Annotated in this window: 39 protein-coding genes (2 of these 39 only partly in view); 25 read left to right on the forward strand and 14 right to left on the reverse strand. The window is 73.5% G+C overall.

Annotated features, from left to right (window positions below; translation table 11 throughout):
• From V2J63_RS04125 to V2J63_RS04175, 11 genes are all read left to right on the forward strand, one after another.
• Positions 1 to 3655: the 3' portion of an Ig-like domain-containing protein gene (locus V2J63_RS04125; RefSeq protein ID WP_331229733.1), read on the forward strand. 2435 nt of this gene lie to the left of the window's left edge; only the last 3655 of its 6090 coding nucleotides appear in the window; its start codon lies beyond the left edge, outside the window; it ends in the stop codon at positions 3653 to 3655.
• 70 nt (positions 3656 to 3725) lie between these two features.
• Complete coding sequence (locus V2J63_RS04130; protein ID WP_331229734.1) at positions 3726 to 4721, forward strand: AAA family ATPase; 996 nt, start codon at positions 3726 to 3728, stop codon at positions 4719 to 4721.
• A gap of 3 nt (positions 4722 to 4724) precedes the next feature.
• Positions 4725 to 5996: a DUF58 domain-containing protein gene (locus V2J63_RS04135; protein ID WP_331229735.1), complete on the forward strand. Its 1272-nt coding sequence runs from the start codon at positions 4725 to 4727 to the stop codon at positions 5994 to 5996.
• Complete coding sequence (locus V2J63_RS04140) at positions 5993 to 8248, forward strand: transglutaminase-like domain-containing protein (RefSeq protein WP_331229736.1); 2256 nt, start codon at positions 5993 to 5995, stop codon at positions 8246 to 8248. Before V2J63_RS04135 ends, V2J63_RS04140 begins: the two co-directional genes overlap by 4 nt.
• 4 nt (positions 8249 to 8252) lie before the next feature.
• Complete coding sequence (locus tag V2J63_RS04145; RefSeq protein ID WP_331229737.1) at positions 8253 to 12680, forward strand: type VII secretion EssC family protein; 4428 nt, start codon at positions 8253 to 8255, stop codon at positions 12678 to 12680.
• A 200-nt stretch (positions 12681 to 12880) separates the two neighbouring features.
• Positions 12881 to 13168, forward strand: a complete 288-nt coding sequence (locus tag V2J63_RS04150; protein WP_331229738.1) for a WXG100 family type VII secretion target — start codon at positions 12881 to 12883, stop codon at positions 13166 to 13168.
• An 86-nt stretch (positions 13169 to 13254) separates the two neighbouring features.
• The gene (locus tag V2J63_RS04155; protein WP_331229739.1) at positions 13255 to 14802 is read left to right on the forward strand and encodes an FHA domain-containing protein; all 1548 of its coding nucleotides are present in this window, start codon (positions 13255 to 13257) and stop codon (positions 14800 to 14802) included.
• Entirely contained in the window at positions 14799 to 16247 is a 1449-nt protein-coding gene (locus tag V2J63_RS04160) for an FHA domain-containing protein (RefSeq protein WP_331229740.1), read from the forward strand. Before V2J63_RS04155 ends, V2J63_RS04160 begins: the two co-directional genes overlap by 4 nt.
• 306 nt (positions 16248 to 16553) lie before the next feature.
• Positions 16554 to 18311, forward strand: a complete 1758-nt coding sequence (gene leuA, locus V2J63_RS04165) for a 2-isopropylmalate synthase (protein ID WP_331229741.1) — start codon at positions 16554 to 16556, stop codon at positions 18309 to 18311.
• A gap of 125 nt (positions 18312 to 18436) precedes the next feature.
• Complete coding sequence (recO, locus tag V2J63_RS04170; protein WP_331229742.1) at positions 18437 to 19168, forward strand: DNA repair protein RecO; 732 nt, start codon at positions 18437 to 18439, stop codon at positions 19166 to 19168.
• Positions 19165 to 19950 (forward strand): isoprenyl transferase, encoded by a 786-nt coding sequence (locus V2J63_RS04175; RefSeq protein WP_331229744.1) that lies wholly within the window; start codon positions 19165 to 19167, stop codon positions 19948 to 19950. Before recO ends, V2J63_RS04175 begins: the two co-directional genes overlap by 4 nt.
• Positions 19951 to 20081: 131 nt before the next feature.
• Here V2J63_RS04175 and V2J63_RS04180 read toward each other — a convergent pair whose 3' ends face one another.
• The 5 genes from V2J63_RS04180 to V2J63_RS04200 are packed head-to-tail and all read right to left on the reverse strand — an operon-like array spanning position 20082 to position 23909.
• A complete protein-coding gene (locus V2J63_RS04180) occupies positions 20082 to 20594 on the reverse strand; it encodes a DedA family protein (RefSeq protein ID WP_331229745.1) in 513 nt (170 codons plus the stop codon).
• A 57-nt stretch (positions 20595 to 20651) separates the two neighbouring features.
• Entirely contained in the window at positions 20652 to 21056 is a 405-nt protein-coding gene (locus V2J63_RS04185; protein WP_331230134.1) for a Fur family transcriptional regulator, read from the reverse strand.
• A gap of 2 nt (positions 21057 to 21058) precedes the next feature.
• Positions 21059 to 21973, reverse strand: coding sequence for a metal ABC transporter permease (locus V2J63_RS04190; protein WP_331229746.1), 915 nt, complete (start codon positions 21971 to 21973; stop codon positions 21059 to 21061).
• Positions 21973 to 22845, reverse strand: a complete 873-nt coding sequence (locus V2J63_RS04195; protein WP_331229747.1) for a metal ABC transporter ATP-binding protein — start codon at positions 22843 to 22845, stop codon at positions 21973 to 21975. Before V2J63_RS04195 ends, V2J63_RS04190 begins: the two co-directional genes overlap by 1 nt.
• Positions 22842 to 23909: a metal ABC transporter substrate-binding protein gene (locus V2J63_RS04200; protein ID WP_331229748.1), complete on the reverse strand. Its 1068-nt coding sequence runs from the start codon at positions 23907 to 23909 to the stop codon at positions 22842 to 22844. Before V2J63_RS04200 ends, V2J63_RS04195 begins: the two co-directional genes overlap by 4 nt.
• Positions 23910 to 24304: 395 nt before the next feature.
• Between V2J63_RS04200 and V2J63_RS04205 the strand changes: the two genes are divergently transcribed.
• From V2J63_RS04205 to dusB, 4 genes are all read left to right on the forward strand, one after another.
• Entirely contained in the window at positions 24305 to 25699 is a 1395-nt protein-coding gene (locus tag V2J63_RS04205) for a glycine--tRNA ligase (RefSeq protein ID WP_331229749.1), read from the forward strand.
• Between the two features lie 20 nt (positions 25700 to 25719).
• Complete coding sequence (locus V2J63_RS04210; protein ID WP_331229750.1) at positions 25720 to 26913, forward strand: YibE/F family protein; 1194 nt, start codon at positions 25720 to 25722, stop codon at positions 26911 to 26913.
• Positions 26914 to 27029: 116 nt separating this feature from the next.
• Complete coding sequence (locus V2J63_RS04215) at positions 27030 to 28460, forward strand: Nramp family divalent metal transporter (RefSeq protein WP_331229751.1); 1431 nt, start codon at positions 27030 to 27032, stop codon at positions 28458 to 28460.
• Between the two features lie 120 nt (positions 28461 to 28580).
• Entirely contained in the window at positions 28581 to 29789 is a 1209-nt protein-coding gene (gene dusB, locus V2J63_RS04220; RefSeq protein ID WP_434056285.1) for a tRNA dihydrouridine synthase DusB, read from the forward strand.
• A gap of 69 nt (positions 29790 to 29858) precedes the next feature.
• Here dusB and V2J63_RS04225 read toward each other — a convergent pair whose 3' ends face one another.
• From V2J63_RS04225 to V2J63_RS04240, 4 genes are all read right to left on the reverse strand, one after another.
• Positions 29859 to 32942, reverse strand: a complete 3084-nt coding sequence (locus V2J63_RS04225) for an alpha-amylase family glycosyl hydrolase (protein ID WP_331229753.1) — start codon at positions 32940 to 32942, stop codon at positions 29859 to 29861.
• Positions 32943 to 33133: 191 nt separating this feature from the next.
• Positions 33134 to 33961, reverse strand: a complete 828-nt coding sequence (locus tag V2J63_RS04230; protein WP_331229755.1) for an ABC transporter permease — start codon at positions 33959 to 33961, stop codon at positions 33134 to 33136.
• On the reverse strand, positions 33958 to 34959 hold the full coding sequence (locus tag V2J63_RS04235) for an ATP-binding cassette domain-containing protein (RefSeq protein WP_331229756.1): 1002 nt from the start codon (positions 34957 to 34959) through the stop codon (positions 33958 to 33960). The genes V2J63_RS04230 and V2J63_RS04235 overlap by 4 nt, the downstream gene beginning before the upstream one ends.
• A 166-nt stretch (positions 34960 to 35125) precedes the next feature.
• Positions 35126 to 36880, reverse strand: coding sequence for a glycoside hydrolase family 13 protein (locus V2J63_RS04240; RefSeq protein WP_331229757.1), 1755 nt, complete (start codon positions 36878 to 36880; stop codon positions 35126 to 35128).
• Positions 36881 to 37165: 285 nt separating this feature from the next.
• On the opposite strand from V2J63_RS04240, the gene V2J63_RS04245 reads away from it, so the two are divergent.
• Positions 37166 to 38740, forward strand: a complete 1575-nt coding sequence (locus V2J63_RS04245) for an asparaginase (RefSeq protein WP_331229758.1) — start codon at positions 37166 to 37168, stop codon at positions 38738 to 38740.
• A gap of 213 nt (positions 38741 to 38953) precedes the next feature.
• Here the strand turns inward: V2J63_RS04245 and V2J63_RS04250 are convergent, their stop codons facing one another.
• Positions 38954 to 40069, reverse strand: a complete 1116-nt coding sequence (locus V2J63_RS04250) for a LacI family DNA-binding transcriptional regulator (protein WP_331229759.1) — start codon at positions 40067 to 40069, stop codon at positions 38954 to 38956.
• Between the two features lie 210 nt (positions 40070 to 40279).
• Between V2J63_RS04250 and V2J63_RS04255 the strand changes: the two genes are divergently transcribed.
• The 3 genes from V2J63_RS04255 (at position 40280) to V2J63_RS04265 (ending at position 44145) form a co-directional block, all read left to right on the forward strand.
• On the forward strand, positions 40280 to 41551 hold the full coding sequence (locus V2J63_RS04255; protein WP_331229761.1) for a sugar ABC transporter substrate-binding protein: 1272 nt from the start codon (positions 40280 to 40282) through the stop codon (positions 41549 to 41551).
• A gap of 193 nt (positions 41552 to 41744) precedes the next feature.
• Positions 41745 to 43265, forward strand: a complete 1521-nt coding sequence (locus tag V2J63_RS04260; protein ID WP_331230135.1) for an ABC transporter permease subunit — start codon at positions 41745 to 41747, stop codon at positions 43263 to 43265.
• A gap of 1 nt (position 43266) precedes the next feature.
• Positions 43267 to 44145, forward strand: a complete 879-nt coding sequence (locus V2J63_RS04265; RefSeq protein WP_331229762.1) for a sugar ABC transporter permease — start codon at positions 43267 to 43269, stop codon at positions 44143 to 44145.
• Between the two features lie 86 nt (positions 44146 to 44231).
• Here the strand turns inward: V2J63_RS04265 and V2J63_RS04270 are convergent, their stop codons facing one another.
• A complete protein-coding gene (locus V2J63_RS04270; RefSeq protein ID WP_331229763.1) occupies positions 44232 to 45398 on the reverse strand; it encodes an alpha-amylase family protein in 1167 nt (388 codons plus the stop codon).
• 60 nt (positions 45399 to 45458) lie between these two features.
• Between V2J63_RS04270 and V2J63_RS04275 the strand changes: the two genes are divergently transcribed.
• From V2J63_RS04275 to dnaG, 4 genes are all read left to right on the forward strand, one after another.
• Complete coding sequence (locus V2J63_RS04275; RefSeq protein WP_331229764.1) at positions 45459 to 46736, forward strand: deoxyguanosinetriphosphate triphosphohydrolase; 1278 nt, start codon at positions 45459 to 45461, stop codon at positions 46734 to 46736.
• Between the two features lie 129 nt (positions 46737 to 46865).
• Complete coding sequence (locus V2J63_RS04280; RefSeq protein ID WP_331229765.1) at positions 46866 to 49283, forward strand: glycoside hydrolase family 31 protein; 2418 nt, start codon at positions 46866 to 46868, stop codon at positions 49281 to 49283.
• A 41-nt stretch (positions 49284 to 49324) separates the two neighbouring features.
• Positions 49325 to 50065 (forward strand): PIG-L deacetylase family protein, encoded by a 741-nt coding sequence (locus tag V2J63_RS04285; protein ID WP_331229766.1) that lies wholly within the window; start codon positions 49325 to 49327, stop codon positions 50063 to 50065.
• 175 nt (positions 50066 to 50240) lie between these two features.
• Positions 50241 to 52424, forward strand: a complete 2184-nt coding sequence (dnaG, locus tag V2J63_RS04290) for a DNA primase (protein ID WP_331229767.1) — start codon at positions 50241 to 50243, stop codon at positions 52422 to 52424.
• Between the two features lie 290 nt (positions 52425 to 52714).
• On the opposite strand, the gene V2J63_RS04295 is transcribed toward dnaG, so the two are convergent.
• Positions 52715 to 53485 (reverse strand): endonuclease/exonuclease/phosphatase family protein, encoded by a 771-nt coding sequence (locus tag V2J63_RS04295; protein ID WP_331229768.1) that lies wholly within the window; start codon positions 53483 to 53485, stop codon positions 52715 to 52717.
• 58 nt (positions 53486 to 53543) lie between these two features.
• Here V2J63_RS04295 and V2J63_RS04300 point away from each other — a divergent pair, with 58 nt between their 5' ends.
• Positions 53544 to 54098, forward strand: coding sequence for a hypothetical protein (locus V2J63_RS04300; RefSeq protein ID WP_331229769.1), 555 nt, complete (start codon positions 53544 to 53546; stop codon positions 54096 to 54098).
• A gap of 120 nt (positions 54099 to 54218) precedes the next feature.
• Here V2J63_RS04300 and V2J63_RS04305 read toward each other — a convergent pair whose 3' ends face one another.
• Positions 54219 to 55592, reverse strand: a complete 1374-nt coding sequence (locus tag V2J63_RS04305; RefSeq protein ID WP_331229770.1) for a hypothetical protein — start codon at positions 55590 to 55592, stop codon at positions 54219 to 54221.
• Between the two features lie 172 nt (positions 55593 to 55764).
• Positions 55765 to 56349 carry a sugar O-acetyltransferase gene (locus tag V2J63_RS04310; protein ID WP_331229771.1) on the reverse strand — a complete coding sequence of 195 codons (585 nt, stop codon included), beginning with the start codon at positions 56347 to 56349 and terminating at the stop codon, positions 55765 to 55767.
• Positions 56350 to 56629: 280 nt separating this feature from the next.
• On the opposite strand from V2J63_RS04310, the gene V2J63_RS04315 reads away from it, so the two are divergent.
• Positions 56630 to 57671: the 5' portion of an amidase family protein gene (locus V2J63_RS04315; protein ID WP_331229772.1), read on the forward strand. 803 nt of this gene lie beyond the right edge of the window; only the first 1042 of its 1845 coding nucleotides appear in the window; it begins with the start codon at positions 56630 to 56632; its stop codon lies off the right edge, out of view.

The following is a 57671-nucleotide window of genomic DNA, read 5'->3' on the forward strand; positions in this document are numbered from 1 at the left end:
CAACGACTCCCACCCGGGCGGCGCCGAGTTCGAGCTCGTCAGCCAGCTCGTCGAGGAGCCCCAGGCCGGGCACCTCTTCGCCAGCGGCGACACGCTGCGCTTCCGCGCGCCGGAGCAGCCCCAGACGGTCAACGCCGTCTACGAGATCGTCGACACGACCGGGCAGCGGGCCTCGGCCCAGGTGACGATCTACGTCCAGGCCGACGACGGCGAGCGCAACGCGCCGCCCCTGCCGCTGCCCGTGGAGTCGCGCGCCTTCGCCGGCGAGCGCGTGCGGATCCAGATCCCGATGTTCGGCATCGACCCCGACGGCGACTCGGTCCAGCTCCTCGGCGCCGAGATCGCGCCGACGAAGGGCCGCATCGTCGAGGTCGGGCCCACGTACGTCGACTACGAGGCGTACAGCCGGGCGAGCGGGACCGACGAGTTCACCTACGCCGTCCGCGACCGACTCGGCGCGTACGCGAGCGCGACGATCCGGGTCGGCATCGTCGCCCCGCCCGAGCTCAACCGCGCCCCCCAGGCCGTCGACGACGTCGTCCAGGCCCGGCCCGAGCGCGTCGTCGAGGTCGACGTCCTCGCCAACGACACCGACCCGGACGGCGACCCGCTCTACCTCGACTCCGTCGAGGAGGTCGAGGGGCTGACGACCGAGACGATCGACGGCGGGCGCCTCGAGGTCACGACGGCGGCCGCCGGCGAGTACGCCGTCGGCTACGCCGTGAGCGACCAGCGCGGGGGCGACTCGACGGGCATCCTCACGGTCGCCGTCTCGCCCGACGCCCCGCTCCGTGCGCCCCTCGCCGTCGACGACATGGTCCAGGCCGTCTCGATCGTCGACCGGGAGCGGGTGAACATCCCGGTCCTCGACAACGACTCCGACCCGGACGGGTCCCGCGAGGCGCTCGTCGTCGAGCTCGTCGGCGCGCCCGAGAACGCGCGGATGAACGGCACGGAGGTCCAGGTCGACGTCCAGCCGTTCCGCCAGGTCCTCACGTACTCCGTCACCGACCCCGACGGGCTCACGTCCTTCGCGTTCGTCGACGTCCCGGGCCTCGAGGACTCCGGACCGGTCCTGCGCACCGACGTCGACCCGATCGTCGTGGCCACCGGCGAGACCCGCGAGATCGAGCTGAGCGACTACGTCGTGGCGATCACCGGCAAGCCGGTGCGGCTCACCGACGCGAGCATGGTCCGCGCGACGAACTCGGACGGCGCCTCCCCGGTCGTCGGCCCGACGACGCTGACGTTCACGTCTGCCCCGGCGTACGCCGGGCCCGCCTCGATCACGTTCGAGGTGACCGACGGCGAGAGCGCGGAGGACCCGGCGGGCCTCACCTCGGTCCTCACGCTCGACATCACGGTCGAGTCGACCGAGAACACGCCGCCGACCTTCGACGGCGCCGCCCTCGAGGTCGTCCCGGGCGAGGACGCGGAGCAGGTCAACCTGCGCCAGCTCTCCCAGGATCAGGACACCGGTGACTTCAACCTCCTCACGTACGACCTCGTCAACGTGCCGCCGGGCGTCGAGGCGACCCTCGACGGGCCGACCCTGACCGTCTCCGCGCCGGCGGACACCCCGCGCGGGACGGTCGCCCGGGTCGAGCTCACCGTCTCCGACTCCAAGGCGGAGCCCGTCCCCGGGCTCGTCGAGGTGACGGTCGTCGGGAGCAACCGGCGCCTGCCCGTCGTCAACGACGTCGACCTCGGCGAGCTCGAGCAGGGCGAGTCGCGGGGCGTCAACGTGCTCGAGGGCGCCTTCAACCCGTTCCCGGGCGAGCCGCTGCGCGTCATCGACGCCATCGTGGAGACCGGCCAGGCCCAGGCGAGCACGGACGGCTCGACGGTGACCCTGGCCGCCGGCGCGGAGCAGGTCGGCCGCGTCTCCGTCCGCTACACCGTCGGCGACGTCACGGACGACCCGCTGCGCTACGTCGAGGGCCGCGTCACCGCGTCCGTCATCGGTGCGCCGGAGCGCCCGACGCCCCCGCGCGTCGAGGACGTCCGCGACCAGACCGTCGTCCTCACGTGGTCCGCCCCGGCGGACAACGGCGCCCCCATCACCGGGTACCGCGTCGAGGCCGCCGGCGTGAGCCAGGAGTGCGCGACGACGACGTGCACGCTCAGCGGGCTGACGAACACGGTCGAGTACACGTTCACGGTCATCGCGGTCAACAAGGTGGGCGACTCCGAGCCGAGCGGCCCCTCCGCCGTCGCGCGCCCCGACGTCAAGCCCGAGCGCCCGGCGCCGCCCGTCCTCACGTTCGGCGACGGCGAGCTCAAGGTCGACTGGACGACGCCCGCGACGCGTGGCTCCGCCGTCACCTCCTACGACCTCCAGATCGCGCCGTCCGCGAGCGGCGGGCAGATCACGGCGACCGGCAACACGCACACATGGACGGGCCTGACGAACGGGCAGTCCTACACCGTGCGCGTGCGGGCGCACAACGACGCCCCGGACCCGAGCGAGTGGAGCGAGTGGTCCGCGCCCGAGGTCCCGGCCGGCGTGCCGGACCGCCCGGTGGCCCCGACCGCCCAGCGCGTCGACTCGCCCGTCAACGCCCAGATCACGGCCTCGTGGAGCCCGCCGTCGAGCAACGGCGACCCCGTCGCCGCGTACGACGTGACGATCTTCCGCAACGGGACGGTCTTCAAGGCCTTCCAGGTGCCGGGCGGGCAGACCTCCATCACCGAGGACGCCCCCGCCGGCAGCGACTACACCGTCGCCGTCTCCGCGACGAACAAGGCGGGCACGTCCGAGACGAGCCCGACCTCGTCCCCGGTGCGCACCTTCCTCAAGCCCGACCGCGTGCCGAGCGTCACGGCCACGGCCACGGGCACGAACGGGCAGGTGACGCTGGCGTTCAGCGCGCCGGCCGACAACGGCGACCCGATCCGCCGGTACGAGGTCCGCACGAGCGGGGGTGGGTGGAGCGCCGTCCCGGCCAACCGTGTCATCAACGGCCTGAGCAACGGCACGTCGTACACGTTCGAGGTGCGGGCCTGCAACACCTACTGCGGCGACCCCAGCCCCGCGTCCGCGGCAGCCGTGCCGTACGGCCCGTTCGCGAACGCGACCATGACGGCCGCCGTCACCGGCGGCGAGGGCCGCAACGTCACGTTCGACTGGACCACCCCGCCGGGCAACGGCCGCGACATCACGAGCATCCAGCTGCGCATCAACCAGGGGTCGGGCTGGGGCGCGTGGGAGAACGTCGCCGCCTCGGGCACCCGCACCCTCGGCCCGGAGTGGTCGCGGACGTACTCCGCCGAGGTCCGGGCCCAGCGCGCCGACGGCGAGGTGCGGACGGCGAGCGCCTCGGCGACGACGAGGAACCAGCCGCCGCCGCCCCCGCCCCCGGAGCCCAGCGTCACGATGATCAAGGGGGACCCGATCCGCAACCCCCAGTGCACCCACAGCTCGTGCGCCATGCTCGCGATGAGGTACGAGAACTTCCCCGGCGGGCGCTACACCGTGACGTTCTCGGCGTCCAACGAGCCCGGCAACGGCTTCTGGCGGGACTACACCGTGTCCCTGTCCGGCTCCGGCCGGTACCAGAGCACGACCTTCCGCGGGCAGCCGGGGGAGAGGGTCACGGTCTGCGTCACAGGCCCAGGCGTCAACAACAAGTGCGACTCGATCGCGTCATGGTGACCGCACTCCCTCCCCTCCCCGACCCGGCACACCCCCGCACGACGACGCCACACCCGCGAAAGAGAGCCGCATGAGCACGACGAGTGAGATCACGACGATGACGCCCGAGCAGGCGACCTGGTTCGCGGGCACGTTCGAGACCATCGTCTCCACGGTCGGCGAGGCGGTCATGGGCAAGGCCAACGTCATCCGGCTCGTCGTCACGACGCTGCTCTCGGGCGGGCACGTCCTCCTCGAGGACTACCCCGGCACCGGCAAGACCCAGCTCGCGCGCTCGCTCGCCGCCGCGGTCCAGGCGGAGAGCTCGCGCATCCAGTTCACGCCGGACCTCCTGCCCTCCGACGTCACGGGCGTGTCGATCCTCGACCCGAAGACGCAGACCTTCGAGTTCCACAAGGGCCCGATCTTCGCCTCGGTCGTCCTCGCGGACGAGATCAACCGCGCGTCCCCCAAGACGCAGTCGGCGCTCCTCGAGGTCATGGAGGAGGGGCGCGTCACGGTCGACGGCAAGCCGCACGGCGTGGGCCGCCCGTTCATCGTCCTCGCCACCCAGAACCCCATCGAGCAGGCCGGCACGTACCGCCTGCCCGAGGCGCAGCTCGACCGCTTCCTCATGCGCACCTCGATCGGCTACCCCGACCACGCGGCGACGGTCTCCATCCTCGCCACCGCCGCCGTGCGCGACCGCGCCGCGGCCATCACGCCGGTCATCACCGGCGCCGCCGTCGTCGACATGATCGAGCTCGCGGGGACCGTCCACGTCGACCCGGCGATCCTCGAGTACGTCTCGCGCATCGCCGTGGAGACCCGGCGCGCGGAGAACGTCGTCCTCGGCGTGAGCGTGCGTGGCGCGCTCGCCCTCGTCCGCGCCGCGAAGACGTGGGCCGCCGCCCACGGGCGCAACTACGTCCTCCCGGACGACATCAAGGACCTCGCCGAGCCCGTCCTCGCGCACCGCCTCGTCCTCGACGCCGAGGCCGAGTTCGAGGGGGCCACGGCCGGTGGCGCGCTCGCCGCCGTCCTCGCCGAGATCGCGCCGCCGAGCCAGCGCGGCGGCGACCGCTAGGCGATGAGCGCCCCCACCTCCACCGCACGGGTCCGCAGCGTCCTGGCCGAGCGCCTCGGTGACACGAGCGCGCTGCGCACCCTCGTCGAGCGCACCCGCGGGTCACGGGCCGGGATCACGCGCACCCTCAGCGGCGTGAGCGTGGCGGGCTGGGTGGTCCTCGCCGTCGGCGCCGCCGCTCTCGTCGCCGGGCGCCGCCTCGGCTGGCTCGAGCTCGTCGCCGGCGGCGCCGCGCTCGTGACGACGTTCGTCGCGGCCGCCGTCTTCACCCTCGGCCGTCACCCGTACGACGTCGCGCTCGCCCTCAGCGACAAGCGGGTCCTCGTCGGCGACCGCGCCATGGCCGGGGTGACCGTGCGCAACACCGCGGGGCGCCCCGTCCTGCCCGCGCGCGTCGAGCTGGGCGTCGGCGCGACCGACGTCGCCTTCGCGCTGCCCGCACTGCGCGCCGGGGAGGAGCACGAGGAGATCTTCGCGATCCCCACCCACCGGCGCTCCGTCATCGACGTCGGTCCCGTCCGCACGGTCCGCGGCGACCCGCTCGGCCTCATGCGTCGCGCCGTCCCGTGGGGCCAGGCCGTCGAGCTCTACGTCCACCCGCGCACCGTCCGGCTCTCGAGCTCGGCCGCCGGGTTCATGCACGACCTCGAGGGGCAGGCCACCCGCGAGATCACGAACGCGGACCTCTCCTTCCACGCCCTGCGTGAGTACGTCCCCGGCGACGACCGCCGTTACGTCCACTGGCGCAGCTCCGCGCGCACCGGCAAGCTCATGGTCCGCCAGTTCGAGGAGAGCCGGCGCTCCCACCTCGTCGTCGCGCTCTCGCGCAACGCCCGCGACTACGCCGCCGACGACGAGCTCGAGGTCGCCATCTCGACGCTCGGGTCGCTCGGCCTCCAGGCGATGCGCGAGGACAAGGACCTCACCGCCCTCACGACGCACGAGACGCTGCGCGCCGTGTCCAAGGGCCAGTTCCTCGACGTCCTCACCCGCATGGAGGTCGGCGAGGGCCCCGGCGGCGTCGTCAGCATGGCGCACCAGATCAGCCGCGACGTCGAGCGCGCCTCCATGGTCGTCCTCGTGTGCGGCTCCGGCGTCAGCGCGGCGGACATCCGCGCCGCCGGCGCCGTCCTGCCCATCGACGCGCGGGCGTTCGCCGTCCAGGTCGAGCTCGGCGCGGAGACGGCGGTCCACACCGTCGGTGTCGTCACCGTCCTCACGGTCGGCTCGCTGTCCGAGCTCGCGCGCGGCTTCCGGAAGGCGGAGCGCCGATGAGCGGCCTCGTCGCGTACGCGCGCCGGCGGTGGGTCGACGCCGCGGTACCGGTCGCCCTCGTCCTCCTCGCCCTCGTCCCCCTCGGACCGGTCTTCGCCTCCGGGCACCTCGTCGCGGCCGTCGTCGGCGGCGCGCTCCTGGCCGCCGCCGTCGCCCTGGTCGGGGCGTGGCGGCGCTGGTCGACGCTCACCGTCCTCGGGGCGGGGTTCGTCGCGCTCGTCGCCGGGTCCGCGCTCGGTGCCCCGACGACGGCGCTCGCCGGGCTCGTGCCGACGCCCGCCACCCTCGGCGCCGTCGGCAGCGGCTTCGTCACCGGGTGGAAGCAGGTCGTCACGCTCGCGCCCCCGCTCGGGGCGAGCGGGAACGTCCTCGCCGCGCCGTACCTCCTCGCCTTCGTCGCCACGCTCGTCGCGGTGACCGTCTCCCTGCGCGCGAAGCGCCCGGCGTGGGCGCTCGTCGCGCCCGGCCTCGCCCTCGTCGGCGCCATCCTCCTCGGCACCGCCCGCGAGACGCTCGCCCTGCCCGTCGCGCTCGTCGGCGCCCTCGGGGCCCTCGTGTGGGCGGCGTGGCGCACCGGGCGCCTCCAGCGCGGGCGCGCCGTCGGCGTCCTCACCCTCGTCGCCGTCGCGGCCGCCGGCGGGACCGGCGTCGGGCTCCTCGCCCCCGGGGACACCCCGCGCGTCGTCCTGCGCGAGATCCTCGAGCCGCCGCTCGACCCGCACGACTACCCGAGCCCGCTCGCCGGGTTCCGCTCCTACCTCAAGGACCACCGGGAGGACACGATCCTCACGGTGCGCGGGCTGCCGTCGGGCGCGCCCGTCCGGCTCGCGACGATGGACGCCTACGACGGCACGACGTGGAGCGTCGCCGGCGGCGGCACCGACGGGTCCGGGTCCTTCCAGCGCATCGGTGAGCGCGTCGAGGTGGACGTCCCCGACAGCGCCACCCGCATCGAGGTCGAGCTCGGCGAGTACGACGGCGTGTGGCTGCCCGACGTCGGGCGCACGTACGACGTCGAGTTCACGGGGGAGGGCGCGCAGGAGCACGCGCGCACGTTCTACTTCAACCGCGTGAGCGGGACGGGCATCGTCACCGACGGCCTGCGCGAGGGCGACACCTACACGCTCACCGCGACGACGACGCCCGAACCCCCGGTGAGCGCGCTCGAGGGCGCGCCGCTGGCGGGCGTCGAGCTGCCCGACGTGCGCAACGTCCCCGACGTCCTCACCTCCGCCGCCTCCCAGATGGTGGCCGAGGCCGAGACCCCGCTCGCCCGCACGCAGGCGCTCGTCACCGCGCTGCGGGAGGGCTTCTTCTCCCACGGCCTCGAGGGCGACGCGCCCTCCCGCGCCGGCCACGGGGCGGCCCGCCTCGCGGAGCTCCTCACGGCCGAGCTCATGATCGGTGACGAGGAGCAGTACGCCGCGGCGATGGGCCTCCTCGGCCGCGCCGTCGGGCTCCCCACGCGGGTCGTCATGGGCTTCGTGCCCGAGGACGGCGCAGCGGGCGAGGAGACGGCCATCACGGGCGAGGACGTCACCGCCTGGGTCGAGGTCGCGTTCGAGGACCACGGCTGGGTGCCGTTCTACCCCGTCCCGGACGAGGACCGCATCCCGCAGTACGAGGACCCGACGCCGCAGGACCGGCCCCAGCCGCAGGTCCTCCAGCCGCCCCCGCCGCCGCAGGAGCCGCCCGACGCGCCGCCGATGGAGCGCGACGACGTCGAGGCCGACGAGGAGGAGATCCCCGAGGAGGAGGGCCCCAGCCGCACCGCGATCATCATCGCCGCCATCGGGATCCCGCTCCTGCTCGTCCTCGTCCCGATCACCATCATCCTCGCGCTCAAGCTCCGGCGCCGCCGGCGCCGGCGCCGCCACGGGGCCCCGACCGTGCGCCTCGCGGGCGGCTGGAGCGAGGTGCTCGACCACGCCCGCGACCTCGGCGTACCCGTGCGCACCGACGCGACCCGCCGCCAGGCGGCCGCCGACCTCGAGCGCGGCCTCGCCGAGCCGGCCCCCACGGGCCGCCGGCGGAAGACGCCGAAGCCGGTGGACGCCTCCGCCGTCGAGGCGCGCCGGCTCGCGCACGGGGCGGACGCCGGGGTCTTCGGCCCCGGCCTGCCGGACGAGGACGCCGTCCGGGCGTACTGGGACCAGGTGGAGTCCACAGTGGCGCGACTGCGCTCGGCCGTGGGACGGCGCCGCTGGATACGCTCGCGGCTCTCGCTGCGATCGCTGCGAAAGGATCGATGACCTCATGCGGATCAAGCTGACGCTCCTGCGGACGACGGCGGAGCCGGCCGACCTCGCGGTCACGGTTGACGGCACGGCGACGGTCCACGACCTCGCCCGGTCGCTCGCCGAGAGCGACCCGGCGGGGGCGATGTACGGCGCCCGCGAGACGACGAACCTCACGCTGCGGGTCCACGGCACGCCCGGCAGCGACGACTCGACGACCCGGCTGCTCTCCCCGGAGGTCGCCGCGACCGAGACGGTGCGCTCCGGGACGGTCGTCTCCCTCGCGCAGGCGACGAGCCACTACGACGCCGCAGCCTCGGCCGCGCCCATCGCCCGGCTGCGGGTCCTCGAGGGCCCGGACTCGGGGCTCGAGGTGCCCCTGCCCGAGGGCACGTCGATCATCGGCCGGGGCAAGGGCTGCGACGTCCGGCTCAGCGACCCGACGGTGTCCAAGGAGCACGCCCGGCTCGCCGTCACGGACATCATCGAGATCGTCGACCTTCGCTCGGCGAACGGTCTCCTCCTGGGGGAGGGGCTCGTCCAGCGCGCCGCGCTCCTGCCGGAGGACACGGTCATCCTCGGTGACACGACGATCCAGGTCTCGCGGATCGCCGCGAGCCGGCACGCCTCGCTCGACGCCGCCCAGGTGGCGTTCAACCGCTCGCCGCGCCTCGCCCCGCGCTACGAGGGCGAGGAGGTCGAGGCGCCCAAGCCGCCCGAGCCGCCGAAGCCGGGCCGCTTCCCCATGGTCATGCTCATCGTGCCGCTCGTCATGGCGCCGATGTTCCTCCTCGGCGGGCGCAATGCCCTCAGCCTCATCTTCCTGGCGATGATGCCGCTCATGGTCGTCGGCAACTTCCTCGACCAGCGGGTGACGGGCAAGCGCACCTACCGGGCCGCCATCGCCCAGTTCACCGAGACGATCACCGCCATGCGCGCCGAGCGCGAGGCGGAGCGGGCGCGCGAGCGTGCCGTGCGGCGGGGCGAGTCGCCCTCGGTCCCGGAGATCGAGTCCGCGACCCTCGCGCTCGAGCCGCTCCTGTGGACGCGGCGCCCCGAGCACGAGACGTTCCTCGACCTGCGCCTCGGGCTGGGCACCGTGCCCTCGCGCAACACGATCAAGCTACCCGCCCGGAACAACGCCGTGCCGGACTACTGGGACCAGGTCGTCGCCCTCAGGCGCGACTTCGCCGAGATCGACGAGACCCCCGTCACCGTCCAGCTCCGCGAGAGCGGTGCCCTCGGGCTCGCCGGCCCGCGCGCCGTCCTCGACGACGCGGTGCGCGCCGTCGTCGCCCAGGTCGTGGCGCTGCACTCCCCGGCGGAGCTCGTCCTCACCCTCGCCACGTCGGCCGCCAGCGCGAGCCGGTGGGACTGGGCGAAGTGGCTCCCGCACGTCGGGTCGATCCACTCCCCGCTCGACGGCTCCCACATCGGGTCCAACCAGGCGGGGGTCATCCAGCTCGTGTCCCGCCTCGAGGGCCTCGTCGAGGAGCGCCGCGCCGCGCCCAAGACCCAGGGCCGCTCGACTGTCCTGCCCTTCGTCGTCCTCGTCGTCGAGGACGACGCGCCGATCGAGCGTGGGCGGCTCGTCCGCCTCGCCGAGGAGGGTCCCGACGTCGGGGTCCACGTCATCTGGTGCGCCGCCTCCGCCGAGCGGCTCCCGGCCGTGTGCCGCACGTTCGTCACGGTGAGCACGTCGACCGACGCCGGCGCCGCCGGGTACGTGACGACGGGTGCGTCGGTCCAGCCGATGCGCTGCGAGGTGCTCCCCGCGGCGGCGGCCATCAGCGTCGCCAAGCACCTCTCCGCCGTCGTCGACGCCGGCGCACCCGTCGACGACGCCTCCGACCTGCCGAACCGGGTCTCCTACCTCAGCCTCGTCGGGACCGAGGTGGCCCAGGGCGCGCAGGGGATCCTCGAGCGGTGGCGCGAGAACGGTTCGCTCACCCCGCGCGACGGGCGCCCGCCCCAGCGGCGCCGGCACGACGCCAACCTGCGCGCGCTCATCGGCCAGGGCGCGACGGAGCCGTTCACCCTCGACCTGCGCACCCAGGGCCCGCACGCCCTCGTCGGTGGCACGACCGGCGCCGGCAAGAGCGAGTTCCTCCAGTCGTGGGTGCTCGGCATGGCGACGGCGCACAGCCCGGACCGCGTGACGTTCCTCTTCGTCGACTACAAGGGCGGCTCGGCCTTCGCGGACTGCGTCAACCTCCCGCACACCGTCGGGCTCGTCACCGACCTGTCCCCGCACCTCGTGCGCCGGGCGCTGACGTCGCTGCGGGCCGAGCTCCACCATCGCGAGCACCTCCTCAACCGCAAGGGCGCCAAGGACCTCATCACGCTCGAGCGCACCGGGGACCCGGAGTGCCCGCCGAGCCTCATCATCGTCGTCGACGAGTTCGCGGCGCTGGCCACCGAGGTGCCGGAGTTCGTCGACGGGGTCGTCGACGTCGCCCAGCGCGGCCGGTCCCTCGGGCTCCACCTCGTCCTCGCGACGCAGCGCCCCGCGGGCGTCATCAAGGACAACCTCCGCGCCAACACGAACCTGCGCGTCGCGCTGCGCATGAACGACGAGTCCGACTCCAAGGACGTCCTCGGCCTCCCGCTCGCCGCCGGCTTCGACCCGGCGATCCCCGGCCGCGGCGCGGCCCGCACGGGCCCCGGGCGCATCACGATGTTCCAGGCCGGCTACGCCGGCGGGCGCACGAGCGACGCCGCGCCGGCCGCGCAGGTCGACGTCGAGACGCTGGCCATGGGCACCGGCACCCGGTGGGAGAAGCCCGAGGACCCGGAGCAGGCCGCGGTCGAGCTCGAGGGCGACGAGGGCCCCACGGACATCACCCGCATCGTGGAGTCCGTGAGCGACGCCGCCCACGCCGCCGGGGTGCCCGCGCCGCGCAAGCCGTGGCTGCCGACCCTCGCCCCGGTGCAGGACCTCTCGGCGCTGTCGCCGCGCACGGACTCCGCGCTCGTGCTCGGCGTCGTCGACGACCCGGCGCGCCAGCGCCAGGTGACGACGTACTACCGGCCCGACGTCGAGGGCAACATCGCCTTCTACGGCGCCGGTGGCTCGGGCAAGTCGACGGCGCTGCGCACCCTCGCGCTCGCCGCGGGCATCACCCCGAGCGGCGGGCCCGTCCACGTCTACGGGCTCGACTTCTCCTCCGGTGGGCTCTCCCCGCTCGACGGGCTGCCGCACGTGGGCGCCATCATCGACGGCGACGACGCCGAGCGGATCCAGCGGCTCCTGCGTCAGCTCCGCGACGTCGTCGAGGAGCGGTCGGTCCGCTACGCCCAGGCGCACGCAAGCACGATCGAGGAGTACCGGACGATCAGCGGGCGCGGCGACGAGCCGCGCATCCTCCTCCTCATCGACGGCTTCGGTGCCTTCCGGGCCGAGTGGGAGGCCACGACCGCGCGGATGCCCTGGTACCAGCTCTTCCTCCAGCTCCTCGTCGACGGCCGCGGCGCGGGCGTGCACGTCGCCGTCACCGCCGACCGCAGCGGCGCCATCCCGTCGTCGGTGGCGGGGAGCCTGCCGCGCAAGGTCATCATGCGCCAGGTCGACGAGGGCTCCTACGCCATGCTCGGCGCCCCCAAGGACGTCCTCGACCCGAGCTCCCCGCCGGGGCGCGCCATCAGCCCGGACGGCCTCGAGATGCAGGTCGCCGTCCTCGGCGGCTCGCCCAACCTCGCCGAGCAGGTGCGCGCCATCGAGAAGCTCGCCGCGACCCTGCGCCGCGCCGGCGTCCCGCCCGCCCCGGCCGTGCGGCGCCTGCCCGAGGTCGTGCCCGCGGGTGAGATGCCCGCGGACGTCGGCGGACTGCCGGTCCTCGGCGTCGCCGACGACACCCTCGCACCCCTCGGGTTCGAGCCGGTCGGCACGTTCCTCCTCGCCGGCCCGCCGCAGTCCGGGCGTACGAACGCGCTGCGCTGGCTGGTGGAGTCCGTCGCGGCCGCGAGCCCCGGCTCCCGGCTCGTCTACCTCGGGGCCCGGCGCTCGACGCTCGCGGGGCTGCCGCTGTGGACGCACTCGGCGACGGGCGCGGCCGACGCCGCCGCGCTCGCGAAGGAGGTGCTCGACCTCTTCGCCGAGCCGTCCGAGGAGGGCCGCGCGGGCAATGTCCTCGTCCTCGAGTCCCTCGCGGACTTCCTCCAGGGCACCGCGGAGACGCCGGTGACCGAGCTGATCAAGGCGGTCAAGCGCAACGAGCACTTCGTCATCGCCGAGGGGGAGACGAGCTCGTGGGGGTCGTCGTGGCCGCTCATCTCCGAGATCCGCAACGGCCGGCGGGGCCTCGCGCTCCAGCCCGACCAGGTCGAGGGCGACGCGCTGTTCCGCACGGCGTTCCCGCGGGTATCCCGCAAGGAGTTCCCGGTGGGGCGGGGGATGGTCGTCGACAAGGCGAAGGTCCGCCGGGTCCAGGTCCCGCTCCTGCCGTAGCGTGCCGGCGTCCGGGGCGTGCGCTGCGCGGTGGCGTGGGTGCGCGTCGTCGGCGGCCGTGGCGGGTGCCGCGCGCGGACCGTGGCGGGGCGCGGGGAGTTCTCCCCATGGGCGCAGGGCGACAGATGCCCCTCGCGCCGGGTATCAATGACGTATGGATCCCGCCGGTGGGCGGTGGGACCGCGACGGAGGGAACGGCTATGGCCAACTTGAACGTGTCGTACGAGGAGATGGAAGGCGCTGCCCGTCGGCTCGTCACCGGCCGCGAGGAGCTCGACACGAAGCTCCAGGAGCTGCGCACCTACATCACCAACCTCGTCAACAGCGGGTTCGTCACCGACGCCGCGTCGAAGAAGTTCGACGAGACCTACGAGACGTTCACGACGAACGCCACGGGCACGGTCTCGGCGCTCAACGACCTCTCGTCCTACCTGACGAACGCCGCCGAGACGCTGCGCTCGACGGACCAGCAGCTCTCGAACATCTGAGCTGAGAAGTTCCCACGCCGGGCACGGGCCTCAGGGTCCGTGCCCGGCGCTGTGCCAGCAGCCGTGAGCGAGGAGAGGAGCAAGGCGTGCACCTGGTCCCGGCCAGCGCCGAGCCGTACCTCGTCCCGGCACGTGTGGACGACCGGTCCGCCGGCGCCGTCGCCCTCGCCCCGCTGCGGTGCGAGGCGCTCAGCGTCCTCGCGGACGGCTACCGGGCGCCGCGGCGGTCCGTCGCGGGAGCCTCGGCATGGGTGTCCGCGATGCTCGGTGGCCTGCTCCTCGCGCGGTCGGCCGGTGAGGCCTCGGCCGGTGACCTCGGCACCGCAGCCGCGCTGGCCGGCTCCGGTGCGGTCCTGCTCGCCGTGGGCGCCGTCGTCGGGCATGTCGTCCTGCGGGCGGGCCGAACCTTGAGCGGCGCGATCGCCGCCTGGCTGCGCGTACCCGCCCCGGCGGACACGGCCCCCGCCAGCCTGCGCCGCAGCGTCCTGCGCCGCGCCTGCCTCGGCACCGCCGGGTTCGCCGCCGTCGTCGCGCTCGTCGTCGTCGCGGGTGGTGTCCTCGCCGACGGCGTCCCCGCCGGCGACGGCGTGACCGGCGCGCTCGCCCTCACGCTGGACCCCGATGCCGTCGCCCTGCTGATCGGCCTCGTGCTGTGCGCGCTCGTCACCGCCGTCGCGACGGCGGGGGTGCTCGGCGGTGCCCGGCGCGTCCAGGAGGCCGCCTGGCAGCGTCCGCTCCTCGTCGTGCCGGAGCCGTCGCAGCGGCCGGCCGTCGGGCGCTCGGACGCGTGGCACGACGGCCCCCGCCGCGACAGCCGACCCGCCAACGAGCTGCGCCGCGGCGACGAGCGCGACATGCGGCAGCAGCCCCAGCCGGGGTCGATCCACGACGGAGCCTCGTTCCGCTCGGCCGCGGTCGCCGACCCGGCCGGCGAGGCACTCTTCTACGGCGTCCCCAGGCGCGGGGACGGTGCACCGCCTGCCGCCGTCGCCCGGCCGGCTGCCCTCGGCGACCACCCGTCGCCCCCGACGGAGGTCATGGACCTGTCCTCCCTCCAGCGCGGCGCGGGCCACGCCCCCGCGGGGGCCTCCGCGAGCACCGCCCTCGCCCTTGCCGGTGCTCCCACCGCCCTCGCCCCCGCCGTCGGGGACGCGCGCGCTCTTCCCGCCGCTGCACGGCCGGCGCCGGCCATCTCCGCGCCCAGTCCGCAGGACCGCCCCACCGAGGTCCTCCTCCCCGACGGCCGGGCCCTGACGACCGGGACCAGCCTCCTCGGGCGGCACCCCGTGGCCCGGCCCGGCGAGGCCGTCGACTCCCTCGTCGTCCTCGCCGACGCGACCGTGACGAAGACGCACGTCCACCTGCGCCTCGCCGCTGACACCCTGTGGGTGACCGACCGCGCGTCGACGAACGGCACGATCCTCCAGCGGGTCGACGGCTCGCTCGTGCGGTGCCGCCCGTGGGAGGCGACGCGCGTCGTCGCCCCCGCCGTCCTCCACCTCGGCGCGGCGCGGCTGAGCGTCGAGGCCCGCCCCGCCGGCGCGGGAGCCGCGGACCCGCACGCGGGACCCGCGACCAGCTCCGGCTCGTCCATGGGCGGCGGCGCTCCCGCCGGTCTGGGAGTCGCCCGATGAACGTCATCCCCGAGGCCGCGCGCCCCTGGTTGCCCGTCGAGTCCCGCAACCGGCCGTGGGCCACGCACGGCTCGATGATGGTCCGCCGCGCCGAGGCCCTCGGCGTCCTCGACGACGCCCTCAACGCCCGGCCGCGGCTCGCCGCAGGCGCCGGTGCATGGGTCCTCGGGCTCGTCGGGGCGTTCCTGCTCGGGCGCTGGGTGGCCGCGCTCGACGACCCGTCCGGCGGTGGCAGCCTCCTGCTCGTCCTTGCCGGCGTCGCCCTCGTGGGCGCCGTCGCTGTGGGCGCCGTCGTCGTCCACGCCGGGTCCCGCCTCGTCCGGGCCCAGGCGGCCTGGCTCACGCTCGCGACCGACGTCCGCGCGGACGGCGCCCGCGTGCGCGACGGTGCGCTCGACCCGGAGACCGAGCGCCTCCATGAGCGCGTGCGCGCCCACGACCGCTCGCCCGCCGGTTCCCCGCGGGCGTCGATGGTCCGGGTCGCCGGCGCGGTCGTCGCGGTCCTCGGGACGATCGCCCTGCTCGGTGCGGCGATCGCCGGTCGCTCGGAGGCGCAGGCCCCCTACGCGACGTCCGCCGACGTCGGGCCGTGGGTCGCGCTCGTCGCGGCCGCCGTCGTCACGCTCGTCGTCGCCCTGGCGCTCACCGCGGGGCTGCGCCGTGTCCGCCGCGCCCGGACGCACCGCGTCAACCACCCCGAGCACGACGGCGGGTCTCCGGCGCCGGGCCGGGGCGCGGGTGCGACGTCGGCGGCCGCGCCCGGCGGACGCCCGGGAGCACCGGCCATCATCGAGTCGGCGCCCACGTGGGGACAGGCCGGGGCCGGGACCGCGAGCCCTGCGAGCCCTGCGGGCCCGCAAGCTCCGGCGCCTACCGCGCCTACCGCGCCTACCGCGCCTACCGCGCCCCCCGCGCGCCCGGTGCTGCCGGCACCGACCTCGACCCCGCCTGCCGCGGACCCGGGGCTGTCGGCCACGCCCGCTCCGGCGGCCCAGGCTCCAGCCGCGTCCGCCCCCACCGCCCCCGTGACACCCGCCGTCGTGCCGCCCGTCTTCGACGCCCCGGTGGAGGCCCCGCCCGTCGCGCCGCCCACCGTCCGCCTCGACGACGGTCGCGTCCTGGGCGCCGGCACGACGCTCCTCGGCCGGGCCCCCCGTGCCCACGGCGACGAGCGCGTGGACGCCCTCCTCGCCGTCGACGACCAAGCCGTGTCCAAGACGCACCTGACGATCGAGATCGACGGCCGCGGCATCCGGGTCACGGACCGAGGCTCGACGAACGGCACCCGTCTCGCGCGCGCCGGCGAGCAGAGCCCGTGCGAGCCGTGGCGGGCCGTCACCGTCGGCGACGGCGACCAGGTCCTCGTCGGCAGCACCGTCATCACCGTCGGTGACCTGCCCGAGCAGGACGTCGAGAGGACGATCATGAGGGACGGCCTCCGGTGAACGGCGTCGTCATCGTCGAGCGCCGAGATGTCGGCCTTCCTCGAGGCCGTGAGGTCGGGTGCGTCGCCGGGGACGAGCTCCGCCCCGGGGACGCGGTGCTCGCCGTGGTCGACCGGTGAGTGATGCCCGTCGACCGTGCCCCGGACGGGGTATGCACCCGGCGCCGGGCCTGCGCTAGGGTTCACGCCATGCGCTCTGTGCATCGTCGGCTGCTTCTTCTCTGCCGCGACGAGGCCCTCTGACGGCCGGCCCCTCGTCGCGGCGATCGTCGTGCCCGGCCGACAGGAACTACCGGCAAGGACACCGATGAGGACGCGACCCCCCAGCAACGCCCAGCAGCCGTCGACGATGCCGATCGGCAAGTACCGATCCTTCCTCGAGACCAACGGCGTCGACCTTCCTGACCGCCAGTGGCCCACGCGCCGCATCACCGCCGCGCCGCGCTGGCTCTCCACTGACCTGCGAGACGGCAACCAGGCGCTCATCGAGCCCATGGACCCCGCGCGCAAGCGCCGCATGTTCGACCTCCTCGTCCGCATGGGCTACAAGGAGATCGAGGTCGGCTTCCCGGCCGCGAGCCAGGCGGACTTCGACTTCGTGCGCTCCCTCGTCGAGACCGAGGCGATCCCCGAGGACGTGACGATCTCCGTCCTCACCCAGGCCCGCACCGAGCTCATCGAGCGGACCGTCTCCTCGCTCGTCGGCGCCCCGCGCGCCACCGTCCACCTCTACAACGCGACGGCGCCGGTCTTCCGGGACATCGTCTTCCGCAACGACCGGGAGGCGACGAAGGAGCTCGCCGTCGCCGGCACGCGGGACGTCCTCGCCTTCGCCCACAAGCTCCTCGACGACGACGCCGTCTTCGGCTACGAGTACTCCCCGGAGATCTTCGTCGACACCGAGCTCGAGTACGCCCTCGAGGTGTGCGAGGCCGTCATGGACGTGTGGCAGCCGGACGCATCGCGCGAGGTCGTCCTCAACCTGCCCGCGACCGTAGAGCGGGCCACGCCCAACGTCTACGCGGACCAGATCGAGTGGATGAGCCGCAACCTCAGCCGTCGCGACTATGTCGCGCTGTCGGTCCACCCGCACAACGACCGGGGTACCGGGGTCGCCTCGGCCGAGCTCGCCGTCCTCGCGGGCGCCGACCGTGTCGAGGGCTGCCTCTTCGGCCAGGGCGAGCGCACCGGCAACGTCGACCTCGTCACGCTCGGGCTCAACCTCTTCAGCCAGGGCATCGACCCGCAGATCGACTTCTCGGACATCGACGGGATCCGGCGCACCGTCGAGCAGTGCACGCAGATGGACGTCCACCCCCGCCACCCCTACGGCGGCGACCTCGTCTACACCGCCTTCTCCGGTTCCCACCAGGACGCCATCAAGAAGGGCTTCGCCGTCCGTGAGGCCCGCGTGGCCGCGGCCGGCGAAGACGACGAGAAGGTCGTGTGGGAGGTGCCCTACCTGCCCGTCGACCCGCACGACGTCGGGCGTAGCTACGAGGCCGTCGTCCGGGTCAACTCCCAGTCCGGCAAGGGCGGCGTCGCCTACCTCCTCTCCAGCACGCGCGCGCTCGACCTGCCGCGCCGGCTCCAGATCGAGCTGAGCGGGATCGTTCAGAAGCACACGGACGCCTACGGCGGGGAGATCAGCTCCGAGCGGCTGTGGCGGATCTTCTCCGACGAGTACCTGCCGGCGTCGCCGGACTCCGACCTCGAGCCGTGGGGCCGGTACGCCCTGCGCGGGACGACGCTCACGTCGGCCGGCGAGGGCGAGGACGCCACCCTCACGGTGACGCTCGTGGAGAACGGCGAGCAGCACGTCGTCGCCGCCACGGGGAACGGGCCGGTCGACGCCTTCACGGCCGCGCTCAGCGAGCTCGGGGTGAGCGTCAACGTCCTCGACTACGCCGAGCACGCGCTCTCCACGGGCGGCGACGCGAGTGCCGCCGCCTACGTCGAGTGCGAGGTCGAGGGCCAGGTGCTGTGGGGCGTCGGCATCGACCCCTCCATCACGACGGCCTCGTTCAAGGCCATCGTCTCCGCCGTCAACCGCGCCCTGCGCTGACGGCGCGGCCTGCGGCTGCTGACCGCACGCGTCCGCCCGGCCGCCGTCGTCGTCCGCAGCGACGGCGGCGCGGCGCGGCGCGTCGCAGGGGCGCACGGCGGCTGCGGATGGGGGAGGATGGGCCGGTGAAGCTCTACCGGGACGAGGCTGTGGTGCTGCGCACCCACAAGCTCGGTGAGGCCGACCGCATCATCACCTTCCTCACCCGCGAGCACGGCCGGGTCCGCGGCGTCGCGAAGGGGGTCCGGCGCACGTCCTCGAAGTTCGGCGCGCGCCTCGAGCCGTTCGGCCTCGTCGACGTCCAGCTCCACATCGGGCGCAACCTCGACGTCGTCACCCAGGTCGAGGTGCTCGCGCCGTACGGCCGGGCACTCGGCGCGGACTACGCGCTCTACACGACGGCGACGGCGATGGTCGAGACCGCCGAGCGGCTCACCGAGGTGGAGCGGGAGCCGTCGTCGCAGCAGTACCTCCTCCTCGTCGGCGCGCTCCACGCGCTCTCGACGCGCCGGCACGCGTCCGCCCTCGTCCTCGACTCCTACCTCCTGCGCTCGCTCGCCGTCGCCGGCTGGGCGCCGAGCTTCGAGGACTGCGCGCGCTGCGGCCGCCAGGGGCCGCACGGGGCGTTCAACGTGTCCGTCGGCGGGGCGGTGTGCCCGACGTGCCGGCCCCCGGGCTCGGCCGCGCCCGCCCCGGAGACCTTCGCGCTGCTCGGCGCGCTGCTCTCCGGCGACTGGCCGGTCGCGGACACGAGCGACGAACGCCACCGGCGCGAGGCGTCGGGGCTCGTCGCCGCGCACCTGCAGTACCACCTCGAGCGCCAACTCCGCTCGCTCCGGCACGTGGAGCGCGTGTGAGCACCCCGGTCCCGCCGGCCCCGCACCCATCAGGCGCGCGCCCGCCCGTCATCGACAGCCGGTTCGTCCCCAAGCACGTCGCCATCGTCATGGACGGCAACGGCCGCTGGGCCAACGCCCGCGGGCTCCCGCGCGTCGAGGGGCACAAGGCGGGGGAGGCGGCGCTGCTCGACGTCGTCGCCGGCGCCATCGAGATCGGCGTCACCCACATCTCCGCGTACGCGTTCTCCACGGAGAACTGGAAGCGCTCGCCCGAGGAGGTGCGCTTCCTCATGGGCTTCAACCGCGACGTCCTGCGACGCCGGCGCGACGAGATGAACGCGTGGGGCGTGCGGGTGCGGTGGGCGGGGCGCCGGCCGCGGCTGTGGCGCTCGGTCATCACCGAGCTCGAGGAGGCCGAGCGCCTCACCGCCGGGAACTCGACGTGCACCCTGACGATGTGCGTCAACTACGGCGGCCGCGCGGAGATCGCCGACGCCGCCCGGGCCATCGCGCACGAGGTCGCCGCCGGCAGGCTCAACCCGGACAAGGTCACCGAGCGCACGATCGCCCGCTACCTCGACGAGCCCGAGCTGCCCGACGTCGACCTCTTCCTGCGCACGTCCGGGGAGCAGCGGACGTCGAACTTCATGCTGTGGCAGTCCGCCTACGCCGAGATGGTCTTCCTCGACGAGCCGTGGCCCGACGTCGACCGGCGTCACCTCTGGCGCGCCGTCCAGACGTACGCCTCCCGGGACCGCCGCTACGGCGGCGCGGTGGACAGCCCGACCGGCTCGAGCTGACCGGCCCTGCCACACCCTCGTCCGTGATCATGCAGAAGTGCGAGCGCCGGCGGCGTACGGCACGTCCGCGACGTCGAGCGAGGAGTGAGGCAGCGCTTCTGAGCGCTGGCACGGACGGCACTTCTGCATGATCACGAACGAGGGGTGACGGTGGCGCTGTGCCGGCGACGTCGCCGGGTCAGCAGGGTCGCGACGACGACGGCGATCGCGACGAACCCCGCGAGCGCCCACGGCGACCCGGCCGCGGCCGCGAGCGCCGCGTTCCACACGGCGAACCCGATGGTCGAGTAGATCGCGGCCCACGCGAGGGCGCCCGGCACCTGCGCGAGCGTGAACCGTGGCCACCCGATCCGCAGGACCCCGGCCCCGGCCATGACCATCGTCTGGAACCCCACCGTGAGGTAGGCGACGGGAACGACGACGAGCCCCCACCGCCGGATCGCCTCGACCCCGCGCTGCGTGCCGTGGCCGTTGAGCGCCTCATGCGCGCGCAGCCGCCAGCCGCCCGTCGGGTGCGTGCGCCGCAGCGCCTGCACCGTGGCGATCCGCCCGAGCCAGTACGTCCCCTGCCCGCGCATCATCGCGCCGAGGAAGAGGAACGTGAAGACCAGCCAGAAGGGCCAGCCCGCGAAGAAGTCAGGCACGGCACCGTCGCCGCGTGCCCGCGCGGGAGTCGCCGAACCCCGCCGTCGAGCGCGTCCTCACGCCGACGGCCCGCCCAGCCGCGCCGCGCACGGCGCGCACGTGCCGAAGAGGTCGACGGTGTGCTCGACGTCGACGAACCCGTGGTCGCTGCCCATCTGCGCGGCCCACTGCTCGACGGACTCCCCGCTCAGCTCGACGGTCGTGCCGCAGTGCCGGCACACGAGGTGGTGGTGGTGCTTGCGGGACAGGCACATCCGGTAGAGCGCCTCGCCGTCGTCGGCGCGCAGGACGTCGACGTCGCCCGCGTCGGTCATCGCCTGGAGCGAGCGGTAGACGGTCGCGAGGCCGACGTTCTCCCCGCGCCCGCGGAGCATCTCGTGGATCTGCTGGGCGCTGCGGAAGTCGTCCATGCCCTCGAGCAGCCCGGTGACGGCCGCCCGCTGCCGGGTCATGCGCTGCATGCTCACGCTGCCTCTCGAAGGTGGACGTCGTCCTGGACGTCCAGGTGCGGGTCCCCACCCCGTCGGGAACGGCTCACGAGGGGTCGTACCACTGATACCACGGCGTACGTGGCGATCGCCAGGATGACGATCGTGGCCCCGGGGGAGAGCGGGTAGAAGTAGGTGACCGAGAGCCCGACGACGCAGACAGTGACGCCGATGCCCATGGCGATCCCCATCGTCGCGCGGAAGGAGCGGGCGACGAGCTGGGACGTCGCGACCGGGACGATCATGACGGCGGAGACGAGGAGGACGCCGACGACGCGCATCGAGACCGACACGGTCAGCGCGGCCATGACGGCGACGGTGACGTTGAGCAGCCGCACGGGCAGCCCTGCCGCGCGGGCGAACTCCTCGTCGTGGGAGAGCGCGAAGAGCGCCGGGCGCAGCCCGAGCCCCAGCCCGAGGACGACGACGGCGAGCCCCACCGTCAGCCACACGTCGAGCGACGTCACCGTCGAGATCGAGCCGAAGAGGTAGCCGGTGAGGTTCGCCGTCGTCCCGCCGGCGAGGCCGATGAGGACGACGCCGCCGGCGATCCCGCCGTAGAAGAGGAGCGCGAGGGCGACGTCGCCGCTCGTCTTGCCCTTCTCGCGGACGACCTCGATGAGGACCGCACCGACGACGGCCGCGACGACGGCGCCGGGGACGGCGAGCGCGTCGTGGGGCGTGAGGTTCGCGGCGTTGCCGGCGAGCCACCCGACGGCGACGCCGGTGAGGGCCATGTGCCCGATGCCGTCGCCGAGGAGCGCGAGCCGGCGCTGGACGAGGTAGGTCCCCATGACGGGTGCGGCGACGCCGACGAGGACGGCGATGAGCAGCGCGCGCTGCATGAGCGGGCTCGCGAGCATCGCGCCGAGCGTGTCGAGGAAGGCCATCACAGCTCCACCCGCAGGTCGGGCGCCTGGTGGCCGGGCTCCGGCTCACCCTCGTGCGCGTGGACGTGGTCGTGCGCGGGGTCGTCGTGGCCGTGCGCGGGGGCCGGCGGGGCGCCGTCGTGGACGACGCGGCCGTGCCGCAGGACGACGGCGCGGTCGATCATCCCGCCCAGCTCGCCGAGCTCGTGGAGGACGACGAGGACGGTCGTCCCCCGCTCGCGCAGGCGGTGGAGGGTCGCGGCGAGGGCACGCTTGGAGGTGTGGTCGATGCCGGCGAGCGGCTCGTCGAGGATGAGGAGGTCCGGGCGGCGCACGAGCGCGCGGGCGATGAGCACCCGCTGCTGCTGGCCGCCGGAGAACACCTGGACGCTCTCGCCGGCGCGGTGCGCGAGGCCGACCTCGTCGAGGGCGGCCAGGGCCTTCGCCCGCGCACCGCGGCCGGGGTGGAGGCGGCGGTTGTCGAGCAGGCCCGACGTGACGACCTCGAGCGCCGTGGCCGGCACACCGGCCGTGGCGGTGACCCGCTGCGGCGCGTACCCGACGCGGCCCCAGTCGACGCGGCGCCGGGTGGTCGTGACGTCGACGCCGTAGAGCTCGCCGTGGCCGGCCGTCACGGGGACGACACCGACGAGCGCCTTGACGAGCGTCGACTTGCCCGAGCCGTTCGCGCCGAGCAGCGCGACCGTCTCGCCGTCGGTCACCGTCAGGTCGACGTGGCGCAGGATCGTCGCCGTACCGACCGTGACCCCGAGGTCACGCGCGCGGATGGGGGGCGCGCCGGCGGCAGCGGCGCGCGCCGTGGTGCTGGCGCTGGGAGCGGGCGTGGCGCTGGAGGCGGCGCCGGCGCCGGTGGCCGCGTCGGACGCACTCATGCGCACTCCAGGGCGGTGCGGAGGGCGGCGAGGTTCGCGCGCATGACGTCGAGGTAGTCCGCACCCTCGTCCTGCTGGCGCTCGAGCGGGTCGAGGACGGCGGTGGTGATCCCGAGGTCGTCGGCGAGCGTCTGCGCGACGTCCGCGTCGAGCGCGCTCTCGACGAAGATCGTGCTCACGTCGTGCTCGGCGACGACGTCCGCGATCTCGGCGAGGCGGGCGGGGGACGGCTCCGATTCGGGGTCGATCCCGGCGAGGCCCTCCTGGTGGAGCCCGAAGGGCGCGAGGAGGTAGCCGTACGCCTCGTGGGTGACGACGGCCGTGCCCGCGGCGCACGTCGCGAGGCCGGCGGCGTAGTCGGCGCCGATGGCGTCGAGGTCCGCGACGAGCCCCTCCGCCGCGGTCCGGAAGTCCTCGGCGTGGTCCGGGTCGAGCGAGGCGAGCTCATCGGCGACGCGGGCGGTGACGTCGGCGAGGCGCGCGGGGTCGAGCCAGAAGTGCGGGTCGAGCGCGCCGTCGCCGTGGTCGTGGCCGTCGCCGGCGTGGTCGCCGCCGTCGTCCGCGTGCCCCACGTCGTCGGCGTGGCCGCCGTCCGCGTGCCCGTCGCCGCCGGTCTGTGCGTCGTCGCCGGCGTGCTCGCCGTCGTCGTGCGCGTCGCCGCCCGTGAGCTCGTCGGAGGTGTGGAGGTCCGCCTCGGCGACGACGTCGAGCGCCTGCGCCCCGGTGACGGAGACGGCGTCGTCGACGGCGGGCTGGAAGTCCGAGAGGTAGACGACGAGGTCGGCCGCCTCGAGGTCGGCGACCTCACGGGGCGAGAGCTCGACGTTGTGCGCGTCACCGGCAGGTGGCGTGATGGGGGAGACGCTCACGTGCTCGCCGCCGACGCGCTCGGCGACGTACTGGAGCGGGTACAGCGATGTCATGACGTCGAGGCCTGACCCGGGCGCGGCACCGGCACCGTCGCCACCGCTGCCCGGTGCGGTCCCGGAGCAGGCTGTGAGGGTGAGGACGGTGGCGACCGTCGCGGCACAGGTGCCGAGACGGCTCGGACGGGGGAGCGGCATGAGACTCATTCTCAACAGTAATGAGAACCGATGTCAACTGAGTCCCCGCCCTTCGCGGCGCGGCAAGTGAGAGCCCGCCGCCCCCCGGCGCCCTCGTCCGTGCGCCTCGACACGCTCGGTGCTCCTGGTCTACCAGGCGCGTCGAGCGTGTCGAGGCGCAGTCATGTCGGGAAACGGGCGCGCTGCGCGTGTCGAGCGCCAGGCGCGCGAGCGTACGGGCGCCCCGCCGCCCGCCGGGCGCGCGGCCGCGGCACCGCCGGGCCGCCGTGGCACGCCGATAACCGCCCCCCGCCGGGGGCCAGGTAGGTTAGCCCTCGCGTGGACGGGCCGCTCGCGAGCGCCCGGGCCGCCCGTCCGTGCCAGCCAGGCGCGGGTGCCGACCGATACCTGGAGTGATGTTCGTGGCCGCTGCGCCTTCCCGCCTGGATTCCGTCATCAACCTCGCCAAGCGGCGCGGTTTCGTCTTCCCCTCGGGTGAGATCTACGGCGGTACCCGCTCCGCGTGGGACTACGGGCCGCTCGGTGTCGAGCTCAAGGAGAACATCAAGCGCCAGTGGTGGCGCCAGATGGTGACCGCGCGCGAGGACGTCGTCGGCCTCGACTCCTCCGTCATCCTCCCGCGCCAGGTGTGGGTCGCCTCCGGCCACGTCGGCGTCTTCTCCGACCCGCTCACCGAGTGCCTGTCCTGCCACAAGCGCTTCCGTGCGGACCAGATGCTCGAGGAGTTCGAGGAGCGCAAGGGCCGCGCCCCCGAGAACGGTCTCGCGGACATCCCGTGCCCCAACTGCGGCACCCGCGGCGAGTGGACCGAGCCCCGTGACTTCAACATGATGCTCAAGACCTACCTCGGCCCCGTCGAGGACGAGTCCGGCCTGCACTACCTGCGCCCCGAGACCGCGCAGGGCATCTTCGTCAACTTCGCCAACGTCATGACGTCGGCGCGCCGCAAGCCCCCGTTCGGCATCGGCCAGATCGGCAAGTCCTTCCGGAACGAGATCACCCCCGGGAACTTCATCTTCCGCACGCGCGAGTTCGAGCAGATGGAGATGGAGTTTTTCGTCGAGCCCGGCACCGACGAGGAGTGGCACCAGTACTGGATCGACACGCGCACCGCCTGGTACACGGGTCTCGGCATCGACCCGGGCAACCTGCGTCACTACGAGCACGCCCAGGAGAAGCTCTCGCACTACTCCAAGCGCACCGTGGACATCGAGTACCGCTTCGGGTTCTCCGGCAGCGAGTGGGGCGAGCTCGAGGGCATCGCCAACCGCACCGACTTCGACCTGTCCACCCACACGAAGCACTCGGGCCAGGACCTGTCCTACTTTGACCAGGGCAAGAACGAGCGCTGGGTGCCCTACGTCATCGAGCCGGCGGCCGGACTCACGCGCTCGCTCATGGCCTTCCTCGTCGAGGCGTACTCGGAGGACGAGGCGCCGAACACCAAGGGTGGCGTCGACAAGCGCACGGTCCTCAAGCTCGACCCGCGGCTCTCGCCGGTCAAGGCCGCCGTCCTGCCGCTCTCACGCAACGAGCAGCTCTCGCCGGTGGCGCGTGACCTCGCGGCCGAGCTGCGGCAGAGCTGGAACGTCGAGTTCGACGACGCGGGTGCCGTCGGCCGCCGTTACCGCCGTCAGGACGAGATCGGCACGCCGTTCTGCATCACGGTCGACTTCGACACTGCCGAGGACCAGTCCGTGACGATCCGCGAGCGCGACACGATGGCGCAGGAGCGCGTCGCCCTCGACAAGGTCGCCGGCTACCTCGCCGCCCGCCTGATCGGCGCCTGACCGCCGGGCACACAGGTCGCATGACGCACACCCACGGCGAGCTCGACCTCCCACCACGCGAGGCGCGGCGGGCGCGGCGGATCCTCACCGCGCTCGTCGTGCCGCTCCTCGTGGCCACGGTGGTCGGGCTCGCCCTGCTGTGGCCGCGGGGCGAGAGCCCCATGGGCTCGTACGAGCTCACCGGCGCCGGGATGACGATCGAGACGGCCGAGGTCGTCGAGACCGGCGGCAGCCCCGGTGAGGAGATCCGCGCCGAGCTGCTCACCGGCGTGGGGGAGGGCCAGGTCGTCCCCGTCCAGGTGCCGCCGGAGGTCCTCGCCAGCGGGGTCGACGTCGGCGACCGGCTGCGTCTCATGTTCACCCCGTCGGCGCTCGGCTCGGGCAGCCCGTACGTGTACTGGGACTTCGAGCGCTCGAGCCCCGTCGTCGCCCTGGCGATCCTCTACGCCGCCGTCGTCCTCCTCGTGGCACGCTGGCGCGGGCTCGCGGCGATGGCGGGGCTGGCGGCCTCGCTGGCCGTCGTCGTCGCCTTCATCCTCCCCGCAATCATGCTCGGCCACTCGCCCCTGCTCGTCGCCCTCGTGGGCGCGAGCGCGATGATGTTCGTCTCCGTCTACCTCGCCCACGGGATCTCCATCCGGACGACGACGGCGCTCCTCGGCACGTTCCTCGGCCTCGCCGCGACGACGGGGCTCGCGACGTGGGGCACGCGCTCGGCGAACCTCACGGGCTCGACGTCGGACTCCTCGCTCATGCTCATGGGCACCTTCCCGGGCCTGAGCCTGCGTGACCTCCTCCTGTGCGGGATCGTCATCGCCGGCCTCGGAGCGCTCAACGACGTGACGATCACGCAGGCGTCGGCGGTGTGGGAGCTCCACGCCGCGGACCCGGCCATGCCGCGCCGCCAGCTCATGCGCCGCGGGATGCGGATCGGGCGCGACCACATCGCCTCGACCGTCTACACCCTCGCGTTCGCCTACGTCGGGACCGCGCTGCCGGTGCTGCTCGTCGCGGGGCTCTTCGACCGCGCCTTCACCGACACCCTCATGGCGGGGGAGATCGCCGAGGAGATCGTCCGCACCCTCGTCTCCTCCATCGGCCTCGTCCTCGCGATCCCGGCGACGACGGCGATCGCCGCGGCCCTCGTCCGCACCGCCCGGCCGGAGCGCGGTCGCGCGGAGCCCGCCGGCGCGGAGCCCGCCCGCGCCGACTGAGGACGCGGGCAGCGAGAGCCGCGCCGTCCGGCCTGGTCCTCGCCGTGCCGCGGCCGGCGCGCGCTTATAGCGTGGAGCCGTCGAGCCATGCGTGGCTCGGAGTCGAAGGAGATGCCATGTCATCCACCGACCGTGCGGGCCAGCTGCCCGAGACCTCCGTCGTCCGCGACGACCCCTACCGCCTCGACCCCGCCGGCGTCCGCGAGCCGCCGACGACGTGGCGCGGGTCCATCCGCTTCTTCGGGCCCGGCCTCATCGTCTCCGCCTCGATCGTCGGCGCGGGCGAGCTCATCACCGCCACGGCGCTCGGGGCCGAGGCCGGGTTCGTCCTGCTGTGGCTCGTCGTCTTCTCGACCCTCGTCAAGGTGGCCGTGCAGGTGGAGATGGCGCGCTACTCCATCGTCACGGGCCTCGGCGCCATGGAGGGCTACACCCGGGTCCCGCCCCGGTTCGGCAGGATCGGGTGGGTCTTCGTCATGTGGGCGCTCATGGCGATCTCCAAGCTCATCCAGACCGGGGGCCTCATCGGCGGCATGGCCGCTGCGCTGTCGATCCTCTTCCCCATCGGCTCCGGGCCGCTCGAGCGCACCTCGCTGACGACCTGGGCGGTCGTCGTCACCGTCCTGGCGATCGTCAGCCTGTACTCCAACCGGTACGGCCTCATCGAGAAGGTCGCCGTCTTCCTCACGATGACGTTCGTCGTCGTCACGCTCGTCATCGCGCTCGGGCTGCCGATGACCGAGTACGCCTACTCCGGCGGCGACCTCGCGTCCGGGCTGTCGCTGTCGCTGCCGGTCGGCGCCATCGGCGTCGCGGTGGCGATGTTCGGCCTCACGGGCGTGGGCTCGGAGGAGATCACCGCCTACACCTACTGGTGCCTCGAGAAGGGGTACGCCCGCTGGTCCGGCCCCAACGACGGCTCGCGGGACTACCAGCGCCGCGCCCGCGGCTGGATCGCCGTCATGCAGAAGGACGCCATGGCGGCGTGGGTCATCTACACGATCAGCACGATGTCCTTCTACGTCGTGGGCGCCGCCGTCCTGCACCCGCAGGGGCTCGTGCCGCAGGGCAACGACATGATCCAGGTGCTCTCCGAGACCTACGCCAGCGTCCTGGGGGAGTGGGGACGCATCCTCTACCTCGTCGGGGCGCTCGCCGCGCTCGGCTCGACGATCTGGGCGGCGATCCCCTCGTGGGCGCGGTCGTGGGCCAACGCCATGAGCATCATCGGGGTGTTCGACTGGGCGGACGCCGAGCGACGGACCACGTGGATGCGGGTGTTCATCGTCGGGCTGCCGCTCGTGTGGCTCCTCACCTACCTGTGGATCTCCTCGCCGTTCGTCATGATCCTCGTCGGGGGCATCGCCGGTGGGATCTTCCTCGCCGCCGTCGCCGTCGCGGCGTGGTACCTGCGGCTGCACCACGTCGAGCCCGACCTGCGCGGCGGACGGTTCTCCACGGTGGCGCTCGCGGTGAGCGGCATCGCGATCCTCCTCCTCGGCGCGTACACGGCGCTCAGCGCGACCGGCCTCGTCGAGCTCGGGTAGTGCCCGGGCCGACGTGACGAGCCTCATTCGTCCGCCCGCGCGCAAGCACGCGACAATGGGGGCGTGACAGCGCTCCAGGTCGGCCCTATCGAGCTCGCGAGCCCCGTCGTGCTCGCGCCCATGGCGGGTGTGACGAACCCGCCGTTCCGGCGCCTGTGCCGCGAGGCCGGCCTGGCCGGGTTGCCTGCGGCCGAGCCGGGAGGGCTCCGTGAGCCTGCGTCGACGGGCGCGTCGGCGGCGGACCCACCGCGCGGCCCCCGGCCCGGCACCTTCGCCCCCGCGGGCCTCTACGTCACCGAGATGGTCACCTCGCGCGCGCTCGTCGAGCGGACCCCGGAGACGATGCGCATGATCCGCGCCGACCCCGAGGAGCCCGTCCGCAGCGTCCAGCTCTACGGCGTCGACCCCGCGACGATCGCCGCGGCCGTCCACATCCTCGTCGCCGAGGACCGCGCCGACCACGTCGACCTCAACTTCGGCTGCCCCGTGCCCAAGGTGACCCGCAAGGGCGGCGGCGCCGCGCTGCCGTGGAAGCGCGACCTCTTCGCCGCCATCGTCACCGACGCGGTCGCCGCCGCCCGGTCCGCCTCGCGCGGGCGCACCCACGAGGTCCCCGTCACCGTGAAGATGCGGATGGGCATCGACGACGAGCACCTCACCTACCTCGAGGCCGGGCGCATCGCCGAGGAGGCCGGTGTCGCCGCGGTCGCGCTCCACGCCCGCACCGCCGCCCAGCACTACTCGGGCCAGGCGCGGTGGGAGACGATCGCGCGGCTCAAGGAGACGGTGACGACCATCCCCGTCCTCGGCAACGGGGACATCTGGTCCGCCGAGGACGCCGTCGGGATGATGGCGCAGACCGGCTGCGACGGCGTCGTCGTCGGGCGCGGCTGCCAGGGGCGGCCGTGGCTCTTCACCGACCTCGTCGCCGCGTTCGCCGGCTCCGACGTCCGGGAGCGCCCGGGCCTCGCCGACGTCGCGGGCGTCATCCGCCGGCACGGCGAGCTCATGGTCGAGCACTTCGGCGAGGAGACCAAGGCGATGCGCGAGCTGCGCAAGCACATGGCCTGGTACCTCAAGGGGTACGTCGTCGGCGGTGAGGCGCGCGCCGCCCTCGGGCTCGTCAGCACGCTCGCCGAGCTGGACGAGCGGCTCGGCGCGCTCGACCTCGCCCAGCCCTACCCCGGGGAGGGCGCCGAGGGCCCGCGCGGGCGCGCCGGCAGCCCGCGTGTGCCGCACCTGCCCGACGGGTGGCTCCTCACGCCGGACATCGACGACCGCCTGCGCGCCCTGCTCGCCCAGGCCGAGCTGTCGATCTCCGGCGGCTAGCGCAGCACGGGGCGCGGGCGCACGAGGGGCGCGTGCGATGTGCACGCGCCCCTCGTCTGCGCCGCTCGGTCAGCGGGTGGCGGACCGTCTCCGCGCCAGCACAGCGAGCGCCGCGCCGGCGATGAGGAGGCTGAGTGCCGCGAGGGCGCCCGCCGCCGAACCGCCCACACCGGTGACGGGCAGCCCGTCGCCCGTCGGGTCGGTGCCAGGTCCGACCCCGTCCGTGGTGGGCCCGTCGGTCGGCTCCTCGGTGGGCTGACCAGTGGGTTCCTCGGTCGGCTCGCCGGTCGTCGGCTCCTCGGTCGTGGGCTCCTCGGTCGTCGGCTCCTCGCTCGGTTCCTCAGCGAGGAGCACCGTCCCGTAGAGCGCCGGGACGGTGAGGGTGAGCTCGCCGTCGACCGCGCTGACTCGCTCGCCGGTGAGGGCGTCCTGGAAGACCGTGGCCCGCCCCTCCCACGGCAGGCCGACCGTGACCTCCTGCGCGTCGGTGCTGTTGTTGTAGGCGACGACGGCGTGCACACCGTCGTGTGCCCGACCGAGGACGACGACGTGCTCGTCCACGTGCAGCGGAGCGTCGATGGAGCCGCGCCGGAGGACGGCGTGCTCGTTCCGCAGCCCGATGAGCTCACGGAAGTCCTCGAGCAGGACGGTGTCGGGCTCCCCACCCATGTCCTCCCACGGGTACGTCGCGCGGTTGAAGGGGTCCTCGCCGCCGGTCACGCCCACCTCGTCGCCGTAGAAGACCGTGGGGGAGCCGGGGAACGTCATCTGGAACAGGACTGCGAGGCGCAACCGTTGCTTCGCCTCCTCGACCTCGTCGGGGGAGCTGTCCTCGCCGACGTAGCCGAACTGGTGCAGAGCGCGCGCGGCGTCGTGCGTGGAGAGCAGGTTCATGAGGGCGTAGAACGCCTGCGGCGGGTACGCCTCGCGCATGAGCTCGATGTTGTCGTACGTCTCGCCGGCGTCCCGGCCGCCGGCGAAGTCGATGACCGCGTTGCGGAAGATGTAGTTCATCGTCGTGTCGAAGGTGTCGCCGAGGAAGTACTTCGAGGAGTCGAACCACGTCTCGGCGATGGTGAGGGAGTCGGGGTTCGTCGCCTTGATGGCCGAGCGCCACTCCCGCCAGAACTCGTCGCTCACCCAGGGCGTGACGTCCATGCGCCAGCCGTCGATGCCCCGGTCGAGCCACGTGTGCATGACCGAGTCCTCGCTCCCGAACGCGAAGTCCTTGAAGCTGTCCGACTCGGTCAGCTCGGGCAACGTCGTCACACCTGTCCACCCGCTGTACTGGGCGTCCGGCTCGGTCTCGTCCGGGAAGAACTGGAACCAGTCGTACCAGGGGGAGTCCGGCCTGATGGTCTCCTCCTCGAAGGCGCCGGTGCCGGGGAAGTTGCCGTAGCGATCGAAGTACACCGAGTCGCTTCCGGTGTGGTTGAGCGAGGTGTCGAGGATGACCCTGATCCCGCGAGCCTCGGCCTCCTCGGTGAGCGTGACGAGGTCCTCGTTCGTGCCGAAGTTGTCGTCGATGCTGAGGTAGTCGGCGGTGTCGTACTTGTGGTTGCTACCCGCCTCGAAGATGGGGTTGAGGTAGAGCGTGTTGATCCCGAGGTCCTCGAGGTAGTCGAGCTTCTCGATGATCCCAGCAAGGTCGCCGCCGAAGAAGTCGTTGTTGTACTGGTCGTCGTCGGTGGTCGAGCCGTCGGCGCCACCCGGGACGTACGGCCTCTCGAGCCAGTCCTCGTGGACCTCGATCGGGCCGTCGAGGTAGGTGTCGACGCCCGGCTCGGGATCGTTCGCCGGCTCTCCGTTGCGGAAGCGCTCCGGGAAGACGTAGTAGTAGACGACGTCGGGCGCCCACTCCGGCACGACGAAGTCGGGGCTGTAGACGGTCTGGCGATACCGGCGGATGTCGTCAGGGTCCTCGGGGAGGAACGTGAGCTCACCGGGGCCACCGGTGCCGCGCTCGAGGGTCCAGTAGACCGAGGCGTTGTTGTTCTCGTAGACGTACGTGTCGTCACCGACGACGACCTCGAAGTAGTAGCCGTAGACGCTGACGTCGTCGAAGTCGTACGACGCCGTCCAGCGGTCGAGCTCGCCACCGCCCTGACGGCTCATCTCGACGCGGACAGGATCGAGGTACTCGAGGACCTCCTGGTTGCCCTCGAGCAACCGGGTCTCGACGACGAGGGTCGCGCTGCCGACGCCCGGCCTCGCCTCGAGCGCGAACTCCACCGGCGTGCCCGCCGTCACCGCGCCGAACGGAGCCTTGTGGTTCGCGACCCGGGAGTCGTACGTCACGCTGCGCGCGACGGGGTCGGTGACCGGCATGGGGACGCCAGGGTTGACGAACGTCAGCTCGCCGATCGTGAGCCAGGGGTCACCCACGTCGTCGAAGGCGATGGCCAGGGTGTGCTCACCGGTGAAGTCGAAGCGGAGGTCGGCGACCTCGTCGTCCTCCTCCTCGGAGACGAGGGGGAAGGGCTCGTCGGGCGTGACGACGTTGCTTCCCTCGTCCGCGGCACCGAACCGCGTCGCGGCCGTCCCGAGCGGGTCGCCGATGGTGAAGTCGTGGGTCCCCTCGATGTCCACGTTGAGGTAGTACGCGCCGCAGCTGTACGTGAAGTACTCCGCCGGGCTGGGACTGCCGTCGTTGAACGTGCCGCTCAGCCCGAGGAGGGCGTCACCGAGCGGGCTCGCCGGGCACCGGGTGATGGTGAGCGTCGGGTTCGTGGCCGACGCGGACACGTCGAGGACGACGCGCTGGGTCCCCTCGAACGCGAACGTGAGGTTGGAGCCCTGGAGCGCCAGGGGCAGCGGCTCGCCCTCGGAGAGCTCGCTGCCGGCGGCGCCACCGCCGAAGTCCGAGTCGCCCGACCACCCGGCGTCCGCGACCTTGAAGGAGTTCGTCCCGCTCACCTCGACGAGCAGCTCGAAGCGGTTGCAGTTGTAGACGAACTGGTACTCGGGGAGCGCTCCCCAGCTGCTGAAGCCACCGCGGAGGTACAGCTCGCGGTCCCCGAACGGGTTGTCGACGCACTGCTCGTCGGGTGGCTCGGGCGGTGGCGGGACCACCGCGCTCGAGCCGACGGTGCCGACGGCGAGCGCCAGCACCAGGGACATGACGGCCAGGGCCGTGCAGCGGATCCTTCGCATGCGAGCCTCCCTGCTCGGCTACGAACGGCGTCGTAGCGACTGCGACGTGCGCGCCGACGTGGGACCGCGGGACCGCCGCGACCGTGCGGTGTCTGACGTCGTTACGCGCGCGATGCTAGTCGCCTCCCGAGGCAGCCGCCTCCGCAGGAGGGAGCTGCCGCTCGTGGTCGAGCGGCCAGTGGCGGCGTCCCTCAGCTCCGGGTGCGGTAGATCCGCATCGTGATGGGCGCGAGGATCGCCGTGAGGACGGCCGCGGCGACGAGCACCCACGCGACGTCGCTGAAGGAGGCCGTGCCGGCCATGAGGCCCCGGACGGCCGTGACGAGGTCGGAGACGGGATTGATGTTGACCCACGCCCGCAGCACGGAGGGCATCGTCGCGGGGTCGACGAAGATGTTCGACGCGAACGTCAGCGGCATGAGGACGAGCATCGAGACGCCCATGACGGCGTTCGGGGTCCGCATGAGCAGGCCGAGGATCGTGAAGATCCAGCTGATCGCGAACGCGAACACGAGGAGCAGCGCGACCGCGGCGACGACCCCGACGAACCCGCCCTCCGGGCGGAACCCGAGCGCGAGCCCGAGGCCGATCGTGATCGCCGAGGCGATCGTGTAGCGCACGGTGTCACCGAGGAGCGCGCCCACGATCGGGGCCGGGCGCCATATCGGCAGCGAGCGGAACCGGTCGAAGACGCCTTTGGTGATGTCGGTGTTGAGGGTGAAGCCCGTGTAGACGGTGATGATGAGGACCGTCTGGACGAGGATCCCGGGCAGGAGGAACTGCAGGTAGCTGCGGGTGTCCCCGGCGATGGCCCCGCCGAACAGGTACGTGAACATGAGCGTGAAGATGACGGGCGTCAGCGTGACGTCCATGAGCTGCTCGGGCACGTGCTTGATCTTGAGCAGCGCCCGGTGCGTGAACACGAGCGTCGACGTGAGCGCCGAGGGTCGCTGCGGGCGTACGTCGACGGCGATCGCCTCGCGGAGGGCGGTGTTCTTGCCGATGTCGAGCGTCCTCATCGGACCTCCTCCGTCGCGTGCGGTGCGTGGTCCTCGGTGGTGGGCTCGGCCTCGGGGTGCTCACCGGTGAGGGCGAGGAAGACCTCGTCGAGGCTCGGCTGGCCGAGGCTGAACTCCGGCACGGCGATGCCCGCGGCGTGGAGCGCCGGAAGGACGCGGGCCGCGGCGGCGTCGCCCTCGTCGGGGACGCGCGCATCGAGGCTGGCGGGATCCGAGGAGAGGACGACGGCGGTGCCGAGCTCCCGCTCGACGACGGCGGCCGCCGCCGCTCGCTGGGACGGGTCGGCGAGCCGGAGCGTGATCGTGCCTGACCCGACGGACGCCTTGAGCTCCGGGGCCGTGCCCTCGGCGATGAGCTTGCCGTGGTCGATGACTCCGATGCGGTTCGCGAGCTGGTCCGCCTCGTCGAGGTATTGCGTCGTGAGCAGGACGGTCGTGCCCTCGGCGACGAGGAGCCGCACGATGTCCCACACCTGGTTGCGGCTCCGGGGGTCGAGGCCGGTCGTGGGCTCGTCCAGGAAGAGCACCCGGGGGCTCATGACGAGGCTCGCGGCGAGGTCGATCCGGCGCCGCATGCCGCCCGAATAGGTCTTGACCTGCTTGTTCGCGGCCGGGCTCAGGTCGAAGGCGGCGAGGAGCTCCGCGGCGCGGGCCCGCGAGCGGGCGCTGGAGAAGCCGTAGAGCCGCGCGAGGATGACGAGGTTCTCGGTCCCCGTGAGGTCCTCGTCGACGGACGCGTACTGGCCCGTGAGCCCGACGTTGCTGCGTACCGCGTCGGCCTCGGTGAGGATGTCGTGCCCGAGGACGCGGGCGGTCCCGGCGTCCGGGCGCAGGAGCGTGGCGAGCATCCGCACGACCGTCGTCTTGCCGGCACCGTTGGGTCCGAGGAGGCCGTAGACCGTGCCCGTCGGTACCCGCAGGTCCACGCCGTCGACGGCGACGGTCTCCTTGAACCGTTTGACCAGTCCCTCGGCATCGATGGCCAGGTCGGCACTCACGACGGCCCCTCCCGATCGGCGACATGTCCGTCTCCCGGGGCGGACACTACGCCTGCGCCCCGAGCAGGAGAAGAGATTTTCGGGCAGCGCACCGGCACTTCTGCATGATCACGGGAGTGGGTGTGCGGGCGTGACGGCGGAGGGGGCGGGGTACCGGGTCCGGGGGTCACGCGGTGGCGCGGGCCCAGACGGTCGTGTCGCCGGGGACGACGGTCCGTCCGTCGCGCTCGGTCAGCGGCCCGCTGGCAAGGACGACGTCGTAGCCCTCGGGCAGCGTGACGCCCTGGCCCCCGACGGTCGCGACGACGAGCAGGTCGGCGCGGCCCGGCGCGGAGCTGACGAAGGCGAGCGCGCCGGCGTCCTCCACGAGTGCCCCGGCCTCGCTCAGCGCCGACCCGCCGAGCCGGAGCTCGGCGCGCAGACGCAGCGCCGCCCGGTAGAGCTCGAGCGTCGAGCCGGGCACGCCGTCCTGGGCGTCGGCGGCATAGGCCGCCCAGCCGGCGGGCTGAGGCAGCCAGGATCGGCCGGTGGGGGAGAAGCCGAACGCGGGCTCGTCGCCCGCCCACGGCAGCGGCACGCGGCAGCCGTCGCGCCCCTTCTCCACGTGCCCCGTGCGCCACCACGCGGGGTCCTGGCGTGCCGAGTCGTCGAGCTCGGTGTGCTCGGGCAGCCCGAGCTCCTCGCCCTGGTAGAGGTAGGCGGACCCGGGCAGCGCGAGCATGAGCGTGCTCGCCGCGCGGGCCCGGCGCAGGCCGAGCTCGGCGTCGGGCTGCGGGTCCTCGGCGCCGATCCCGTTGGGGCCCTTGCCGGTCTCCGCCATCCCGAGGCGCGAGGCGTGGCGCACGACGTCGTGGTTGGACAGCACCCACGTGGTCGGCGCGCCCACGGCGTCGTACGCGGCGTAGGACTGCGCGATGCAGCGCCGGAGCGCGTCGGTGTCCCAGGGAGTGACGAGGAAGGCGAAGTTGAACGCCTGGTGCATCTCGTCCGGGCGGACGTAGCGGGCGAGGCGGCCCATCGGGTCGACCCACGCCTCGGCCACGAGGACCCGGTCACCGTCGTAGGAGTCGACGACCTCCCGCCAGCGGCGGTAGATCTCGTGGACACCCTCCTGGTCGAACATGGGGCCGCGCCGGCTCCCGCCGTCGACCCCGTCCCCCCCGGCGTCGTCCGTGCCCTCGACCATGCTGACGTGACCCGACCAGTCCGGCAGGCCGGGCGCCTTGACGAGGCCGTGTGCGACGTCCACCCGGAAGCCGTCCACGCCGCGGTCGAGCCAGAACCGCAGGACCGACTCGAGCTCGGCGTGGACCTCGGGATTGTCCCAGTTGAGGTCCGGCTGCGTGGAGTCGAAGAGGTGGAGGTACCACTGGCCGTCGTCGGCGCACGGGCCGCCGGCCGCGTCGTCGCGCGACGTCACGCGGGTCCAGGCCGGGCCGCCGAAGATCGACTGCCAGTTGTTGGGCGGCTCCTCGCCGCGCTCCCCGCCCCCCTCGCGGAAGATGTAGCGGGCGCGCTCGCGGCTGCCCGGGCCGGCGGCCAGGGCCGCGCGGAACCACGCGTGCTCGTCCGAGGTGTGGTTGGGCACGAGATCGATGATGACGCGGAGCCCGAGGTCGTGGGCGGTGCGGACGAGGGCGTCCGCGTCGTCGAGCGTGCCGAAGAGCGGGTCGACGTCGCGGTAGTCCGCGACGTCGTAGCCGCCGTCGTGCTGGGGCGAGCGGTAGAACGGCGAGAGCCAGACGGCGTCGACCCCGAGCGCCGCGAGGTGCGGCAGGCGCGCGGTGATCCCCGGGAGGTCGCCCATGCCGTCGCCGTCCGCGTCGGCGAACGAGCGCGGGTAGACCTGGTAGATGACGGCCGTCCGCCACCACTCCGCGTCGGGTCCGGGCTGGTGGAGCGTCGTCGGGTCGTCGGTCACGGGGGCTCGAGAAGTCACAGGGTGGGGTCTCTGCTCGGGTGGAGGTGGAACGAGCAGGCTACCGCTGCGGGCAGGCCGGTGAGTGCCTTGCGTGGGCCGCGCGGGGAGCTGGCCGAGCCCGTCACGCGAGCGACCCAGGGCTGTCACGGCGGCGAAACATCGCGCTGGGAGCGTTCGTCTCGGCGGCGGAGCGGGTGCCGGGCGGACGTGCCGCCCACGACCTCCTCGCCCGGTGACCGATGGCGCACAGCCGCGGCACCGCTCCACCCGATGACGAGGAGAAGCATGACCACTCGCACCTCACCCCGACGGCGGTCGCTCACGGCCGTCACCGCCCTCGCGCTCGTGGCGGGGGTGTCGCTCCTGGCGCCGGGCGCGGCAGCCGTGACCGCGCCCGAGCCGGACGAGCGCCCCACGGTGACCGTCGTGGCCACGGGCGGCACCATCGCCGGCAAGGCCGCCGGACGTGACACCTACACGAGCTACCGCGCCGGCACGTACCCGATGACGGACCTCCTCGGCGTCCTCGAGCCGGAGGTCTCGGCCTTCGCCGACGTCGACGTCGTCCAGTTCGGCAACTCCGGTTCCGGGGGGTACACGATCGCCCAGTACCACGCGCTGACGCAGACGGTCGAGGAGGCGCTCGAGGTCTCCGACGCCGTCGTCGTGACGACGGGCACCGACACGATGGAGGAGTTCGCCTACTGGCTCGACCTCAGCGTCCAGAGCAAGAAGCCGGTCATCCTCACCGGAGCGATGCGCCCGTGGGCGGCCGGGGAGACCGCGAGCGAGGCAGGCGTGCTCGGCGCCGACGGCCCGGCGAACCTCCTCCAGGCCATCCGGCTCGGGGCGAGCCAGCAGACCTTCTGCTTCGGCACCGTCCTCATGCTCAACGACGAGATCCACGCCGCGCGGGACGTGACGAAGGGCAACTCGACGCGCAACGACACGTTCGTCTCCCGTCAGCTCGGGGCCCTCGGGTGGATCGACGGCGACCGCGTCTACGTCCAGCGCGCCCCGGCCCGCGTGCTCGACTGCGCCTCCGAGGAGTGGTTCACCCCGTTCGACCTCGACGAGGTCGCGCCGGAGGAGCTGCCGCGCGTGGAGATCTTCTACAACTACCAGCAGGCCGGCGGCGAGGCGATCACCGCCTACGCCGGCGCCGGGGTGGCGGGCATCGTCACGGCGGGCACCGGCGCCGGTGGCATCTCCTCGGCCCCCGGGCAGGCGCGCCGCGACGCGGTCGCGCAGGGGGTCTGGTTCGTGAGCACGACCCGCACCGGCAGCGGCGCCGTGGAGAGCAGCGGCGAGGGGATCATCGGCGGCGGTGACCTCATCCCGCAGAAGGCGCGGCTCCTGCTCCTGCTGAGCCGGACGTTCACCGACGACATCGAGCAGGCGCGCGAGTGGTTCGCCACGCTCGGCGCCCCGAGCTTCGACCAGTCCGCGATGGCCGGCGTCGTCAGCCCGGTGCCCGGTGCCGAGCCCACCGAGACGCCGACCGACCCCTCGGCCGAGCCGACGGACGGCGAGGAGCCCACCACCGACGAGCCGACGACCGGCGAGCCGCCCGCGGGCGAGGAGCCCGCCGGTGAGGAGCCCGCGGGCGAGGAGCCTGCCGGCGAGGAGCCTGCCGGCGAGGAGCCCGCCGGTGAGGACGAGAGCCCGGGGGCGGGCGGCGTCATCGGCGGCGGGTCCGACGGCCCGGGCGGTGCCCTGCCGATGCTCGGCGCGCAGGCCCAGGGCGTCGCCACGGTGGCGGTGCTCGCGCTGCTCCTCGGCGGGACGCTCTACGCCCTCCACCGCCGTCGCTCGCCGTGGGTGGCGACGCCGGCACTCGAGGCGGGCGGCATCGAGTGACCGACGGCGGGCGCACACCCGCGAGGTAGACGTTGCGGGGAGCGGGCCGACGGCTCGCTCCCCGCACCTGCGCGTCCGGCGCGTGCCCCCGGCGCGGTCGGGTTGCGCTGACCGTCCGCGGCGCGGCGGGTCCCGGAGTCACCGGGCGACGACGTGGCGGAGCGCCGAGCCGCCGTCGGGCGAGCGAGGAGCAGAGCCGTCCGTCGGGCGACGCTAGGCGGTCGTACCGCCCGCCCCGACGGCGACCGGGTCGTCGTCTGATGCGTCCGGTGAGCGCTGCGTCTCGGGTGAGCGCGGCACCCCGCCGGTCGCTCCCGCCGCGGCCCTGCCGGTCCCCCGCACGGCGGGCGCCGCGCCGGTCGAGCCCCGCACGATGAGCTCGGCGACGAAGAGGAGCTCCGTGCGCGGGACCTGCCCGCCGCCGATGTCGGTGACGAGGGTGCTGACGGCGGCGTGGCTGATCGCGTCGACGGGCTGGCGCACGGTCGTCAGGGGCGGGTCGGTGAACGCGATGAGCGCGGAGTCGTCGTACCCGACGACGGAGACGTCGCCCGGCACGTCGAGCCCTCGCAGGCGCGCCGCCCGGATCGCGCCGAGGGCCATGAGGTCCGAGCCGCACACGACGGCGGTGCACCCCGCGTCGAGGAGGAGGCCGCCCGCGCCCTGCCCGCCCTCGACGGTGTAGAGCGTCGTGACGACGCGGGGGGAGTCGTCGCCCGCGTGACGGGCCATGGCGTCGATGAAGCCCGACCGCTTGCGCTCGGCCGGGACGAACCGCTCGGGCCCGATGGCGAGCCCGATCGCGCGGTGCCCCTGGGAGACGAGGTGACGCACGGCGAGGTCCATGCTGCCCCGGTCGTCCGTGGAGAACGCGGGGGCGTCGATCGTCCCGGTGTAGCCGTTGATGAGGACGAACGGCACCCCGCGCCCACGCAGGCGCTTGTACCGCTCGGTGTCCGCGTGCGCGTCGGCGTGCAGGCCGGAGACGAAGATGATCCCGTCGACCGCCTGGTCGAGGAGCATCTCGACGTACTGGTCCTCCGTCGTGCCGCCGGGGGACTGGGTGCACACGAGCGGGGTGTACCCGAGGTTGGACAGGACCGACTCGATCGACTGCGCGAACGCCGGGAAGACGGGGTTGGTCAGCTCCGGGACGATGAGCCCGATGAGCCCCGCCGAGCGCGCGCGGAGCTTCTCCGGCCGCTCGTAGCCGAGCATGTCCAGCGCGGCGAGCACCGAGCGTCGGGTCTCCCCGGCGACCCCCGGCTTGCCGTTGAGCACGCGCGAGACGGTCGCCGTGCTGACGCCCGCCTGCTCCGCGACGTCCATCAGTCTGGTGCGCCCTTGCATCACAGACACCGACTCTCATCAGTCATGCCCGGGTGTGCCGGGACCTCGGTTGAAACTGTTGTCTGAAAGTTACTGCAACGTCTTGCAGCGGTCCAGCCGCCGGGCTAGCCTCCTGCGTATCCGGGCACAGCGGCCTGTCACATGCCAGAGCGCGCTGGCGCCACACCTCTCACATCCAGGAGAAGAACGATGCGACGGAGCATCACGCTCACTGCAGCCCTCGGGCTCACCCTCACCCTCGCGGCCTGCGGCGGCGACACCGGCAGCGACGACGAGACCACCACCCCGGCCGAGGCGACCGGCGAGGCCACCGCCGAGGAGACCACCGGCTCCGGCGAGCTCAGCGGCACCCTGACGATCTGGGCCGACGAGACCCGGATCGATCTCATCGAGGAGATCGGGCAGCAGTTCACCGACGAGACCGGCATCGGCATCGACGTCATCCAGAAGGCGTCGGCGGACATCGGCAACGAGTTCATCACCGCCGTCCCGAGCGGCGAGGGCCCGGACCTTATCGTCTCCGCCCACGACGGCCTCGGCGGCTGGGTGACGAACGGCGTCGTCGGCACCGTCGAGCTCGGCGACAAGGCGGACGCCTTCGCGCCGGCCGCGCTCGCCGGCGTCACCTACGACGGCCAGACCTACGGCGTCCCCTACGCCATCGAGAACATCGCGCTCGTGCGCAACAACGAGCTCGCGGCGGAGACACCGGCCACGTGGGACGAGCTCGTCGCCCAGGGCACCGAGCTCGGCACCGAGTACCCCGTCCTCATCCAGCAGGACCCGGCCGCCTCGGACCCGTACCACCTGTACCCGCTGCAGACGTCCTTCGGCGCCCCCGTCTTCGCCATGTCCGAGGACGGCTCGTACACGGCCGACATCGCCATGGGCGGCCCGGAGGGCCAGGCGTACGCCGAGTTCCTCGCGGCGCAGGCCGAGGCCGGCGTCCTCGACGTCAACATCACCGCCGACGTCGCCAAGGAGGCGTTCCTCGCCGGTGAGTCGGCCTACATGATCACGGGCCCGTGGAACGTCACGGAGTTCGTCGACGCCGGCATGGACGTCGCGGTCATGCCGGTGCCGAGCGCGGGGGGCCAGGAGGCGCAACCGTTCGTCGGCGTGCAGGCGTTCTTCCCGAACATCGACTCCGAGAACGCGCTCCTCGTCAACGAGTTCCTCGTCAACTACATCGCCACGCCCGACGTCCAGACCGAGCTCTTCGAGCTCGGCGGCCGCGTGCCGGCGATGACCGAGGCGGCCGAGGGCCTCGACGACCCGATCCTCCAGGGGTTCAACGAGGCCGGCGCCACCGGTGCACCGATGCCCTCGATCCCCGAGATGTCCGCGGTGTGGGAGTACTGGGGTGCGGCTGAGGCCGACATCATCAGCGCCAACGCCGCGCCCGCGGACCGCTGGGCCACGATGGTGGAGAACATCGAGGGAGCCATCTCCGCCGGCTAGTCCGGCACGGGCGTGGGCGGCCTCGCGCGAGCGCGGGGCCGCCCGCAGCACGTACGCGTCGGCGTCGTCGGCACGCGACCAGGTCATTCGAAAGGAGCGGGACGTGAGCACCCGCAGCGCAGCAGGTCTCACCCGGGCGGGCAGCCCGGACTCCGCGGGCCCGAAGAAGGGCCGCGACTCCCACGCCCGCTCCATGGGGCCGGGCTTCATCGTCAAGCTCGTCCTCGTCGGGCTCGTCGACGCCCTCGGCGTCTACGGCATCCTCGCGGCCGCCGCCGTCGAGGCCTGGGGGATCGTCGCGTTCCTCGTGCTCGCGCTCGTCGCCGTCAACGTCGTCTACTTCTCCCGCCGGATGATCCCGGCGAAGTACCTCGTCCCGGGTCTGCTGTTCCTCCTCGTGTACCAGCTCTTCGTCATGGTCTACACGGGCTACGTCTCGTTCACGAACTACGGCGACGGCCACAACTCCACCAAGGGCGACGCGGTCTCGGCAATCCTCCTGCAGAACGACCGCCGGGTGGAGGGCTCGCCCACGTTCCCCCTCGCCGTCGTGCGCGACGGCGACGAGCTGGGTTTCGCCGTCGTCCAGGACGACGGGGACGTCGCCGTCGGCACGGCCGAGCAGCCGCTCGAGACCGTCGACGACGCGGTGGTCTCCGACGGCGACATCGCCGAGGTCCCGGGCTGGGAGATCCTCGGCTTCGCCCAGCTCGTCGAGGTGCAGCAGGAGATCACCAACCTGCGCGTCCCTCTGACCGACGACCCCAACGAGGGTGCCGTGCGGACCCAGAACGGGTCCGACGGCTTCATCTCCCGCAGCTTCTACGTCTACGACGAGGCCGCGGACACGATGACCAACACCGACGACGGCACCGTGTTTCGCCCGAGCGAGGAGGGCAACTTCGTCGCCGACGACGGGCGCACCCTCACGCCGGGCTGGCGCGTCACGGTCGGCGCCGACAACTACCTCGCGATGTTCACCGACTCGCGGATCTCGGGCTCGTTCTTCCAGGTCGTCGCGTGGACCTTCGCCTTCGCGGGCCTCTCGGTCGCCATGACGTTCGGCCTCGGGCTCTTCTTCGCCATCGTCTTCAACGACCCGCGCCTCAAGGGCCGGCGCTTCTACCGGTCGATGCTCATCCTCCCGTACGCGTTCCCCGGGTTCCTCGCCGCCCTCGTGTGGCGCGGCATGCTCAACGAACGGTTCGGCTTCGTCAACGAGGTCCTGCTCGGCGGGGCGTCGGTGCCCTGGCTCTCCGACGACTGGCTCGCCAAGGCTTCCGTCCTCGGCGTCAACCTCTGGCTCGGCTTCCCCTACATGTTCCTCATCTGCACGGGGGCGCTGCAGTCCATCTCGAGCGACGTCGTCGAGGCGGCCCGGATCGACGGCGCGGGGGCGCTGCGGATCTTCCGCTCGATGACGCTGCCGCTCCTCCTCGTCTCGACGGCGCCGCTGCTCATCTCGACGTTCGCGTTCAACTTCAACAACTTCACCCTCATCTACATGCTCACGGGCGGTGGACCGAACTTCCCGGACGCGCCGATCCCGGTGGGCGCCACGGACATCCTCATCTCGATGGTCTACTCCATCGCGTTCGAGGGAGGCAGCCGGGACTACGGGCTCGCCTCGGCGATGTCCCTGCTCATCTTCGTCGTCGTCGGCGTCATCTCGTGGCTCGGCTTCCGCCGGACCCGCACCCTCGAGGAGATCTGACATGGCCACCCACGAGCTGAGCGACCCACCCCCGCGCGGCGCGCGCTGGTGGCGGGAGATCGGGTGGCGCCACATCGTCGGCGTCGTCGCCATCGCCTACTGCGTCTTCCCGCTGCTCTACGTCCTCTCGGCGTCCCTCAACCCCGGCGGCAGCCTCACGGGCTCGAACGACCTCTTCCGCACGGTCGCCGGTGACAACTACGCCGAGCTCGGCGGGACGGACTTCATGCAGTGGGCCCGCAACTCCCTCATCATCGCCACGGTGACGGCGCTGGGGACGGTCCTCATGGGATCCGCGGCCGCGTACGCGTTCTCGCGGTTCCGCTTCCGCGGGCGGCGGGCGACGCTGACGGCCCTCCTCCTCGTCCAGATGTTCCCGCAGGTGCTGACGTTCGTCGCGATCTTCCTGCTCCTGCTCAGCCTGGGCGAGGTCTTCCCCGTCCTCGGGCTCAACAGCAGGCTCTCTCTCATCGCCGTCTACCTCGGCGGCGCGCTCGGTGTGAACACGTTCCTCATGTATGGCTTCTTCAACACCGTGCCCAAGGAGCTCGACGAGGCGGCGAAGATCGACGGCGCCTCGCACGCGCAGATCTTCTTCACGATCATCCTGCGCCTCGTCGCGCCGATCCTCGCCGTCGTCGGGCTGCTGTCCTTCATCACGGCGTACAGCGAGTTCGTCATCGCGCGGATCGTCCTCCAGTCGCAGGACAACTTCACGCTCGCGGTGGGGCTCTACCAGTGGGCCTCGGACGAGCGGAACGCCCCATGGGGCCTCTTCGCGGCCGGCGCCGTCCTCGCGGCTATCCCCGTCGTCCTGCTCTTCCTCTTCCTCCAGCGCTACATCGTCTCCGGGCTGACGGCGGGCTCGGTCAAGGGCTGAGCGCGGCTACCGGCCGCGGGCCGACGGCGGGCGCTCTCCGGGGCCGGGGCGCCGGCTCGGACACGGGCGGGCCCCGGGCGCCGGGACTACTGGCGGACGCGCTCGGCGCGCTCGCTGCCGGGCGAGGCCATCCAGATCCACACGGTCGTCTCCGGCGGCACGAGGAAGCTGCCGTCGTCGGCGGTGAGGAGCTCCGCGCTCGTGTGGAGGATGTCGCTGCCGGCCGGGAGGCGCAGCGTCGCCGCGCCGAAGTTGCACAGGACGAGGACCTCCCCGGAGAGGAAGGCCACCGTCTGCGGCTCGGCCGCCGCGGGCAGGCCGTGCACCCACGCCAGCGGCGCGGTACCGAGCCGGTAGTCCGCACGCAGCCGCAGCGCCGCGCGGAACATCTCGTACGTCGAGCCGGTCACCCCACGCTGCGCGGCGCGCGCCGCGTCGGCCTCCGCCTCACGCTCGGCCAACGAGCCCGTCGCGCGCCGGGAGGGCAGGCCGAGCGCGGTCCCCTGGCGCAGGTACAGCGCCCCCGGCAGGGCCAGCGTCAGCAGCGCTCCGGCGCGTGCCCGCCGCAGCGAACCCGTGTCCGCGATGTCCGGCACGAGCCACGCGGCCGGGGCCCCGAGGACGTCGCGGATGGCGTACGCGTCGTCGATGGCGTCGCGGACGGCGGCGACCGTCTGGGTGCGCGTGAGCGCGGCGTCGACGACGTGGTGGAGCCAGTCCTCGTGGAGCATCTCGCTCAGCTGCGGCTGGGCGTCCGGGGACAGCCGCGCCGAGAGGATGCCGTCGTCCGTGTGCTCGGCGAGCAACGCCTGGAGCTCGCGGTAGCGCTCGTGGGAGACCTCGGGGATGCCGGGGCCGACGGGGCCGAGGTCGAGGCCGTCGACGCCGCGGGACAGCCAGTGCCGCGCGGGCGCCTCGTGGGCGGGGTCGAGCGGGTCGATGCGCATGATGACGCGCACACCGAGGCGCCGCGCGCGCGTGAGGAGCTCCTCGACCGCGGCGTCGATCACCGGGTCGTCGGGCCCGGGGCAGCCGATCCGCACGGCCGTCGCCCCGAGGCGCGAGATCGGGCGGAGCAGCTCGGTGCGCTCCGTGACGTCGGCGGCGGTGCTGCGCACGTCGAGGAGGGGCGGGTCGTTGACGAAGACGACGCAGCTTCGCCACCACTCCTGGGGGCCGCGGCCACCGATGTGGACGAGCGTCGTCGTCGTCGCCGGCTCGGCGACGACGCGTGCGCTGGGGGCGTCGGTCATCGTCCCATTCTGACCCATCGGCGGGGCGGGTGCGTGATCGTCGCCACTAGGCTCGGGGGCGTGAGCGAGGCGAGCGGGACCGTGGCGAACGTGCGCGAGGCGTACGGCGCCGCCGACCGTGACCGCTGGTGGCCCGAGGCCGCCAAGAACCCGACGCGGACCGCGTTCGAGCGCGACCGCGCCCGACTCGTCCACTCCTCCGCCCTGCGGCGCCTCGGCGCCAAGACGCAGGTGCTCGGGCCCAGCAGCGACGACTTCGTCCGCACCCGGCTCACCCACTCCCTCGAGGTCGCGCAGGTGGGGCGCGAGCTGGGCAAGACGCTCGGGTGCGACCCGGACGTCGTCGACACCGCGTGCCTCGCGCACGACCTCGGGCACCCGCCGTTCGGCCACAACGGCGAGCGGGCGCTCGCGGACATCGCCGGCGGCATCGGCGGGTTCGAGGGCAACGCCCAGACCCTGCGGCTGCTCACCCGCCTCGAGCCGAAGACGTTCACCGACTCCGGCGTGTGCGTCGGCCTCAACCTCACCCGCGCCACCCTCGACGCCGCGACGAAGTACCCGTGGCTGCCGGGCGAGGCCCCGCCCCGCCCGGACGGGTCCGTCACGCGCAAGTTCGGCGTCTACCACGACGACCTCGAGGTGTTCGCGTGGATGCGCGCCGGGGCGCCGGCGAACCGCCGGTGCATCGAGGCGCAGGTCATGGATCTCGCCGACGACATCGCCTACTGCGTCCACGACGTCGAGGACTCGATCGTCGGCGGCCGGGTCGACGTCGACCGCCTGCGCAGCGGCACCGAGCAGGCGCGCGTCGTCGACCAGGCGCGCCAGTGGTACGCCCCCGACGTCAGCGACGACGAGCTCGGCGAGGCGCTCGAGGGCCTGACCCGGCTGCCGTACTGGGTGCGCTCGTGGGACGGCACGCGCCGCGACCTCGCCGCGCTCAAGGACATGACGAGCCAGCTCATCGGGCGCTTCTGCGCCGCGGCGCACGACGCGACGCGCGCGGCCTCCGGGCCCGGGCCGCTCACCCGCTACGCCGCCGACCTCGCCGTGCCGGCGCGCACGGTCGCGGAGATCGCCGTCCTCAAGGGGGTAGCGGCGCTCTACGTCATGGCGCCCCGCGAGCACGAGCCGGTCTACCTGCGCCAGCGCACGATGCTCACCGACCTCGTCTCCGTCCTCCTCGAACGGGCGCCGCGCGAGCTGGAGGAGCCCTTCGTCGTCGACTGGCACGAGGCGGCGGACGACGACGCCCGGCTGCGCGTCGTCGTGGACCAGGTGTCCTCGCTCACCGACCCGAGCGCGCAGGCGCTCCACGCCCGCCTCTGCGGGTGAGGGCTCCCGCGCGCGCACGAGCGGGGCGGCGCAGGCGTGGGGTAGAACAGGGGGCGACCCGACCGCGTCCCCGCGGCCGCGGTCGTTCGAGGAGTCGGGCCGCGCGCCCGTCCTGACCGGAGGCAGCACGTGAGCGACACCGAGTACATGACCCGCTTCGAGCGCGCGAGCGACCCGACGCGGACGGCGCGCGGCCTGCGGGCCGCCGTGCACGGCGAGGTGCTCGAGGTCGACGTCGTCCGCGCGGACGTCGTGCGGGTGCGGATCAGCCGCGGCGGGGTCTTCGACGACCCGCCCACGTTCGCCGTGTGCGTCGACCCGCTCGCCGCGCCCGTCGAGCACGAGACGGAGATCGGCCCGGACGTCGCCCGCGTGCGGACGTCGGCGCTCGTCGTCTCCGTGTGGCTCGAGGAGTTTCGCGTCGACGTCCACCGCACCGACGGCACGCCCGTCGTCGAGACCGCGCAGGACGACGAGGGCCGCTACTGGGGGTACGCGACGCTCAACGACTCCTTCGCCGTGCGCCGTCGCTGCCGTCGGGAGGACGCGATCTTCGGGCTCGGGGAGAAGGCGGGCCGCCACAACCGCAAGGGGCGCAGCTTCACGCTGTGGAACACCGACGTGCTCGACCCCAAGGCCTCGGGGGAGTTCGCGGCGACGACGAACCCGGACGACCCGCGCGCGGACAACACGAGCGTCGAGTTCGACCCGTACTACATGTCGATCCCGTTCTTCTACCACCAGGCGTACCCCTCCGGCGCCATGTCCGCCTCGTTCGTCGACAACGGGTACCGGGCCGCGTACGACTTCTCCGGCGGCACCGAGTACTCGGTCCGGTTCGAGGGCGGCCAGTACTGCGAGTACGTCTTCGCCGGCCCGGGCATGCCCGAGATCCTCGAGGCGTACACGTGGCTGACCGGGCGCACGGCGCCGCCGCCCGTGTGGGCGCTGGGGTTCCACCAGTGCCGGTGGTTCGACTACACCCAGGACGCCGTCGAGGAGATCGCCGCCCGCTACCGCGCCCGGGACATCCCGTGCGACGCCCTGTGGCTCGACATCGACCACATGGACGGCTACCGCGTCTTCACGTGGAACACCGACCGGTTCCCCGACGTCCCGGGGATGCTCGGGCGCCTGCGTGAGGACGGCTTCCGGACGATCACGATCGTCGACCCCGGCGTCAAGCGGGAGCCCGGGTACTCGGTCTACGACGACGCGCTCGAGCGCGACCTGCTGTGCCGGACCGAGAGCGGTGAGGTCTACACCGGGCAGGTGTGGCCCGGTGCGACGGCGTTCCCCGACTTCGTCCTGCCCGAGGCGCGGCAGTGGTGGGGCGAGCTCAACGCCGCCCACGTGCGTTCCGGCCTCGCCGGGATCTGGAACGACATGAACGAGCCGGCCACCGGTGCCATCGCCCCGGAGGCGATGCGGTTCGGCGGCGGCGAGTTCTCCCACGAGCGGTACCACAACCAGTACGCGCTGCTCATGGCGATGGGCACGACCGACGGGCTGCGCGCCGAGGAGCCGGACCTGCGTACCTTCGTCCTGTCCCGGGCCGGCTCCGCCGGCATCCAGCGCTACGCGGCGACGTGGATGGGCGACAACATGGCCCGCTGGGACCACCTGTGGCTGAGCGTGGCCATGGGCAGCGGGCTCGGGGTCTCCGGGCAGGCGTTCGTCGGCGCCGACGTCGGCGGTTTCGGTGAGGACTCGAGCGGCGAGCTCCTCGCCCGGTGGACGCAGTACGGCGCGCTCACGCCCTTCTTCCGCAACCACTCCATGGCCGGCACGGTCGACCAGTACGCCTGGGCGTTCGGCGAGGCCGTCGAGGACCTCGTCCGCTCGGCGATCACCCTGCGCTACCGGCTCATGCCCTACATCTACGCCGCGTTCCTGCGGGCGGCGGAGAGCGGCGCACCCGTCCAGCGCCCCCTCGTCTTCGACCACCAGTACGACGCCGCGGTCCGCGACGTCGACGACGAGTACCTCTTCGGCCCCGACCTGCTCGTCGCCCCCGTCGTCGAGGCCGGGATGACCGCCCGGCAGGTCTACCTGCCCGCCGGCACGTGGTTCGACTGGCACACGGGCGAGCGCCTCACGGGCGGGCGGTTCGTCACCGCGGCGACGCCCATGGACCGGATCCCGCTCTACGCGCGCGGCGGCGCGGTCATCCCCATGTGGGAGCGGGCGCCGGCGAGCACCGACGGCTACCACCCCGACGTCGTCGAGCTGCACCTGTTCGTCCCCGCCGAGGACGGCACGCGCACGTCGTTCCTCCAGGAGGACGACGGCCTCACCCACGCCGCGGCCGCCGGCGCCCGGTACCGCACGACGTTCGAGGTCACCCGCGCCGGTTCCCGCCTCACCGTCCGGGCCGGCGTGACGGGCGACGGCTTCGCCGAGCACGCCCGGGAGGCGTTCCGGCTCGTCGTCCACGGCGCCGCCGTCGACGGGGTCGACGTCGACGGGGTGGCGACGGCGGTCGAGGACGGCAGCGTCCTCATCCCCAGCTCCGGGAGCGACTTCACCGTCGAGCTCGACGTCTGACCCCCGGGCGCGCGGGCCGGGACGCACGAGAGGAGCGGGGCATGAGCACGAGCGAGGCGGCCGGCGGCATGCGCGTCATGGTCCTGGCCCCGCACCCCGACGACGACGTCATCGGCTGCGGCGGCACGGTCATCCAGTCCGTGCGCGCCGGGGCCGACGTCACGGTCGTCTACGTGACGAGCGGGGACGCCGGGGCGCTGACGGGCACCCCGCAGGACGTCGCTGCGACGCGGGAGGCCGAGGCGCTCGCGGCGTGCGCGGTCACGGGCGTGGCCGGCACGCACTTCCTGCGCCAGCGGGAGGGCGCGATCGACGTCGGGCGCGACCTCGTCGCCGTCCTCGTCGGGCTCCTGCGCACCGCGCGGCCCGACGTCGTCCTCCTGCCGCACGCCGCGGACGGGCACGTCGACCACGTCGCCGCCCACCACCTCGGCATGCGTGCCGTCGGGGGAGCGGCCGGGCCATGGTTCCCCGAGGCGGGCGGGGAGCCGCACCGGACCGGGACCGTCCTCGGGTACGAGGTGTGGACGCCCATCGCCGCGCCCGCGCTCGTGCGCGACGTCACCGACGCCCACGCCGTGCGGCTGCGCGCGCTCGCCGAGCACCGCAGCCAGGTGGGGGACTTCGCCTACGAGCAGTTCCTCACCGGCCTCAGCGCCTACCGCGGGGCGCCCCTCGGACGAGGCCGGTACGGGGAGGCGTTCGACGTCCTCGCCCTGCCGGGCGCCCTGGCCCTCGATGCGCTCGCCCCACCGGTGGGCCGGGAGGAGGCGGCGGAGTAGGGCCGGAAGGGCGACGTCGCCCTCGACGCGCTCGCCCCCGCCGTCGGGCGGGAGGACAGGGCGGCGGAGTCGGTGCGGGCGAGGCCCGGACAGGGGACGCCGGCCCGTCGTGGCGCTGGTCACCCGGCGTCCCCAGCGGGTCCGGGTGGCGCGGGCGACGCCTAGACTCGAGGGCGTGGCTGGGCTCATCAAGCGGGAGGACATCGCCGCCGTTCGTGAGCGCGCACGCATCGACGAGGTCGTCGGTGCCCACGTCACGCTGAAGTCCGCCGGCGTCGGGTCGATGAAGGGCCTGTGCCCCTTCCACGACGAGCGCACCCCGTCCTTCCACGTGCGCCCCCAGCTCGGGCTGTGGCACTGCTTCGGGTGCGACGAGGGCGGGGACGTCATCTCCTTCGTCCAGAAGGTCGACCACCTCTCGTTCGCCGAGGCCGTGGAGCACCTCGCGGCCAAGACCGGCATCCAGCTCCGCTACGAGGACGGCGGGCAGGGGCGCCAGCCCTCCGAGCACGGGCGGCGCCAGCGCCTCATCGAGGCGCACCGCGTGGCCGAGGAGTACTACCGGGCGCAGCTGCAGACCCCCGAGGCGGAGACCGCGCGCGCCTTCCTCACCGAGCGCAGCTTCGACCGCACCGCGGCCGACGGGTTCGGTGTCGGATACGCGCCCAAGGGCTGGGACAACGTCATGCGTCACCTGCGCGGCAAGGGCTTCACGGAGCCCGAGCTCGTCGCCTCCGGGCTCGTCAGCCAGGGCAACCGCGGCGTGTACGACCGGTTCCGGGGCCGCCTCGTCTGGCCCATCCGCGACATCACGGGGGACACGATCGGGTTCGGCGCGCGGCGCCTCTACGAGGACGACCAGGGCCCGAAGTACCTCAACACCCCCGAGACGGCGATCTACAAGAAGTCGCAGGTCCTCTACGGCATCGACCTCGCGAAGAAGGCGATCGCCAAGGACAAGCGGGTCGTCGTCGTCGAGGGGTACACCGACGTCATGGCCGCCCACCTCTCCGGGGTCGGGACGGCGATCGCGACGTGCGGGACGGCATTCGGCGGGGACCACGTGCGCATCGTGCGCCGCCTCCTCGGGGAGTCCGCCGACGGCGCCGCCGGGGTCATGTTCGCCTCCGGGAGCACCCGCGGGGGAGAGGTCATCTTCACGTTCGACGGCGACGCCGCCGGGCAGAAGGCCGCCCTGCGCGCGTTCGGCGAGGACCAGAACTTCGCCTCCCAGACGTTCGTCGCCATCGAGCCCAGCGGTATGGACCCGTGCGAGCTGCGCCAGCAGCGCGGCGAGGGGGCGGTGCGCGACCTCGTCGCCGGGCGGCAGCCGCTCTTCGCGTTCGCCATCCGCTCCGTCCTCGCCCAGGTCGACCTCGACACGGCCGAGGGCAGGGTCGCGGGCCTGCGTGTCGCGGCCCCCGTCGTCGCCGACATCCGCGACCACGCCCTGCGCAGCGAGTACGCGCGCGAGCTCGCAGGCTGGCTCGGCATGGCCGAGGCCGATGTCCGCCGGGCCGTCGCCAGCGCCTCTCGTGGTGCCGGCGGCGCGGGTGGCCGGGGCGGGGGCGGCGCGGGCAGCGGCGGCCGCTCCGGGGGCGGCGACGGCCGGTCCGGGGGCCCGGGCCGCGACGGCGGGGCGGGCTACGGCTCGCGCGACGCGGGCCCCCGCGACGGAGGGCCGGGCTACGGCTCGCGCGGCGGAGGGTCCGGCTCGCGTGACAGCGGTTCCGGCTATGGCTCACGCGGCGGCGGCTCGGCCTACGGGTCGCGCGACGGCGGGGACGGCGGGCGCGGCTACGCCGCGAGCTCCGGGCCCCAGTCGAACGGCCGGCCGGGCCGCGAGGACCCGGTCGCGCGCCTCGAGCGCGAGGTGCTCGAGGTGGTGCTCCAGCTCCCGCAGCACGCGCTCGGCGCCGGCTTCGACGACCTCGCCCCGGACACGTTCACCGTCCCCGCCTACCGCGGGGTCCACGACGCCATCCGCGCCGCGGGCGGCACGGCGGCCTACGGCGAGGCGCTCGAGCGGGCGAGCGCGCAGCAGGGCGCCGGTCAGGCCGCTGACCACGCCGCGGCGTGGTGGAGCGAGCAGGTGCGTGAGAACGCCGTCGGGCCGGTGGCCGGGGTGATTACGGAGCTGGCCGTCGCGCCGCTCCCGGCCGACCGCGAGGAGGCCCTCGGCGGCTATGCCCGCGGTGTGCTCCTCTCCCTCATCGAGATGGGGGTGACGCGGCAGATCGCCGACCTCAAGGGCCGGCTTCAGCGCGCTGACCCCGCCGACCCGGACTACGCCCAGCTCTTCGGCGACCTCGTCTCCCTCGAGAGCCGCCGCCGGGCTCTGCGCGCCGACGAGGGTTAGCCCGCCGGCGCGCAGGGCCCGGCGCGCACCCGGATGCGCGCCCCCCCCCCCCCCCCCCCCCCCCCCCACCCCCCCCCCCCCCCCCCCCCCCCCCCCACTCTCCCCCCCCCCCCCCCCCCCCCCCCCCCCCCGCGCCCACGGCTGCGCGCCGATTCGCGCCACACGTGGGACGCATGTGACGTCCAGGGCTACGCAGGACGTCACACGCGCATCATGAGTCCCGAGTGTGGCGCGATTCGCGTCCGCGCTCGCGAGGCAAGCCCGCCCGCGGTCGCGGCCCCGCTGACCCGCTACGGCTCGTGCTGCTCGACGTCGACGGTGAGCGCGCGGTGGTCGGACAGGCCGGTGTCGATCGACACCGAGTCGGACGTGGGGCGCACACGCCCGTGGCCGAGGATGTGGTCGAGCTGACGGTCCGGCTCGGCGACGGGGAACGTCAGCCCCTCGGCGAGCGGCCGCCACCCCGTGACCTGCGCCGGCCGCGAGCCCACGAGGTTGAGGTCACCCATGAGGACGGCGGGCCGCGGCATGCCGCGGAGACGGCGGATCAGCCGGCGGAGCTGGATCGGACCCCACCCGGGGATGAACGTCAGGTGCGTCGAGACGACCGTCATCGGGCCGCGCGGCGCCTCGATGACGGCGGCAACGGCCACGCGCGGTTCGTCCCGCACGAGCTTTGGCCTCCGCTGACCGGGGAAGACGACCGGCACCTGCCCGCGCAGCGCGGGCAGGGCGAGCACCGTCCACGACGTCACCGGGTACCGGCTGAGCAGTGCCACGCCGTAGCTCGCCGTGCTCGGCTGCAGGTCCCCGGTGGCGGCCGTCCACACGTCCGGCAGCCCGGCGAGCGTCGCGGCGAAGCGGTGCTCGTGCGCGCCCATCGCCTCGGACGCGATGGTCGTCAGGTCCGCGCCGTGGGAGCGGGGCTGGTCGCGGTCGACCTCCTGGAGCGCGAGGACGTCGGCGTCGAGTTCGGCGACGGCGTCGGCGTACCGGTCGAGGTCGACCTCACCGTCGGCCAGGGACCGGCCGTGAAGGATGTTGAAGGTCGCGAGCCGCATCCAGACGATTGTGGCGCTCGCGGTGCGGGCACGCACCCGCTCGTGTAAACCCTTGGCCATGGCAGACGACGAACGCGAGGCCCTCCACGACGGCCTCCGACGGGCCGGGGTCGCCCTGGCCGACGCAGACATCCCCTACGCACTGTGCGGCAGCTACGCCGCCTGGGCGCGCGGCGCGCCCGAGCCCGACCACGACGCCGACTTCGTCATCCGCGAGGAGGACGTCGACCGGGCGCGGGCCGCGGTCGCCGCCGCCGGCCTCGACGTCCACGAGCCGGCGGAGAACTGGCTCTTCAAGGCGTACAACCGCGGCGCGCTCGTCGACGTCCTCTTCCGCGTGTGCGGCGAGCCGGTCGAGCCGGACCTCTTCGAGCGTGCGGACATGCTCGAGGTGCTCGCCGTGCGCATGCCGGTCATCAGCGCGACGGACATCATCTCCTCCAAGCTGCGCGTGCTGGGCGAGCACTACTGCGACTTCTCCCGCCTCCTGCCCCTCGCCCGCGCCCTGCGCGAGCAGATCGACTGGGACCGCGTGCGCGACGAGGTCTCCGACAGCCCCTACGCCCGGGCTTTCCTCAGCCTCGTCGAGGACCTCGGCGTCCTGCAGGAGTGAGCGCACCCGTTCCCCGCGGGTGTGGCGAGAACGCGCGCGTCGTGGGTGTGACGAGCCCGCGCGCGTGCTCGTCGCGGGTAACGGCACCGGCGGCGCGATGGTCGAGCGCGGCGATCGGCGCTACATGCCGATAGCGGCGTCCTTGCCGGTGTTGACCGACTGCGCGACGGCCGGTGCGAGGAGCTGGGTCAGCGTGCCCGTGAACGTGTGGTTGACCTTGGCCGTCTTCTCCGTCTTGCGCTTGATGTGGAGGTACTCGATCGCGGTCGGGTTGGCGCTCGAGCTGAAGTGCACGTGCACCAGCCAGCTGCACCAGCGGTAAGTGTTGGGGTTGGCCGCGGTGCCGTAGATCCGGACGCTGTACTCCCGTGAGAAAGGTGCGTGCTGCTGGCCCTTCTTCTGCTGCTTCTCCATCACGGTCCGGTACGTCGAGTTGTGGACGAGCTCCACGAAGCCTTGCGCCACGGCGCGTTGCAAGACGTCCGACTTGGGGTAGTCGTCCGTCGCGAGCGCTGTCAGGTCGGAGGTCATGACCGGGACGGCCAGCTTCGCGGCTTGTTCGCGAGCGGCGATGCGCGCGCTGGCGATCTTCGCGAACGCCGGCGCCTGACTGTTGATCGCACTCGTCCCGGCGGCGACCATGCGCGCCCGCACCCGACCCGCCAGGGCGTCGCCGGTGACCTTCTTCTTGGGCTGTGCCGCCCTCTCCAAGTCTCCCTTCTGCTCGTACGGCTCGTCGGCGACGGCGAGGACCGGGGTGAGGGCAGCGCTCCGCTCGGCCTCCGTGAGCTCGGCCCAGGACTGGGGTCCCACCGCCTGGGCCATCGCTGCCTCGAGCTCTGCGGCGACTGACGCGAGGAACACCTTCCACGCCGCACGTTCCTGCGCCAGGCGCTCGATCCGCTCGGCCTCCTTGCGCTGGCGCACCTCCTCCTGGCGGCGGAGCTCCTCCTCGGCCTGTGCCTGCTCCTCGGCGAGGCGCCTCTCCTCCTCCAGCCGAGCCTCGTCCTGGAGCCGGAGCTCCTCGAGCCGGCGGAGCTCCTCCTCTGCCTGGCGTCGGCGCTCCTCCGCGGCGCGACGCTCGGCCTCCTCCTCTGCCCGCCGCTGCTCCTCCTCCTGCCGGCGGCGTGCGCCGTCGACGTCCTGCTGCGGCTGCGCGGGCGCCGGCCGGCGGCGGACGGTGGCGACACTGAGGAAGTCGAGGAGAGTGACCGGGGGAAGCGTCACGAGACCGTCGGCGCCTTCCACGGTTCGCGGGGCGGTTCCGGTGCTCCACGTGCCTGGGCGGGAGCCCTCACGCTGGAGCGTGAGGCCGTCGCGAGCGGACCCCGGTGTCAGGTGGAGCAGCTGTGCGGTGGCGGCGTTGCCAGCGGTGCGCTGGAGCGTCAGCACCTCCGCGAGGTGGGGAGGCAAGGAGCGCTGCGCCGCCGTCGTGACGACGGCGGCCTCGCCCGCTCGTGCGGACGGTGCGAGGCGATGACGAGACGGACCCATGCCGGCCTCCCGAGGGCGGAGCGTCGATCGCCGCTCTACGGCTGCACCGCGCGAGGAGGCGTTGCCCCGAGCGTAGGGCGAGCGCAGGAGACGGTCAACGGTCCGCGGGCGCGTGCGGCCCGGGGAGCACCGCCATCCTCGGGTACGACGCCGACGCGGACGACTCCGCTGGTCAGCCGCTGAGCTGGCGGATGACGCGCGCCGGGTTCCCGACGGCCACGACCCCGGCGGGAAGGTCCCGGGTGACGACGGAGCCGGCGCCCACGACCGTGTCCGCACCGATGGTCACGCCGGGGCAGACGATGACGCCGCCGCCGAGCCAGACGTTGTCGCCGATGACGATCGGCTCGGCGGCCTCCCACTTCTCGCGGCGGGGGCCGGGCTCGACCGGGTGCGTCGGCGTGAGGAGCTGGACGTTCGGGCCCATCTGCACGTCGTCGCCGATGGTGATCGGGGCGACGTCGAGCGCGACGAGCCCGTAGTTGGCGAACACGCGGTCCCCGACCGTGATGTGCGTGCCGTAGTCGATGCGGAACGGCGGGCGGATCTCGACGCCCGCGCCGACCGAGCCGAGCATCGCCTCGAGCAGCGTGCGCCGCAGGACCCGCTGGCGCACCGACGTCCCGTTGTAGGCGGACATGAGGTCGAGCGCCTGCGCGCTCTCCTCGGCGAGCTCGTCGTCGTCGGCGATGTAGAGGTCGCCGGCGAGCATGCGCTCACGCATCGAGCGGGGGTCGGCGGGGTCCGTCGTCGTCATGCCGGGAGCCTACGACCGGGCGGTGGCACCCGCGTCGCGCCTCGGAACGACGAGAACGTGACCGACACGTGTCGGAAACGACGCCGAAACACCGGCTCCCTAGCGTTCGGGACGCAGGGCGCCCCGGCGCCCCACCGCACGGCCGCTCGTGGCTCAGCGGTGTCCACGCGTTCTTTTCGATGAGGAGACTCCTTTGTCCGCACCAGGTACCGGACCAGCTCGGCACAGATCCCGACGGGCCGGCGCGGCCACGCTGTGCCTGACCGCCGGCCTCGCCGGCATGACCCTGACCGCCCCGTCGGTCTTCGCCGCGGAGCCCGCTCCGGACGTCGTCGAGCTCGGCGTCGCGGACGCCTCCGCGCTGCTCGGTGCCGGGTCGACGACGTCGGTCGCGCTCGTCGAGCAGTTCCTCGCCCGCATCGCGGCCTACGACACCCCGTACGGGGACCAGCCCGGGCTGTCCTCCGTCATCACCGTCAACGAGAACGCCCTCGCGGAGGCTGCGGCGCTCGACGCCGAGCGGGCAGCCGGCACCGTCCGCGGCCCGCTCCACGGCGTGCCGATCGTCGTCAAGGACAACTACGACACGTGGGACATGCCCACCTCGAGCGGGTCCGTCGCCCTCGCGGACTTCCAGACGGCCGACGACGCGACGCAGGTCGAGCGGTTGCGCGCGGCCGGCGCGATCGTCATCGCCAAGACGAACCTCCACGAGTTCGCCGCCGGTATCACGAGCATCAGCTCCCTCGGCGGGCAGACCCGCAACCCCTACGACCAGACGCGCAACCCCGGTGGCAGCAGCGGTGGCACGGGCGCGAGCGTCGCGGCGAGCTTCGCGACGGCGGGGCTCGGCTCCGACTCCTGCGGGTCCATCCGCATCCCGGCCGCGCAGAACAACCTCGTTGGGCTCCGTCCGACGTGGGGCCTGTCGAGCCGCGACGGGATCGCGCCGATGTCCCACACCCAGGACGTCGGCGGCCCCATCGCCAAGACCGTCGAGGACGTCGCCCTCTTCCTCGACGCGACGGTCGGGTACGACCCCAAGGACCCGATCACGGCTCGCTCCGCCGGCCACGTCCCCGACTCCTACCTCGACAGCCTCGACGACACGGCGCTCGAGGGCCGCACGATCGGCTTGCTCGTCAACCCCGAGTACCTCGGCGTGACGCCCGAGGAGGCTCCCACCTCCGCGCTCGTCCGCGCGGCGATGGCGGACATGGAGGCGCAGGGCGCGACGGTCGTCGAGATCACGATGCCGCAGGAGTACGTCGACGCGATCGCCGAGTCCGGCGTCATCGGCGACGAGTTCAAGCGCGACTTCA

The sequence above is a fragment of the Georgenia wangjunii genome, from assembly GCF_036421975.1.
Classification (GTDB): domain Bacteria; phylum Actinomycetota; class Actinomycetes; order Actinomycetales; family Actinomycetaceae; genus Georgenia_A; species Georgenia_A wangjunii.

Bases quoted from the DNA above. Each gene is read 5' to 3' on its own strand.
- V2J63_RS04130 (WP_331229734.1), top strand. From the start codon at position 3,726: ATGAGCACGACGAGTGAGATCACGACGATGACGCCCGAGCAGGCGACC.
- V2J63_RS04135 (WP_331229735.1), top strand. From the start codon at position 4,725: ATGAGCGCCCCCACCTCCACCGCACGGGTCCGCAGCGTCCTGGCCGAG.
- V2J63_RS04140 (WP_331229736.1), top strand. From the start codon at position 5,993: ATGAGCGGCCTCGTCGCGTACGCGCGCCGGCGGTGGGTCGACGCCGCG.
- V2J63_RS04145 (WP_331229737.1), top strand. From the start codon at position 8,253: ATGCGGATCAAGCTGACGCTCCTGCGGACGACGGCGGAGCCGGCCGAC.
- V2J63_RS04150 (WP_331229738.1), top strand. From the start codon at position 12,881: ATGGCCAACTTGAACGTGTCGTACGAGGAGATGGAAGGCGCTGCCCGT.
- V2J63_RS04160 (WP_331229740.1), top strand. From the start codon at position 14,799: ATGAACGTCATCCCCGAGGCCGCGCGCCCCTGGTTGCCCGTCGAGTCC.
- leuA (WP_331229741.1), top strand. From the start codon at position 16,554: ATGAGGACGCGACCCCCCAGCAACGCCCAGCAGCCGTCGACGATGCCG.
- V2J63_RS04185 (WP_331230134.1), bottom strand. From the start codon at position 21,056: ATGCAGCGCATGACCCGGCAGCGGGCGGCCGTCACCGGGCTGCTCGAG.
- V2J63_RS04190 (WP_331229746.1), bottom strand. From the start codon at position 21,973: ATGGCCTTCCTCGACACGCTCGGCGCGATGCTCGCGAGCCCGCTCATG.
- V2J63_RS04195 (WP_331229747.1), bottom strand. From the start codon at position 22,845: ATGAGTGCGTCCGACGCGGCCACCGGCGCCGGCGCCGCCTCCAGCGCC.
- V2J63_RS04200 (WP_331229748.1), bottom strand. From the start codon at position 23,909: ATGCCGCTCCCCCGTCCGAGCCGTCTCGGCACCTGTGCCGCGACGGTC.
- V2J63_RS04205 (WP_331229749.1), top strand. From the start codon at position 24,305: ATGTTCGTGGCCGCTGCGCCTTCCCGCCTGGATTCCGTCATCAACCTC.
- V2J63_RS04210 (WP_331229750.1), top strand. From the start codon at position 25,720: ATGACGCACACCCACGGCGAGCTCGACCTCCCACCACGCGAGGCGCGG.
- V2J63_RS04215 (WP_331229751.1), top strand. From the start codon at position 27,030: ATGTCATCCACCGACCGTGCGGGCCAGCTGCCCGAGACCTCCGTCGTC.
- dusB (WP_434056285.1), top strand. From the start codon at position 28,581: ATGGCGGGTGTGACGAACCCGCCGTTCCGGCGCCTGTGCCGCGAGGCC.
- V2J63_RS04225 (WP_331229753.1), bottom strand. From the start codon at position 32,942: ATGCGAAGGATCCGCTGCACGGCCCTGGCCGTCATGTCCCTGGTGCTG.
- V2J63_RS04230 (WP_331229755.1), bottom strand. From the start codon at position 33,961: ATGAGGACGCTCGACATCGGCAAGAACACCGCCCTCCGCGAGGCGATC.
- V2J63_RS04245 (WP_331229758.1), top strand. From the start codon at position 37,166: ATGACCACTCGCACCTCACCCCGACGGCGGTCGCTCACGGCCGTCACC.
- V2J63_RS04250 (WP_331229759.1), bottom strand. From the start codon at position 40,069: ATGGACGTCGCGGAGCAGGCGGGCGTCAGCACGGCGACCGTCTCGCGC.
- V2J63_RS04255 (WP_331229761.1), top strand. From the start codon at position 40,280: ATGCGACGGAGCATCACGCTCACTGCAGCCCTCGGGCTCACCCTCACC.
- V2J63_RS04260 (WP_331230135.1), top strand. From the start codon at position 41,745: ATGGGGCCGGGCTTCATCGTCAAGCTCGTCCTCGTCGGGCTCGTCGAC.
- V2J63_RS04265 (WP_331229762.1), top strand. From the start codon at position 43,267: ATGGCCACCCACGAGCTGAGCGACCCACCCCCGCGCGGCGCGCGCTGG.
- V2J63_RS04270 (WP_331229763.1), bottom strand. From the start codon at position 45,398: ATGACCGACGCCCCCAGCGCACGCGTCGTCGCCGAGCCGGCGACGACG.
- V2J63_RS04285 (WP_331229766.1), top strand. From the start codon at position 49,325: ATGAGCACGAGCGAGGCGGCCGGCGGCATGCGCGTCATGGTCCTGGCC.
- V2J63_RS04295 (WP_331229768.1), bottom strand. From the start codon at position 53,485: ATGCGGCTCGCGACCTTCAACATCCTTCACGGCCGGTCCCTGGCCGAC.
- V2J63_RS04300 (WP_331229769.1), top strand. From the start codon at position 53,544: ATGGCAGACGACGAACGCGAGGCCCTCCACGACGGCCTCCGACGGGCC.
- V2J63_RS04305 (WP_331229770.1), bottom strand. From the start codon at position 55,592: ATGGGTCCGTCTCGTCATCGCCTCGCACCGTCCGCACGAGCGGGCGAG.
- V2J63_RS04310 (WP_331229771.1), bottom strand. From the start codon at position 56,349: ATGACGACGACGGACCCCGCCGACCCCCGCTCGATGCGTGAGCGCATG.